Source organism: Natronosalvus amylolyticus, assembly GCF_024298845.1.
Taxonomy (GTDB): domain Archaea; phylum Halobacteriota; class Halobacteria; order Halobacteriales; family Natrialbaceae; genus Natronosalvus; species Natronosalvus amylolyticus.
This window is the reverse complement of sequence record NZ_CP101156.1, coordinates 800,576-856,900: the sequence shown is the minus strand read 5'-3', so window position 1 is coordinate 856,900 and position 56,325 is coordinate 800,576. Positions and strand designations below refer to the sequence as shown.

Genomic DNA, 56,325 nt, shown 5'->3' with positions numbered 1-56,325 from the left:
TATCTCGACAGGCGTATTATCACGCCCCACACCTCACGTCGTCCCGACAAACAGGTGGTCGTTCAACGACTGGCTCTGAGCTATCGTAATCTCCCACAGCCACGGGACGTAACTGGCTTCGTTTTCAGGCGGTTTACAAGCGGTATAGGAGAATAGCCCGGGACTTGCCCCCGAGGTTGAATCACAAAGGCAGGGATACAGACCATTTCGTGCACACATCTCTACTCAAGAGACGGCGATTGAGTACAGTCACCGCTACGCTGTATACCCGACACAACAGGTAGCGGAGCGACTGGACTATCACATCGACGTTCACCATCACAAATACCTTCGTGGTCACAACGGTCACTGTGGCTGATTGTTTTTGGGTTTCCCTATCGCGAGTTGAATGCGTACGGACACCCAACGAGAGGCCTTCCCCCGATAGTTGGGGTGATCGAACCGCCACTGTAGGGCCCGCCTATGCGCTCAGAAACGGTCCTCAACGGCACAAGAGTCCAAGCGAGCCACCACTGCAACCCGTGAACGGCTGCCGGACTACGAACGCTCAGAAACGCCGTGTCAATCATTTCGAAACACCCCGGCAGCACCCGGACGTCCACAGTGGCGACCGAACGCTCGTGGCGATAGCGCCACGAGCTGGGTTGCTCGAGCTCGCCTTTCACAGACCCTCACCGTTTCTCTCGAGTACGATCTCCTGAACCCTCTCATACGGTTTGTGTAACTGTTTCCCGATGATTGTCGACGCCGTGAGGCCAATCACCGGGGGGAGGCGGCAGTATCCCGTATTAGTCAGTAGTACCGTTTTTTTCGTTTTATCAGCCACGGGGGCCCTTGGTTGCACCAACCGCCTTCAGGGCCTTCTGAGGCGGTCACACACCGTTCCAGAATCTCCCGAACGATGGACTTTCGTGAGTTACCAGGCGACAGTTTTCGAAACAGTCGGCCTGCCAACACGGTCAATCGTCGTGGGTAATGTCCGCTCGACTCTACTCCGTCAAGCGTCGATCCGTGGGTAAAATCGAATCGCACCGCTTGCATTCACCCACGGATACTGGTTGGGAAGCCACTACAGTAGCCAGTGAACGTCATTGCACACCCTATCGCAATACAGCGTCGCGATAGGTGTGTAAATCGAGTCACTGGCTACTATAGATCGTTGGAAGTCGTTCCTGGGTACAGGGAGAAATTAGCTCGTTTTCCAGGACCGCTATACAGGGATATTCATCGTCACGTGCGTTATGAGGATTTTCAGATAATTCCGCTAGTACAGGGAACGGTCTGGCCGCAGTGAGCGACGCTCGCTTTTGCTGTCAACAAGCCCAAGCACACAAACCTGACCTGTGCCTGGGTTTCTGCTCTCGAACGTCTTGTGATTACAATCTAAATAATATCTCAACTGGCATACTTACCTTTGAATGAATTGTATCTCGACTCGCAGTCATTTTATACACGATATCCCGACTAATGGGTCTAGTTAGCTTCGTTGTGTGGTCCTATAAATCGAGATAAGGTCTTTTATCTCGAATCATGGCAAAAGTGAAGGTCACGGAGTTAGAACTCTCATCCATGCCCGACGATCCCGACACGGAGACTGTCGTCGTCAGAACGTACGTCCCTGCCTACCAGAAAGAAGCCTGGGAATCACACGCTGAGGATCTCGATATGAGCCAAAGTGAGTTTGTCAGAAGTATGGTACAAGCGGGTCGAAATGGGTTCGAGTCGTCATCTGAGCAACCCCCTTCTCCGGACGCTACCCCTGGGGGTAGCGGTCTCGAAACACAGGTCCTCGAGTTGCTTCGTTCAGAAACATACTCCTGGAATGAACTCCTCGAGGCGGTCAGTGACGATATCGAAACACAACTCGAGGATGCGCTCGATTCGCTACAAAGCCAGGACCAGGTTCGATACAGCGGGCGCGATGGCGGGTACATTTACGTTGGCGGTGATGTCTGACGATGGCGACTGAATCCGGCGTCGAGGATGGGACAACTATCGACGATCCCATCGCGTACTTCCTCGAGGAGCAACGCTATCACGGGAAATCCGAACGGACCATCGACGCCTACGAACGGGTACTCCGACAGTTCGAGACCTTCGTTCGTGCAGAAGAGTCGACCCCGGCAGACGCGACGCGCCGAGAGTGTATGGCCTGGGTCCACTCGTTGCGAGGGCGGCGTGAGAGCAGTACAATCGCCTCGTATGCGTCCTACGTCCATCGGTTTTACGAGTACATGACGCGCGTCGAAGCCTTCGAGGGGAACCCGATGGCGCTGGTCATGGAAGAGATGGGCGAATCCATCGACACGAATCCGACTCGACGAGAGATATCGATACCTGAAATGCGGGATTTCGTCGACGAGATTACCCATCCACTCGAGCGAGCAGTCGTCGTGACACTGCTCAAAACCGGCGTTCGTGTGGGTGAACTCTGCAATCTGGATCTGCGTGACCTCCACGTCGACGCTGATCAGTTCGGCCTCGACCTGGGTTGGACTCCCAGGGTCGCCCTCGAGAGCCGGCCCCAATCGCTGTACGTGGATTCGAAACCGGCACGCGGGTCCGTCTACAACGGAGAAAAGCGGTCTGCATCGAACAAACGCAAGCGAGAGACGGTGATTCCCGTTGATCAGGAGGTTGCGACAGTCCTCCTCGAGTGGCTCGCGATCCGTCCTGACCCGGTTTCGCCGGCTGACCCCCTCTTCGTCGATACAGGCGGGGACTGGGGACACCGTCTCGAGCCTTCCGACATTCGGTATATCGTCGAACGACACGCTCGAGAGCAGGGCTGGTACCGAACCGGTGGTGGGGCGAGCGAAAACGTGACGCCGCACTACTTCAGGCACTTTTTCACGACGCATTTGCGGGATAGAACGGGTGATAGAGGCGTTGTAAAGTACCTTCGTGGCGACGTCGCGAGCGATATCATCGACACCTATACCCACGACTGGGGTGACCAGGTCCGGACGGTGTACGAATCCAATATCTACTCAATCTGTTGAGTTCGTGTTCTCGAGGTGTAGAGTAGTGGGTGGTGATTTTTCGAAGCCCCTAAGCCGTGTGTCTCTCGGTCCTCGTACCGGTTGATTTGCAATGTGTTATTGTCGCCCCGACACTGTGTTTGATAATAACACACATTTGCGGTCGTGGTTTGTACGGGGCAGATATATCGCATAATGCTATATCAACTTCCGAGGAGATCTGGGTCGTTTGCTACTCGTTGTTCGACGAAAGACTAGGTTGACGAGATTTGTCAGCGGTACAGGAGAATACCCCGAGGCTTGACCTCGGGGTGATTCACTTGACTCTGAGGCGGTTTCCTTTCGTCGAGCCCTCATTCGAGTCCCCAATTCGCTCGAATCACCCCCGTCAGGTCGTCCATCGCCTGATCCGCCATCGCAACCGAGTCTGCGAGACTCAGTGCACCATGTGACAGCGAGGGATGGTGTTGGCTCCGTACGGACACTCCGCTTTCCCCGAGACGCTGAGCGTAGGCGAGGCCCTCGTCACGAAGTGGGTCGTGGCCACAGGTGACGACCGTCGTCGTTGGCAGGCCGACGTGATCGCCCTGGAGTATGGATACGTACGGATTTTCCCCATCGACCGGATGTCGAAGGTACTGGTTCCAGAACCAGCGCATATCCTTCCGCGTCAGTAACGGGCCATCGGCCTGTTCGTCGTAGGAATCCGTCTCGAAGGAGTGGTTCGTGATCGGATACAAAAGGGCTTGCTGGAGGATTGTTGGTGACTTCCGGTTCGCGTCCCATCGAGCGAGTGCCCCTGCAAGATTCCCACCGGCGCTCGAGCCACAGACACCGATTCGGGTACTGTCTCCGCCGATACCGTCGGCCACAGTTTCTAGCCACTCGAGCGCTGCAATGGCGTCCTCGAGCGCGGCCGGAAACGGGTGTTCGGGGGCGAGTCGATAGGCGACGGAGACGACAAGTGAGTTGGTACGAGAGGCAAGTTCGCGACAGATATCGTCGGCCGAATCGAGCGTGCCGAGCGTCCACCCGCCGCCGTGAAAGAAGAGCAACACGGGTAGTGAATTATCGGTCGATCCGTAGTACAGCCGAACCGGGATTTCGGTTGCCGGCCCGGAGATTGTCGTGTCCCGCACCATGGGAAGTGGCCGTGTGGGCTCTCCGCCGAACACGGTATCCTCGAGTTTCCGTGCGCCATCCACCGAGAGGGTGTGCCAGGGAGGAAGCGTTCGATATGTCGGCTCCTCGAGCAGCGTCTGGACCTCCGCATCGAGTGGAGTTCGAAGCGTCGATGGTTCCATAGACTCCCTTGCCGGGGCGTAAAGATGAATGTCGGTGGCTCCGAACGGGTGTGTATGGACATCGATGGGATCGACGCGACAGCGACAGCGGCGGAAACGCTCGACGACGAAGATCCGTTATCCTCGCTACGAGAACGATTCGACCTGCCCGACGAGTGGTATCTCGATGGTAACTCCCTTGGACCGGCGAGTGTCGAATCGGTCGCCGCCCTCGAGCACGTCATCGAGGAGTGGCGCACGCTCGGCATTCGTGGCTGGACCGAGGCGAATCCACCGTGGTTCTGGTACGGCGAGCGACTGGGTGATCGCGTCGCCGACCTCGTCGGCGCGAACGGGGACGAAGTGGTCGTCGGCAACTCGACCACGGTGAATATCCACACCCTCATCGGGACGTTCCTCGACCATGCCGACGGTACTAAAGTCGTCGTCAACGAACTCGATTTTCCGACCGATCACTACGCGATCCGCTCACAACTTCGAGCTCGTGGCCTCGACCCTGACGAACACCTGGTCGTCGTCGAGAGCGACGACGGGCGAACGATCTCGGAAGACGATGTCCGTGAAGCGATGGATTCGACCGTGGCAATCCTCTTTTTCCCGTCGATACTGTACCGCAGCGGACAACTTTTCGATATCGAGACCCTCACGAAGATCGCTCACGAGTACGGCGCGTTTGCGGGATTCGATCTGGCACACTCCGTAGGAGCCGTTCCACACGACTTGCACGCACTCGACGTCGACTTTGCCGTCTGGTGTCACTACAAATACGTCAACGCCGGACCGGGTGCAGTTGCCGGGCTGTACGTCAACGAACGACACCACGGAGTCACGCCAGCACTCGCCGGGTGGTGGGGCCACGACAAAGAGACGCAGTTCGAGATGGCACTCGAGTACACACCTGCACAATCGGCTGGGGCCTGGCAGATCGGAACGGTTCCTATATTTGCCGCCGCCCCACTCGACGGCGCACTGTCGGTGCTCGAGGAGGTCGGCATGGCGGCCATTAGAGAGAAATCGATCGCCCTGACCGAGTATCTCATCGCGCTCTCTGACGAACGACTCGCACAGCGGGGAGTACGTATCGGTTCGCCTCGAGCGCCGGCCGAGCGAGGTGGTCACGTCGCTCTCGAGCACGACTGCGCGTATGCCCTCGGCGACGCCCTCCGTGGGCGAGGATACATCGTGGACGTTCGACCACCCGACGTCGTCCGCGTGTGTCCATCACCGCTGTATATTGGATTCCACGACGTGTGGTCGTTCGTCGACGCAATGGTCGACATTCTCGATTCGGAGTCACTCGAAAACAGCGAGAAGCGTGGCGTTACGTAGTCGACGAGGGTTCTGTCGTCCCTGATCGACCACACATCTGTCGTTCGAGACGTCGACAGACCTCGTTTCCACGTTCCGCATCGACGTCGTACGCCGTTAGGATGGCTGGTGAAACGCTCGCGGTATCGGCCGTCAGCGTCGCCAGCGAATGGTGGCGCTGCAGTGGCCGTTGGGTATAGGCAAGCGACTGGATTCGCTGGTAGGGGACGAGACAGGTACGCCGATGCCAGAAACCGTCTCGAGTGAGCAGATACTGTCGCTGTAACTGGTAGCCTCTGTTCGACCACTTCAAGTGTGCAGCTATCGGAGCAATCAACACCGCGGGAGCGAGGGCATACCAGTCCCGGACCACGGGTGTCGTGACGGACAGCGAGAAGGCAACGACGAGACCGAGTCCAGCCGCGACGAGATAGGTCAATATGTACCGCGTTTTGGCTCGTCGTGGCGGTGACTCGATGGATTCCGAATCGAGTCCCCCTAGTGGTGCTATTTTCCCGAGAAGCACGTCGATCCGCTTTCGGCTCGCAAGCGGGATGGTCAGCGCGTGCGTTTCCGTGGCCTGTTGACTGCCGTCCGAACCGGCCGTTTCCAGTTGCAGGGAACCATAGCCCAGCCATCGCAACGGAATCGGCTCCGCTATCGTGATCCGTTGCAGATTCTCGAGCGGAATCGTTCCGCTGTAGCGGCCATACAACCCATGCTCGTAGTGCAGTACGTCCTGGGATCTGGTCAGACGAAACCCGGTGAATCGAACGGTGTGGAGACCGGCACTAAGTGCCCAGGCAGTGACCAGAAATGCGACAACAAGCACCTCCGTTTGGATCGTTTTTGGCAGCGTCGCTCCAAGTTGGTATACCTCGGGCGCGACGAGGCCCCGGGGATAGCGCCCACTGATAAAAGAGAGCGCGATCCCACAGAGAATCACGGCCCCAGGTCCGACCGACGTGATGCTGTAGGCGATGAGTTCGGTTCGTTTCAGGGTAAAGATCGTCTCGCTTTCGGTGGCGGAACCGCGATGTCCGGCATTGCTCGACTGCTCCCTCCCGTGAACTGTGGTAGTACACTGTCGCTCCGGAACCCCACATTGCCAATCCCGTATTCTGGTCGCCTCTCCCATTGAGACGTACTCGAGGGTGAACGGGCCGTGGCTGCCGCCTGCCGTTTCGACCCTGATTGTGGCGAGGCCGGCCGGGCGCAAGAAGAGCGATTGGTGAATGTCGACCGATTGGATCCGATGGCGGGGAATCTCGCGAGTGCGTCTCGAGAGGATGCCTGCAGTTATCCTCAGGGTTTCAGGAGTGAGGGTGTAACCGACGCGGAAATACCGAATTCCTTCGTACAGGAGAGCCACGCAGACTCCGAGAGAGCTCCAGAGAACGACGAGTGCTGTCGAGGCGTTCGCACCCGGCGAGAGGAAGAGGCCCACTAGAAAGCACACGAACCCGAGACTCGCTGCACGCCCAAGCGACCTGAGCGGGATCGTTGCGGGATGAAGCTTCATCGTGGGTCGTCGTCCCCCTTTTCCGTGACGAGGTGACGGAGGTGATCCTGTAACATCCATGCTCGAGATGGAGTAAGCCCGGGGATCTGCACCTGATTTCGGCAGGTCCCAGCCGTGTGTATCACGATCGTAGCTACGCCGGCGACTCGCTCGTGTGGACGTCGACGAACGTCGACGTGCTGGAGTCGGTTGTAGGGAACGATCGTTTTGTGTCGTGTTAGAACGCCGTGTTCGACGTACAACGAGTCGTCTCGACAGTCGAACCTGAACCTGCTGTACCGATACCAGGCGAACGCGACCAAACCGGCGGCGAGACAACAAAGGAGTAGCGCCGGGAGGAGAACCATCCACCGCGAATCGGGTGAGGCGAAACGGCCATACAGCAGTGTCGCTATCAGGACGAAACCAACGCCGATCAGCGTCGAGCTACCGAGCGCACTGAGTATCCACAGCGTTCGAACCCGGGGCTCGAGTCGTTCCATCACCTGCAGACACAACAAAACCCCGGATAAACGATGTGACGCTCGACAGTTCCTGAAACTGCCCCACGATCCGATGTGGGCCGCCGTCTTCTGGCAGGCCTGTACGTATTCGACCGTCTTCGCTCGATTTCGCTCGAGGGGTCAGCGGATGTATAGTAGCCAGTGAACGTCATTGCACACCCTATCGCAAGACTGCATCGCGGTAGGTGTGTAAACCGTTTCACTGGTTACTATATTGTCGTGGTCGACGAGGGACAGGTGGCTGATCGGTCCGCAGGGACAATCTCAGTCTTCGAAAAAACTCAGTGCGTTGCGACGCGCATTTCATCGACCTGGAACAGGTCTTCTTGCAATCCTTCGCCGTCGCAATCTTCGCTCGGACAGGCGTAGTGCCACCCGTCTTGTGTTGCATCGGCCTCACGGAACCGGTCGCCACAGACCTGGCAGTAGAGGCCACCCTGTTCACACGAGTCTCGGTGTATCTCGAGTGCTAACTCGGTCTGAAACGACTGGTTGCAGTCACGACAGGTGTACATATTTCGTCTGACGTGAGCATCAGACAAAACTGCTTGGGTTCGTTTATTCCGCCATTTCACCGTTGAATCACGTCTTAGCTAGTCGTTTTCGATATTCGAAACCTGTCGAACTCCGTTCAGCCTGGCGATTCGACGGCTTCTCAGGTGAACGCCTCGCACTCGAGTGACGCTAGACGTTTTCAGACGTTGAACGTAAATCGATAGCATTGATCGCTACCCCCGTACGAGCGATCTCCGGTAAAAAGTTACAGGGGACCGTATCAGTGATCCTGCCCGAGAATACCCGTCTCGGTCATCTTGCGTGGATCGAGCACTTCGTCGGCTTCGTCCTCGGTGAGATACCCCTTCTCGAGGACGACTTCGCGAACCGTCTTCCCTTCTTTGAGCGCCGTCTTCGCGACCTCGCTGGCCTTGTCGTAGCCGATGTGGACGTTGAGCGACGTTGCGAGTGCCATCGACTGTTCGACCTGGTCCTCACAGTGCTCGCGGTTTGCCTCGAGTGGCGCGACGAATCGCTCCGCGAAGACACTGCTCGTGTTAGAGAGCAACGAGGCCGACTGGAGGAAGTTGTGTGCGAGGACGGGCTTGTAGAGGTTGAGATCGATCTGTCCCTCGGCTGCGCCAGCGGCCACGGCGGCATCGTTGCCGACGACCTGTTTGTGGACCTGATTGACGGCTTCGGCGACGACGGGGTTGATTTTCCCCGGCATGATCGACGACCCCGGCTGGTTTTCCGGCTGTTCTATCTCTCCGAGGCCGTTTCGTGGCCCCGAGGCCAGCAGTCTGAGGTCGTTGGCGATTTTGTTGAGCGAGCCGGCGACCGTCCGGAGCGCCCCGTGTGCTTCCGCCATCGCATCGTGGGCCGCCTGGGCCTCGAAGTGATTGTCGGCTTCTCGGAACCCAACGTTCGTCTCCTCGCTGATGTACGACGCCGCGAGTTCGGGGAACTCCGGGTGAGTGTTGAGGCCCGTTCCCGTGGCCGTACCGCCGAGGGCGAGTTCGCTCAGGTGGTCACGCACGAGGTCGACGCGTGCCAGCCCTTTTTCGATCTGGGTTCGGTAGCCGCCGAATTCCTGACCCAGCGTGACCGGTGTCGCATCTTGCAAGTGAGTACGTCCGGTTTTGACGACGTCGTCGAACTCGTCTTCTTTTGCCTCGAGCGCCTGTCGGAGCGTCTCGAGTGCAGGTGTGACGTCTTTTTCGACGGCCTCGAGGGCGGCGACGTGCATCGCCGTCGGAATCACGTCGTTGCTCGATTGTCCGAAGTTAACGTGGTCGTTGGGGTGAACGACGCGGTCACCGATAGCTGCCCCCATAATTTCGGCTGCCCGGTTGGCGATGACCTCGTTCGCGTTCATGTTCGAGGAGGTTCCGGAGCCGGTCTGGAACACGTCGACCGGGAACTGATCGTCGAGTTCACCAGCGATGACGTCGTCTGCGGCCTCGATTATCGCATCTGCGACGTCTTCTTCGATCAGGCCGAGGTCCCGATTGGCCTGTGCAGCACCCTTTTTCACGACGCCCAGCGCTCTGATGAAGCGCCGGTCGAACGTGATCCCCGAGATGGGGAAGTTTTCGATGGCGCGCTGGGTCTGTGCGCCCCAGTAGGCGTCGACTGGCACTTGCATCTCGCCGAGACTGTCGGATTCCGTTCTGAACTCGTCTGCCATACCTAGAGCGTCTGTGTCTGTCAGGTAAAATCCACCGAAAAGCCCGTCTCATCGTCACCGACACCACGTTCGGCCAGTGCAGTCTGCAGGCGTTCTCTGGCCGTCTGAGCGACGCCCCGCCCATCCGCAAGGTCGACATCGTAAATCGTCGGGGCTGCCCAGGCGAACGTCCGTGAGCTGGCGGTGTCGACTACGACGGAGGTGAGTCCCAACCGTCGCTGGAATATCGAGCGGCGATTCGAAATCGTCTGGATGCGATAGTACGGAATCACGGTGGTTCGGCGTCGCCAGAAGCCGCGCCGAATCACGAGGTGGTCTTCGCCCACGTAGTAGCCCAGATGGACGTACTTGAGGTGGGCTGCTGGCGGGACGACGACGAACACGATGGCCGCGAGATACCAGCGCTCGAGCGGACTCACCTGTGTCAGGCCAAACGCCAGCGCGACGAAGACGCCGGCGACGATACTGTAGCGAGCCAGATATCGTCGCCGGGCGAGGGCTGGTGGACTGGTGAACCTCGGTGTTTCGACGTTCGTCAGGTTCTCCGCGAAGGTATAGACGCGACGGGATCGGGCAAGCGGGACTGCAGACTTACTGCCACCGCTGGTATCCGGGCCGTAGCCTGCGGTTTCGACCCAGAGACCGGCGTACTCGATAGCGCGCTGAACCGGATTGTCGGTGACGGTGACCGACTGGACTTTCTCGGCGGGAATCGATCCACTGTAGCGCTGGAGGAGACCGCGTTCGTAGACGAAATCGTCATCAGCGCGTCCCAGCTGGAACCCATAATATGTCGCAAACGTATAGGCGACGCTGACGGCGTAGGTCACGACGATCCCGTTGATGATCGAGACCAGACCGAGGATACCGTAACTCGTCGTGGTTCCCTCGGTCAGCTCCGCAGGCCCACCAAAGGGTCTCGCGGTCGTCAACAGAACGTCGATGGCAGCCTCGCTGAAGAAGAAAAACAGGGCAAAGAGCCCGGCTGCTGCCGCCGGACGGAGCGTGGTAAATGAATACAGCAGCAACTCTCGAGGCTTCAGGTCGAACAATAGCTCGGGTTTGCCCTGGTCGAACGATGGTTCGCTCACTTCGACAGACGCCTCTTCGTTCGACCGAAGTTCGCCAACGTGGGCACTACGGGGCTCCGGGAGTGGGTCGCCTGCGCGAAGCCCCGATAGCGCGGTGGTTGACTCGGCGGCACGGCCGCTTGTCGGTCTGCTCGAGTCACCACGGCCGGCGGTTCGGCGACGAATGTCTCGCTGGAGTCGATTTGCTTCAGCCTCACTGACGAACGAAAGCGTCGCTTCGGTATCGCCGCCACCGGCGGTTTCGACCGAGACCGTCGCGAGGTTGAGAAGACGGGCGAGTACCCCCTGACGAACGTCGACGTTCTGAATTCGCCGGTACGGAATTTCCCTCGAGCGGCGTGAGATGACGCCTGAGGAAACGTCGAAGGTGTTCTCGGTCAGTTCGTACTCGAATCGGTAGTAGTAGGCGATACCGTAGCCGGCACCGATGGCGAAACCGACCGGGCCAAGATACAGGCCCCATGCGGGTGAGCCGATCTCGAAGATACCGCTGGCTATGCTGACGAGGAAAAACGGGATGGTGAAGCCGATAAACCCGCCTCGAAGCATTATCGTGACAGCACTCAACGGATGGAGACGATGTGGCGTGTTCATACGGCGTCGTCAGCCTCGCTCTCGACGGCGAGATTGCGGAGCGTATCCTGGAGTTTCCTGGCGCGTTCGGGAGTCAATCCGGGGACCCGAACGTCGGCGTTTCGCGAGCCAGCAGTGTAGACCACCACGCTCGAGAGCCCGAGCACTCGCTCGAGCGGGCCGAACTGGGTGTCGACGTGCTGGACGCGGACAAAGGGAACGGCCGTTTCGACGAACGTGATGACGCCGCGCTCGAGGTAGAGGGCGTCGTCCTGGAGTTCGAACTGCCAGCGATTGTAGAGCAACAGCGCGTACACGACGCCCAGAAGCAGGGCTCCGGCGGCGACCGCAACGATGCCGACGGTTGGGATTTCGACGATCCACCGATCTACGGCGGCGATCACGACGCCCAGAATAATGGCTGTCAGAGCCCACTGGGCGACCCACACCAGTCGGATTCGCGGGTGCAACGATTCCATACCCGGATGAAACGAGGAGAGAACGATAAAAGTGCGGATTGCGTGATGGTTCGGCGTTGCTGGCGATGCTTCCGAGGCTCCCTCACTCGGTTCGGTCGGCGTACTCTGCCGGGGTGAACGTCGACAACTCGAGGGCGTGAATATCCGTCGTCATGTGTTCGCCCAGTGCGTCGTAGACCAACTGGTGTTGCTGGACTAGCGGGGTGTCCTCGAAGGCCGGGGAGACGACTGTCGCCGCGAGGTGGTCGTCGTCGTGTTCGCCCCGTGCTCGGCGAACGGTTGCCTCGGCGTCCTCGAGTCCCGATTCGATGAGTGCTTCGACGGCAGCAGGTTCCATGTCCGTTCACTGGGGCGAGTCGGTAAAAAACGACGCGGTCTTCGAATCGGAAAATGTGGTTTGCAATCCCGTTCGGTTCACGGACACTCGAGCGAGCCGTCGATTTTAAGCGCCCGAGGCGACCTATGATCACCATGACATCACTCGCTGCCCGGACGCGGACCGCCGCGCGGCGCTATCCGTTTCTGGTCATGGCCCTCCGGACCGGAACCGCGAACTACACGGCAGTCGCTCGGTTTCTCGATGTCGACGGCGAAGTCGATGCCGTCGCCTCCGCGCTCAGACGGTATGCCGACTCACTCGAGGAACCGGCCCCTCGCGACTCGTCCGTTCGGGTTCGTATGCAAAGCGGACTCGGACCAGTCGAATCGCTCGAGGAGGCACTCATCGTCGTTGGGACGACGGCCCTCGGCTTCCCTGATACCGACGGTGCTACCACCGACGAATCCGGGGTTGACACTCCGACGTACACGGCTATCATCGCGACCGGCACCGTGGATGGACGATCGCTGGCAAACGCCATAGCTGGACTCTCGCTCGAAGAAATCGACGTCGTCGCGGCTGGTTTCGAGGGTGAAACAATGGTCGTGGTCGTCGAACGACTCGAAGGAGCCAACGCGGTCCGAACCGTCGAAGACAGTCTCGAGACGGTGCTAGAGTGAGAGTATTTCAATACAGGAACAATAGTAGCTATGGATATTATATTTTAGTTTTAGTACCAGGGCCGTAGTGGCTACCAATTCAATATTCACATACTACAAACCGAAGATCTTTGGCCACTCACTGGGATTCAGTTCTCGAGGGACATCCGACGCTTTAACGTTCGGTCGCGGATACTCTCGGGTAATGACCCTGCACGTGAGCAACACGTTGACGGGCGAAACGGAGCCGTTCGAGCCACAGGACCCCGAAAACGTCTCTCTGTACTACTGTGGCCTGACGGTTTCGGACCCGCCCCACCTCGGCCACGCCCGCTCGTGGGTGCACGTGGACGTGATGCATCGCTGGCTCGAGTTCCTGGGCTACGACGTTCGCCACGTCGAGAACTTTACGGACGTCAACGAGAAAATCGTCGCTAGAATCGGCCAGGACGAACTGGGCGAGAGCGAGAACGAGGTCGCCGATACGTACATCGAGCAGACGATAGCCGACATGCGGGCGCTCAACCTCCTGCGCGCGGAGGTGTATCCTCGCGTGTCCGAACACGTTCCCGAGATCATCGAACTCGTCGAAACGCTGATCGACGGGGGCTACGCATACGAGTCGAACGGTTCGGTGTACTTCGACGTGACCAGTTTCGAAGAGTACGGGAGGCTGTCGAACCAGGACCTCGAGGCGATCGAGGCGCAGGGTGACCCGGACGAACAGTCCGAAAAACGGCACCCGGCCGATTTTGCACTCTGGAAAGCTGGTGCGGTAGCCCCAGATGCGGTTCGCGAACACGCGAAAGGCGCGACCTGGGAGCGGCCACCGGGTGGCCAGACCTGGGAGTCGCCCTGGGGGGAGGGACGACCCGGCTGGCACATCGAGTGCTCGGCGATGAGCATGACCCACCTCGGGGAAACCCTCGACGTCCACGTCGGCGGTCGGGACCTCGTCTTCCCGCATCACGAAAACGAGATCGCCCAGAGCGAGGCGGCGACCGGCCAGCGCTTCGCTCGGTACTGGCTGCACTGTGAACTGTTCCAGATGGGCGAAACCAAGATGTCCTCGAGTTTGGGCAATTTCGTCACCGTCGAGGAAGCCGTCGAGGAGTGGGGCACCAACGTTATCCGAACGTTCCTCACTGCCGGGTCGTACAACAGCTCGCAACTGTATTCCGACGAGACGATTCGCGAGGCCAAAGAACGCTGGGGACGGCTCGAGCGCGCCTACGAGGGTGCCGTCGACACCATCGACTCCCCGCGTGCGCACTCGAAAGTCGAGGACCGAGCGCTTCGAGACTCGGTCGCGGAGGCTCGAGCAGCGTTCGTCGACGCGATGAACGACGATTTCAACACTCGAGAGGCCCAGTCGGCACTGCTCGAGGTGGCGAGCGCGATCAATCGGCACCTCGCCGATGCCGACAACGAGATGAGCGACGATGGGACCGCGTCGGCCGACGGCTACGACTACCGTGGACTCAATCGGGCCGTGAACACGCTCGAGGAACTGGGCGACGTGCTCGGCCTGTCTTTCGGCGGCGAGGAGCCTACGGGCGACGTCGAACTCGCCGGCGAGGTCGTCGAACTGGTACTCGAGGTTCGCGAGAGTGAGCGCGAGGCGGGCAACTACGAGCGAGCGGACGAACTGCGAGACGAACTGTCGGCGCTGGGTGTCGAAATCCAGGATACGGACGACGGAGCGACCTACCGGCTGCCGTAGACTGTCTCGAGTGTTCAGGAAGGACCCGTTTTCCGTTTTAATCAATCAGTCTTCTCGAGCCTGCGTCTCGAGTGGGTGACGCTACTCGAGTGTCCAAACCGCCTCGAGTGGGTATTTTCTCGCCCCAAAACCTATTACGACTGTCACATTAACCACGGTATGAGACGTTTTCGGTCACGTCGTGCCCTCCTTGCGACGCTTTCTCTCAGTGCGGTTGCAGGCTGTCTCTCCGAACAGGATGAGACGGATGAGGAAGAGACAAACGAGGAGTGCGATATTGAATCCGGGCGCTGGCAGGGTGAGGGAGAAGCGATTTCCACGAAAGTGGAACTGGATAAAGACGACGCTGCACAGTTCGACAGGGAGGGATGGAGAATCGAACGAGAGTGTGCGAGTGTGGCTGCTGGGGCTGCGTTCGATGAGCTAAACGACCGCCTCGAGATTGATATCGACGGGAAGAATTGGGCCAGATATGGATCGAGCTACGGCGAAGAGGGAGCTGGCGCGTGGATCTTTATCGGATACACTCTGGATCGTGATGGGAGTGTATATAACTGTCCTGACCCGGATTTTTCGGTTCCGACAGCCCGTGCGGCCCTGCCAGCAGAAGTGACGGTCATACTCCAATCGGAAGCGTGGGATGAGCCGTATGAGTGTACGCACGAAATTCAACTCCGCACAGGGGCCGAAGAACTAGATTGATTTTACAATCCAAGCGCCGTCAGCAACGGGACACCGGCCCAGAGCGCCCCGATGAGATACCCGCCGATTGCGCCCGTGTTCAACAGCGGTAAGCCGGCGTGTGCCCGGCCCTGAAGGACCATGGACAGCAGGACGAGCAAGCCGACGAGGGTACCCACAATCGCGCCGAGTGCGGGGACGTTGAGCGTAATCAGTGGCACCTCGAGCATCCCTTCGTCGATAAACGTGGCGGCACTCGCGACGAGTATCGTCGGGATGACGGCATCCCCGAGGCCGATAAAGAGGGCGTCACGGACGCCTTCGGGGTGTTCCGCTGCCGGAAGCTCTCCATCCTCCTCGAGCGATTCATCGTCAACGGTGGCTCCCGTTTCGTTCTCGGGTTCCGCTGGCTCACTGGAGTCTGGTGCCGATGGTTCGCTCGGTTCTTGCTCCGATGACTCGCTCGGTTCTTGCTCCGGTGGTTCGCTCGAGTCGGGCATCGGCGGCGTCTCGAGAAAGGAGTACGAGAGGGAGGTGGGGATCACGAGCAAGACTGGAATACGAAGGTCCATGACACCTTCCGCGAGGTCGAGCATGTGGCCGGTCCGGTAGACGCTAATCGCGTCGTAGACGGCGAGGACGACGAGCAGGACGATGGCTGGCAACAGGCCGAAACTGATGCCGAATAGCCCGGCTGCACCAGCCCCCATGACCACGCCCGCGACGTCGATGACGTACCACTCGGGATAGACGAGTAAGCCTACACCGACCGCCAGCGCTGCTACCAGCGGAAACAGACCGATGCCATCCACGATCACCAGTGGCGGGAAGAGTTCGGCGAAGACGAACCAGGCGAGCATGACGCTGACACCGATTATCAGCGCGCGGATAATCCACTGGAGGTTGTACTTGAACGCCGCGAGCATAAACGCGGTCATCACCAGAATTGCCCCGACGTAAAACAGGCTATAGGTAGGGTCCTGGGGATCTTCGACGGCCTGCATGTCGGCGGCGGTAAACGGCTCGATGAGGGTCAGCGAACCGAGTTGCACGGCGATAAACAACAGACACGTCCCGCAGATGGCGGCCAGCAACCGGGCCCGTTCGTTCATGTCCCGGTTTTTGGCGGCCCGTGGTATTGGTGTTGCGCTCTCGAGGTGGGTCGGATTTCGGTGCTGAGTGTATACTCGCTCCTCGAGGGGTTCGTAAACAGACAGGAAGCGGGTGCCACCCTAGCGAGCGTACAGCGTCGAACCGACCAGCGCGGGCAGGTGGACACCTCGGTCGGGCGTGACCGCCAGATAGGGCTGCTCGACCGGACCGAACACGTCGACGACGCGGCCGACTTCCTCGAGCGAGTCGTCGAGCACCATCGTGCCGATCACGTGGCGGTGGTCTTCGCCGTCCGGTTCGGCACGCAAGACGGCGAGTCCCTGGGCCGTCCGGACGACCTGGCCAACGCGGTGCATCACTCTCTGAGCGCGACGACGTATGCCGCCACGGCCTGGACCAGGTCGTTTTTCGTCGAATCGTCGGTCCCCCGGACGACGACGCGGCCACGGGGCTGCCAGTGTTCGCGGGAGTAAGCCTTATCGCGTTCGACGATGGCATCGTACCCGATCTGCTGGACGGCTTTAGCTATCTCTTCGACGGTGGGCTCTTCGACGGCCAACTCGAGGGGAACGCGTCGCCCCTCGGCCCGCGTTCGATCCGCATCGAGGTACGCGGGCCAGATGACGTTCTCGACCATACCCGTGTCTCTGCGGGCGGGTCAGTAAACGCTTTTCAAAACGAGACGGGTAGTTGGGAACGCTTTGGGATGGCAAACGGCCGCTCTCAGCGATCGCTAGAACCGGATGGAGGTTCGGTTTCTGTTGCGGGCCCCGGGGAGACGAAAACGGACGGTTGCTCGAGGCGTATCGGTATAAAGTCGAAAAACCGTTTGTGAGACGGGTTGAGCGTCTCTATACGCTGGTCATTATCGTCGACGGAGAGTGAATCCGAGGAGGCTCAACACTGCGGCGACAGCAACGGGAACGCCGAAGCCGGGAATGGTGTCCGCGTCGTCGGTCGCTCCAGAGTCGTCATCCGCCGTCGTTGCTGGTTCGTCATCGTCGGCCGCTGACGAGTCGTCACTCATATCGTCGTCGGCACCATCGTCGTCAGTCTCTTCCTCCGTTGCGGGCAAGAACTCGCCGGCTTCGTAGTCGGCATCGAGCGTCTCCAGATCGTTCGCAATCTCATCGTACGCCTCTGGATGGACGGTTTCGACGAGTGTCTCCATAGCGAACACGATGCGTGGCGCGGGTTGACTGAAGTCGTTCGAATCGACCGTCACGAACTGCTCGTTCTGGACGGCCGTCGTGTCCTCGAGGCTCTCCGGAATCTCAGGCTGGAACGGTCCGCTGGTCCGAAGTATCCAGTCCGGGTCTTCCTCGACGACGACTTCGTTGCTAATGATCCCCCACTTCTCGATGTCGGCGGCGGTTGCAATATTGTCGAGTCCCGCCGCGGTCATGGTCTCGTGTTGGAACGTTCCGCTACCTGCAGTGAAGCCATCACCCATCTTGTAGTAGACTGTCGGGTGCTCGGCATCCGCCACCGCCGATTCGAGGAGGTCGAGTCGCTGGTCCATCCAGGTGAGGGTTTCAGTCGCGCCATCACACTCGCCGCTCAGTGTGCCGGTGATAGCCACGTTTTCCGCGACGTCCTCGAGCGACGTTGCTTCGGGGAAGTGATAGACGGTGAGTCCCGCGTCTCGCAGTTGATCGACCTGTTCGACGGAACTGACGTTCGCGGCGAGCACGATATCTGGCTCGAGACCGACCACGGTTTCGGAATCGACGGTGAAGCCGTCGTCTTCGGTGATATCGGTCTGACCTTCGGCGTCGAGTCTCGAGGTGCCGTCTCCGACGGGCATGCCCACGAGTCTGTCGTCAGCGCCGATTTCGAAGATCGTATTCGCGTCACTGGGGTTCAACGTCACGATGCGCTCTGGTGGCTCCTCGAGCGTTACGGTTTCTCCGGTCGCATCGGTAAGCGAAACCGGGTACTCACAGGCGGGTTCCGCCTGCGCGGATGTTGCGGCGACACCGCCTGCCATGGCAGGGGCGACGATAGCGGTGACGACGAGCGTTGCGATCAACAGCACTGACAACCGTTTCATCGACTGGACCTACGCCGATACCCCAACAAATATTTATCTAAAGCAAGCGAGCTTGTTATCATGGATAGGCCCGGTCAGGTCCTCGTGTGGTCGGCGGCGTTAACGGCGTTGCTCGTCGTAACCACGATCGTGAGTGCCGCGCTGGGTCCGGTACGCATCGACCCGCTTACCGTCGCAGCTGCGGTATTGAACGAAGTCGTCGTCCCCTCCGCAATCGTGCTCGAGTCGCGGCCGGTTTGGCTTCTCGATGTGTCCGTTCCGTGGCCAGGCTTCGAGTACCGGTCCGTGTTCGCGTTCGAAGTCAAACAGAGTCACCAGGCCATCGTCGGCACGATTCGGTTGCCGCGGATCGCGCTGGGGGCGACGGTCGGCTTTGCCCTGGCTGCCGCTGGAACGGTAATGCAGGGATTTTTCCGTAACCCCTTGGCCGATCCTTCGATCATCGGCGTCTCCACGGGCGCCGCTGCCGGTGCCGTCGCCGCGCTCGCGTTCCCCACTCTGGTCCCCATTGGGCTTCGACCTGCTGCGTTCATCAGCGCGATCGGTACGGCGCTACTCGTCTATGCGATCGCCACCGAAGGCGGACGAACACCCGTCGCCACGCTGCTCCTGGCCGGCGTCGCTGTCCAGGCGTTTCTGGGCGCGATGATTTCGTACATGCTCGTCCACAGCGGCGAGAGCCTTCGAGAGGCCGTCGTCTGGCTGATGGGACATCTGAACAACAGCAGTTGGGGCGACGTCTGGATGTCTCTCCCCGTCGCCCTGATCGGGGTCGTGGTCCTCGCTGCGTACACGCGAGAGATGAACGTCCTGTTGCTCGGGGAAGAAGACGCACACCACCTCGGGGTCGACGTCGAACGGACCAAACTGCTCTTGCTCGTCATCGCGAGCGTGATTACCGCCGCGGGGGTGGCCGTCGCCGGCGTCATTGGCTTCGTTGGCCTCGTCGTCCCTCACATTATGCGGCTCATCGTGGGTCCTGATCACCGGATTTTGCTTCCAACGAGCGCGCTCGCGGGAGCCTCGTTTCTCGTCATCACCGACACCATCGCTCGCGTCGGACCGGCCGAGGTCCCCGTCGGCATCGTAACGGCCGCACTCGGTGCGCCGTTTTTCCTGTACCTGCTACTGCGCCAGGAGGTGCACTCCCTGTGACCGAGAAACGGTCCGCGTCTCGAGACCGGTGCCATCACGACGATGCCATCGCCACGGTCGATGGGGTCGAGGTCACGTTCGGCGACCTATCCGTCCTCGATGACGCGTCGTTCGACGTGTACCCGGGCGAGTTCGTGGGCCTCGTCGGTCCAAACGGTGCGGGGAAAACGACGCTCCTTCGGGCACTGAGTGGGGCTCTGTCTCCAGCAGACGGCCGCGTCGTCATCGACGGAGAGGCGATCGGCGACCTGACTTCGAAAGCCTCGAGCCGACTCGTCAGCGTGGTTCCACAGGATACCGCCCTCTCGTTTTCGTTCGACGTTCGAAGCGTCGTCGAGATGGGACGCCATCCGCACCGTTCACGGTTTTCACCGCCATCAGCTGCCGACCGAAACCAGGTCGAACGGGCCATGGAACGAACCCGAACGGCCCAGTTTGCCGACCGCTCGATCGATGCGGTCAGCGGCGGGGAGCGCCAGCGGGTCCTCCTCGCTCGTGCTATCGCTCAGGATACGCCGCTCATGTTGCTCGACGAACCGACGGCGAGTCTCGACGTAAACCATCAGGTCGAAACCCTCGAGTTGGCTCGAGAGCTGGTCAGCGACGGTCGAGCGATTGTGGCTGCGATTCACGATCTGGACCTGGCAGCCCGCTACTGCGACCGATTGCTATTGCTCGCCGACGGGTCGATACGTGCAGACGGGCGCCCCGAAACGGTGCTGACCGGGGCTGCACTCGAGGACGCCTTCGACACGACGGCGACTATCGGGTCGAACCCGGTGACAGGGACGCCGACGGTGACGGCCCTTCCACCGTCGACGGCTGCAGTCGACTCGGTACGCGTCGAGCCGACCAATCTGAGGATTCACGTACTGGGAACCGGGGAAACCGCTGCGGGTGTTTCCCTTCGCCTCGCAGCCGAGGGCGCGTCGGTCACCATCGGACCAATCCCGGAAAACGCAATCGCTGCCGAAACCGCTCGACGACAGGATCTCCAGTGCGTCGAAACGGAGCCCTTCGCGCCCATTACGGCAGTCGACAGAGAACGGGTCGTTTCTCTGGTCGAGGCGGCCGACGTCACCGTTTTTGCCGATTTCCCGATTACGACCGGATCGCAACTCCTGCTCGAGGAGTTGCCGGAGACGACGTTCGTGGCTGTGGAGTCGTCGGAGGACGCCGGTGAGTTCGTGGGTGCGGAGGCCAACGACCGATACGCGGCGCTCCTCGAAAAGAGCGTGATCACCACGCGTGCGGGCGTACTCGACGGCATCGTTCGAACCATCGAGGAGAGTGAGTATGGGCCGGAACACGCTACGCTGGACCGAACCGTGTCGAAAGGGGACGAGTCCACTAGGGAGGAAAGGCAGTCGGTCGAGACGTCCTCGGACGACTAACCGGTTTTCACCCGGCTCTCGTCCCTCGAGTAACCCGTGTTCCTGGGTGAGTCACTGTCGCTGCTCGACTCACTGCCCCCTACTCAACTCACTGCCCCTACTCAACTCACTGCCCCTACTCAACTCACTGCCCCTGCTCAACTCACTGCCCCTACTCAACTCACTGCCCCTACTCAACTCACTGCCCCTGCTCAACTCACTGCCCCTACTCAACTCACTGCCCCTGCTCGGTCACCGTGCTCGAGATCCCGATCCCGGTGAGAAATACCCTCCTGTGGCCGCCAGTCAGACTGAACGGTTTTTTACCCCCTCGACTCCGAACGTTGCACAATGACTGCAGCCTACGACTACGAGGCACTCGGCCTCGTCGCCGGCCTCGAGATACACCAGCAACTCGATACGGCGACCAAACTGTTCTGTAACTGCCCGACGACGCTTCGAGAACCCGAGGAAGCGACCCACCAGTTCACCCGATATCTCCATCCGACGCGGAGCGAACTGGGCGAACTCGACGACGCGGCCGTCGAGGAGAGCAAAGTCGAGCGGGAGTTTACCTACCTCGCCTACGACACCACCTGTCTCGTCGAAGCGGACGACGAACCGCCACACCGACTGGACGAAGAAGCCCTCGAAACGGTCCTCGAGATCGCCCAGTTGATGGACATGACGCCGGTCGACCAGGCTAACGTCATGCGAAAGATCGTCGTCGACGGCTCGAACACCTCGGGCTTCCAGCGGTCGACGCTGGTAGCAACCGGCGGCGCAATCGAGACCAGCGACGGTCCCGTCAGCATCGAGGACATGATGCTCGAGGAGGAAAGCGCACAGCGAGTTGAAGAGACAGACGACGGCGTCGTCTACAGCCTCGACCGACTCGGAATTCCGCTCGTCGAAATCGGGACCGGTCCCGATATCCGAAGCCCGGAGCAGGCCCAGGAAGCGGCCGAACGAATCGGGATGTTGCTACGCTCGACGGGCAAAGTGAAACGCGGACTCGGCACGATCCGACAGGACGTCAACGTCTCCATCGCGGATGGGGCTCGCGTCGAGATCAAAGGTGTCCAGAGCCTGGACGACATCGCCGACATCGTCCGCACGGAGGTCGGCCGGCAGGCCGAACTGGTCGAGATTCGGGACGAACTCGAGGCTCGCGACGGAGCAGTCGACGAGCCACAGGACGTCACCGCGGTTTTCGAAGGGACCGACAGCGGCGTGATTGCGGGCGCGTTGAACGACGGTGGGTCCGTGTTCGGGGTCAGACTCGAGGGATTCGATGGCCTGGTCGGACGCGAAATTGCGCCGGATCGTCGCCTCGGCACGGAGTTTTCCGATCACGCGAAACGACACGGCGCAGGCGGGATCTTCCACACCGACGAACTGCCAGCCTACGGCGTCACCGACGACGAAGTGGCAGCCCTGCGTGATGCCGTCGACGCGAGTCCGGACGACGCCGTCGCCATCGTCGCTGCTGACACCGAGATTGCGTCGTCCGCGATTGATGCGGTCACAGAGCGAGCGAGGACCGCACTCGAGGGCGTCCCCGAGGAAACCCGCGGCGCAAATCAGGACGGAACGACACGCTATCTCCGACCGCTTCCGGGTGCCGCACGCATGTATCCTGAGACGGACGTGCCGCCGGTCGAACCGGACCCGAGCGACGTTCCGGTGCCGGAGTTACTGACCGAGAAAGTCGAGCGGTACCAGGCCGATTTCGACCTGGATGCCGGACTCGCCGAACAGGTAGCCTACGGACGGCGAATGCCGCTGTTCGAATCGGTCGTCGAGGACGGGATCGACCCCACATTTGCCGCGACGACGCTCGAGTCGACGCTGACCGAACTTCGCCGCGACGACGTTCCCGTCGAGAACCTGACCAGCGGTCACCTCGAGCAAGTGTTCGGTATGGCAGATGGGGGCGACCTGGCTCGGGAAGGGGTTCCGGATCTGCTTTCGGCGCTGGCGGCCGAACCCGACCGTGATGCAGCGACCGTCGCCGAGGAAGCGGGACTCGGTTCGGCAGCCGAAGACGACGTTCGGGAGGCCGTGCTCGAGGTCGTCGAGCGCAACGAAGCTCAGGTCGAAGCCGAAGGAATGGCTGCCTTCTCGGGTCTGATGGGCGAGTGTATGGGTGCCCTCCGTGGCAAAGCCGATGGGGACCTCGTTAGTCAGATACTGCGCGAAGAGATTCAAAAGCGAGCGTAAGGCGCTCGAGTACGACTGTTTTCCTGATCACGGAGCCAATCAACGCAGCCTTCGATCAGTCGATGACGTCGGTTTCGTACGTCGCGGTTACAGTCGCCGTCTTTTCAGCGACCTCGATATCGACGCTTTCGGCTTCGGTGCCGAGTCGGTTCTCGAGGCGGTCGTCGTCGACGTCGTCGGGGGTCTCGTAGATGACCGTCGCTCGAGCGGTCGACCGATTGCCGTCGACAGTGAGTCCCTGCACAACCCCGGTGGCTCCCTCGTAGGGGCCGAAGTCGAAATCGATGTCGTCCTCGTCGACCTGCTCGGTCTCGAGGTCGGAGAGTGTTTCGCCGTTCCCGTAGAGTCCACAGGTAATTCCCGTTTCCTCACTCGTTCGAAGCAGTGACTCGAACTCATCGTCGGTGTCGTGTTTCGGCGACCCTCCGCCACTGTTTGCCCGTCCAATGGTCGTGACGACACGCTCGGCTCGAGCTTCGTCGTTACCGAAACTGTAGATGAACGCCTCGTCGGTGACGCCGATGACCTCGCTCGAGGTGTCGTCGGTGAACACGACGTAGCCCGCGTCGTTGCCGCCACCAGTCTGGTCGTATCCTGCACTTTCGAGTTCACTCGCTGCGAGGTCCTGGTCGTAGGAACCGTAGAGAACGTACACGCCCTCGAGGTACAGCAAGGTCGGATGTTCAGCTTCCTGTTCGGCGGCAGCCTGTGCCTCGGCAACAGGGGAGAGGCCAAGATTGAACAGCCCGTAAATACCGAGTGAGACGGTCGCGATGGGATTGATCAACAACGGATCGTTGGGCATCTCACCGTCGCCAGGGTCATCGTCGAGTGTTTCCACGATTGTTCCGAGGTCAGCCGCCGTGTAGAAATAGTCGGTATCCGAGATGTCGTCCATCGAGGCGAGCGTCGAACTGTACGGCGGGAGCGACCCCTCGACCTCGCTTTCGTCGTCGGTGCTTTCGTCGTCCGTCGGTTCCGTTTCGTCGGTCGTACCGTCGGCGTCCGAATCGTCGTCGGTGTCGTCCGTTCCATCGTCGAGGAGTTCGTCGTCATCGGCCTCCGAACACCCTGCGAGTGCTGCGGTGCCGGCCCCTATCAATCCCAGTAAGTGGCGTCTGTACGTCTCAGTCATTACTACTGCTGGTCACTCGAGGTCCAAGATACTACTGGCCACTGATAGAGAGTATTGCAACAATGTACCGCCGAGCGCTCTCCACGGGGTTGCACTCGGGGTACGTGACTACAACAATTCCTATGAGATGGTATTCTCGTTCGATCTCAGACGCTTTGTGCCAGGTCACTCCTCCTGATCCGGGCGCTCGGTCGCCCGCCGCAAGACACCGAGAAACGTGTTCACCTCTCGAGTCGTCGGATCGGCTCGTCCATAGACACGTCGAATCATCCGAGCGGTCTTTTCGCGTTTCTCTTCGGGATGATTTATCTCGACCAGCAACTCGTTCCACTGGTCGTACAGTCGCTCGAGTAACGGCTGGGAGGCTCGGACGCGCTCGAGATCCGGTAGCTGTGTCCCTGCGGGTGACAGCGTCATCTCCCGGAGTTCGTAGAGGGTGATCGTCGCGGCCTGTCCGAGATTCAAGACGGGATAGTCGGCACTCGCGGGAATCGAACAGATTTCGTCGATGCGAGCCAGTTCGTCGTTCGTGAGGCCGACGCCCTCACGCCCGAAGACGATGGCGGTGTCGGCATCGACGGTCGGGAGCCGCTGTGCGAGGTCACGCGGCGTCGAAAACGGAAACCGGACGTGGTTGTGGTCGCCCTCGTTCGTGACGGCCGTACAGCCGATGGTGTGGTAGGAAGAAACGAGTTCGTCGAAGGATATCTCTTGGGCGTTCGGTAACACGTCCTCTCGAGCGTGCCCGGCGAAGCCGTACGCCTCACCATCGGGGTCGAGTTCGGGCGGATCGACCAAGAGGAGTTCCTCGAAGCCGAAGTTCTTCATCGCTCGAGCGATTGTTCCGACGTTGCCGGGCGTCTGGGCGTCGACGATGGCAACGGCCGGAATCGAACGGCTTGCGGGCGTGTCGTCGTCTGCCGGCTCCGGTTTCGTCATTCCTCGCTCGAACCGGGATATTCGGCCCCGAAGTCGACCCCCGAGGCGGCTATTTCTTCGTCCGAGAGGCCGACGCGCTCTGCCACATCGTCTCCCATCAGGTCTCCGTGTTCGTCAGGGTCAGCCTTCGGCGGTTCCGGAAGGTCGTCCGGGTCGGTCGAGACGTATTCCATGCCCTCGTATCCCTCCGGTGCACGGTTCCCCTCGAGGAACCACTCGTAAAACGACTCCTCGAACTCGTCGGTGCCCCGATACGCGTCACCACCGTCTTCGCGGAACCAGTAGACGAAATCCGGCTCGTGTTCCTCACAAAGAATAATCTCGGAGAGCGGCTCCCCGTAGACGTACTTCGATCGGTTGCATTCGTCGATGTTTTCGTCGCCGTGAATCAGCCAGCAGGCGTTACACGGGGCGTTGTAGATCACGTCGAGACGAATCAGTCGATCGCGGATACCTGGCGGCATCTCCTCGAGGGGACGGAACTCTCCGTTCTCGTCGAGCAGTTCCTCCTCGTCGAAGCGCCAGCCGAGCATGCCGATGCTGACTTTTCCCATGGACGTGGATTTCGGCCGCGAGAGTAAAAAGAGCATGTTCGTCGTTTGGTTACAAGGATTGGTGGACCTGATTAGCGGTCAGTGACGGACCGTGTCGGTCACTGATCGGGAAGAGACTACAACAAACACTATCGATTCCGGTTGCGTTTTAGAAATCGTTCGGTTTTCGAAATCCCAACTCGAGTGCCGGTAATCCGATTCTGGCGTGGGGTGTAGTTCAGCCGAGGAGGTACCGCATCTTGGGGTACTTCTCGACCAGTTTTTCGCCGCCGACTTGCATCTGTTCGATGTAGCGGTCCGCGCCGAGGATGCGGCCGGCACCGAATGCGGCCACTGCCAGGAACACCACTGCGTAGATGAGGGTGCTGTCGAACAGGGCGAGTATTTCGCCTTCCCAGCCACCGAGGTAGAACGCGGTCATCTGGAGCGCGCCACCGAGTGCCGCGAGGCGGACGAAGCCGCCGACGATCAGCGCGACGCCGATCAGGACCTGCGTGAGTGGGATGATGACGTTGATGAATTCCATCAACATGCCGCTGCCGGCCATCCAGGCGTAGAGGCCGCTGACGGGGCTGGCAGCGTCGACACCGTGGACGAGGTAGCCGCTTGCGTCGAACCCTTCACCGGTATATTTGCTAATGCCGGCGAACAGCATCATCCCGCCGATGACGAACCGCAATGCCACGACGAACCAGGCGGAGAGTGCGTGTGGGTAGCCTTCGAGTGTGATACCGCCGTAGCGGCTTTCAAGTCGGTTTTGAGTGTTTGTGGACATTGTCGGTCACCTGTTACAGGTACAGCTTCGGTGGCTACCCACGTATAAGGGGACAATCGTTCCCATTGTGTGGGAATATCGGGTTATATGTAACAATCGTCCATTACCTCCAGGGTTTTGAAAAACATTTTCACTGGCAGAGTCGTCATGTGATACGTTACCGATTCATACTCGAGGCCAACACACTCGAGGGTTGTGTATCTCGTGTGAGTAACCGTCCCGTTCGCCGGTACCGAGGGTCCTTTTTGCGTCCCAGCCACAGAGGGTGTATGGAACGAGTCGACGCAGCGGGCCTGGGTATCGGCGACGAGCACCCACCACGAATCATGGGCGTCTTGAACGTGAGCGAAGAATCGCCATACGACCCCAGCGTGTTTGACGACCATGGCGAGGCCGCCCAGTACGTCGACGAACAACTCATCGACGAGGGAGCGGACATCGTCGATATCGGACTCGAGTCCGCCAACAAACGCTTCGAAGTGTTGAGCGCCGAGGAGGAACTCGAGCGCCTGCACGTCGCGTTAGATACGATCGAGAGTGTTTCTGGGGACGCGGTCTTTTCTATCGAAACGCGCTACGCGTCGGTCGCCGACGAAGCGCTTTCACAGGGCTTCGATATGGTCAACGACATCTGTGGGTTTGCCGATCCCGAGATGCCCGTCGTCTGTCAGGACTACGACGTTGCCGTTGCCAAGATGGCCAGTCCGCCGGACCTCGAACGCCCCGGCGCGGTCGAAGAAACCGACTGGGCCGAGCGACGGTCACCGGAGTGGGCGGCGTCGGCAGACTACGTCGATCAGGTGTACGAAGCGCTCAAACAGAACGGTCTGACGGACAAGACGATCATCGACCCGGCATTCGGCGGGTGGAGCGAGGCGAAGACGATCGAGGACGACCGCGAGACTTTCCGACGACTCCGAGAGTTTCGTGCCCTGGGGCGGCCGATGCTCGTCTCGATCAATCGGAAGAACTTCCTGGGAGAACTCGCCGAACGAGACACCGACGAGCGGTTACCAGTGAGTCTGGCTGCGACGTCGATGGCCGTCGAACGGGGCGCACACGTGATTCGAACGCACGACGTCGCGGAGACGCGAGACGCTGCCCTGATCGGGTCGGCGTTTACCGAACGGGCAGCCTGCACCCAGAACGGTGTCCGGATCTCCCATCTCGAGATTCAGTCTACGCGCGAGCTACGCGCTCACCTGCGCGAAGGTGGTGTCGACCCGGCGAAGGCCGATGACTGGGTCCAGCATACCCTCGAAATCGACGGCCTTGACCCCTCTGCGCGTGATCGCCTGGGACAGCTCGCCCAGAAACAGGGGGCCGGCTGGGTCGACTTCGCCGACGGTCGCTCACTGCTGTTTGGTTCGAGCACTGCCATATCCAGCGTTTCTCGCCATCTCGACGCCGGAGACGGCGATATTGGACTGTTGCGCGACCATCTCGTGCGGGTGGTTGAGTAAGAGAAAGCTTATGCCAACGGCTTCGAAAGAAGGGACTGGAAGCCAGGTCGCCTCACGGGTAGGGGTACTTGCGAGGCATCGCCTGGCCCACTACCGGATTATTGTGACGACAAAACGGCGAGCGACTGCTGTGTCGACTCGAGACGCCGATAAGGAATGACACCGGCCCCCTCTGGAAGTGCCGTAGCGACAGGCCCATGACGCCCGGAGGTTCTTTACGGAGTATGGAGTTCGACGAGTGGGAGCCCGTATACGAGCGAATCCTGGATGATTTCGGCTTCGAGCGCGGTGCTGACGAACGCGCCCGTGACGTACTCGCTGCACTGTCCTCCCCGTTCGAGTGGGACTGCCTCGAGCACGTCCAAAACGCACACGTTGTGATTGCGGGTGCTGGCCCCTCACTCGAATCGACCGACGCACTCGAGACGGCGCGACGGGCGGACGTGATCATCGCCGCGTCTACGGCCGTCGACGTACTCGAGGCGAACGATATCGTCGTCGACTGCATGGTAACCGATCTGGACAAAAACCCGGAAACCGTCGTCGAACTGACCGAGCGTGGGACGCCGGTGGCCGTCCATGCTCATGGCGACAACATCCCGAGCGTCCGAACGGTCGTCCCCGACTGTCGTGGGGCGTTCGTGGTGCCGACAACCCAGGCCCGTCCGGTCGGCCCCGTCGAGAATCTCGGTGGATTCACGGACGGCGACCGGGCGGCGTTTCTGGCCGACCACCTCGGAGCGGCCACCCTCGGGTTCGTCGGGTGGGATTTCGAGGATCCGGCCGTCGACCCGATGAAGGCAGCCAAACTCGAGTGGGCCGAACGACTCCTGTACTGGCTCGAACGTCGGCGAGGCGAACGCTTCGACGTACTCGACGGACGTCGCGAAGCGATTGATTTGCTCCCGCTTCAGACGGAATAGAAAATAACTGGTTCTGGTTATCTTTTAACCTGTTTTCCACTCGCCAGCGATGGCGTATTACTGGGCTAAATGGGCCTCGAGAATGTGTTCGCCGGCAACAACGGGACGTTCCATGTAGATGCATTAGTAACTGAATATAATTTACTCGAATCCACACCTATTTGTGGGTTCGCTATGTCGTGGTATCTATGTCGATACAACGACGAACGTTCCTGGCCACGCTTGGCGGGAGTGTCGCGGCGAGCACTGCTGGGTGTCTGGGCTCGTTCACAGATGATACTGCTGAGGGTGCTATCACCGGTGAGGAACTGACGCTGACGACGACGACGAGTACCTACGACACCGGGTTACTCGACGAAGTCAACGCCCCGTTTCAAGACCGATTTGGCGTAACCGTCGATACCGTCTCGCAGGGCACCGGTGCGGCCCTGCAGACGGCTCGAAACGGCGACTCCGACGTGGTGATGGTCCACGCCCGATCGCTCGAAGACGAGTTTATTTCGGAAGGATACGGCGTCAACCGGCGCGATCTGATGTTTAACGACTTCGTCATCGTTGGCTCGGCGGACGATCCGGCCGGAATAGCGGGCATGGAAGCGGCCACCGACGCGCTGGAGACGATCGCCGAGACGGAGTCGATGTTCATCTCCCGCGGTGACAATTCGGGGACCCACACCAAAGAGTTGGGGCTCTGGGATGCGGCCGGCGTCGAAATCGGTAGCGGCGGCGAATGGTACCTCGAGGCCGGTCAGGGAATGGGCGAAGTACTCACTCAGGCCGACCAACAGGGTGCTTACACGCTGGCCGACCGGGGAACGTACCTCTCGATGCGTGCCGATATCGGCCTCGAGATTCTCGTGGAGGGGCCCGTCGAAGGCGGGCCTGAAGCGCTCATGAATCCGTACGGTATCGTCGCGGTCAATCCGGCCGTCCACGAGAACGTTTCGTACGACCTGGCGATGGCGTACATCGGGTTCATTACCGGACCCGTGGCCCAGGAAATCATCGAAGAGTACACCGTCAACGGCGAGCAGTTGTTCTTCCCGGAATCGCTCTCGGAAAACCCCAATTTCGGCCAGTACGTCCCTGAAGATTGGCGTAACGAGGAGAACGATGCGGACCAGTAATCGGAACCTCGTCTGATCGATACCCGCCATGCGTACGCTGCCATCCGACATAGCTATGTTGTGTCACGATCTCGTTGTATCCGTGAAGATACACCGACGCTCGGTAGCCACGAACGGGTCGACCTTTCCTGGGGTACCAACAGGAATCGACACGGGTAGAGCGTGGCCTCGAGCGACGGACGAGCCGCCCGGCCTGGAAGAAATGGTGATGACTCCATGGTGATGTGGCTACACACGCTCTCGGCGCTTTTGCCAACGTTCCCGTTCGAGTGGAACTACGTGCGAACCATTATCGAGGTCTCGCTGTACGTCAGCGTCACCGCAGTCCTCATCAGCACGCTCCTCAGCCTCCCCATCGCGCTCGCGCTTGGCTTTACTGAATTTCGAGGAAAGCGTGCAATGACTGCAATAATTACGACCGGAATGGGCTTTCCAAGCGTCGTCGTTGGGCTTGTCGTTCTTTTCACCGTCTCGAATCAGGGTCCACTCGGCTCCTTGAATCTCGTCTTTACGCGTGAGGCGATGATTCTCTCACAGATCGTCCTCGCTGCTCCGGTGATTACCGGTGTCAGCCTCGCCGCGGTCTCGAGCATCGACCAGAACGTGCACGACGCGGCGTACGTGATGGGTGGTACCCGACTCGACGTTGCACTGGTGACGATCAAGGAGGCACGGTACGGCATCGCCACGGCAGTTCTGGCCGGTTTCGGCCGCGCGATTAGCGAAGTCGGTGGTGTCCTCATCGTTGGTGGAAACATCGCCGGTCCGGATGGGACCTCGAAGACGCGAACCCTGACGACGGCGATTCAACTCGAGGCTCGCCAGGGCCAGTTCGAACTGGCGATGATCCTCGGCGCGATATTGGTCGTGCTGGTCTTGCTCGTGAACGCACTCGTTCTCCGCCTTGGCGATGATGGAGATCGTGGAGGGGTGCGTGGACGATGACTGGTGTCATTACCGCCCGTGACGTAACGCAGTGCTACGACGCCGATCCGGTGTTCGAGGGCGTCGACCTGTCTGTGCAGTCAGGGGAAGTCGTCGCACTCATCGGGCCATCGGGGGTCGGAAAGACCTCGCTGCTTCGCTTGCTCGCATTGTTCGAACCACCAAGTGATGGGACGATTACCTACGACGGTGTCGACGTCTGGGCGGCGAGTGAGAGCCAACGGCTTACCTGTCGGCGCCGACTTGGAATGGTGTTTCAGGACCAGAGCCTGTTCGACGCGAGTGTTCGACGCAACGTCGAGTATGGCGTGCACGTACGGAAACCCTGGCCCGAACGGCTCCGGCGAAACGTTGCCGACTTCTTCGGGAGCAAAAACGGAACCGGCCCGGCGGTAGATGCCCTCGCGGTCGTCGAACTCGAAGACGCGATCGACCGGTCAGCAGATTCACTATCCGGTGGGGAAGCCCAGCGGATCGCGTTCGCTCGAGCCCTGGCCTACGAACCGGACGTCCTGATACTCGACGAACCCACCTCGGACCTGGATCCCCGAAACACCGACCTGATCGAACAGGCTGTCCTCGAGGCGAGCCGACGAGATATCGGTATCGTCATGGCAACTCACGATATGAATCAGGCCAAACGGATCGCCGATCGGGTCGGCGTCTTGCTCGACGACGGCATCATCGAACTCGGGCCGACCGACCAGATTTTCGAACACCCTCGCGACGACCGAACGCGTCAGTTCATCGATGGGGAACTGATCTACTAATGACGACCGAACGAAGCTACCGAACCGAATTGACCGCTGGCTCGCTCACGATCGATCGCCGCGACGTAGAGATGCTCGAGACCATCGGAACTCACGGCTCGATACACGCGGCTGCCGACGCATTGGGCCGGTCGTACGCTCGTATGCAGCGCCGACTCGACGCCCTCGAGAACGCAATCGGTCCGGTAACCGAACGCCGCCGTGGCGGTTCCCAGGGTGGCGGGACTGATCTCACCGAGGCTGCGTTCGACCTCATCAGTCAGTTCGAGCGCCACCGAACCGACCTCGAGGGAATCGTCAACGCGACTGAGTCGGTCCTTACGGGAACGGTCGACAGCCGAGATGGCGAACTCGCGACGGTCGAAACGGCTGCCGGCCCAGTCGTAGCCATCGTCCCCGAGGGCGCTATGCAGGTGGAGATCGGCATTCGATCCGACGCCGTCGTCCTCACGGACCCAGCAGGCGTTCCGGATAGCGACGGGACGAGTCTACGCAACCGTTTGCACGGCCGGGTGACACAGCGAAGAGCGGGAACGTCTGTCGTGCAGGTAACTCTCGAGGTGGCCGAGGGTGTTGAACTCGAGACGGTCGTTACCCGGGTGAGTGCAGAGCGACTCGGGCTCGAGCCGGGGCGTCACATTGTGGCTTCGTTCAAGGCAACGGCAGCGCGGGCGGTTCCGGCCTCGCCTGGAACCCAGTCACAGACGGGCGGTGACGAGGAGAGGACGGACGACGCGTGAAAACCAAATCCCTCGAGTGCGGTCGGCGATAACAGTTAAGCGTTTCAAGCGGCCAGAGAATCACGTGGATCGACGACTTATCGTGACGGCTGCGTTCATGACCCACCTACTTGGCGGTGGTATGCTTGCTATCGCCCAGTCGACGGCAGGTGTCAATTTTACCGAGGGGCAACTCGAGTTCCTGGTGCTGATCGGTTACGGAGGACCGCTGATCGCGATGGGACTTATCTGGCTGAAAAACTACGCCTACGGCGCACCGCTGTTGTTCGCAACGACCACGGCTAACTGCTGGTTCGTGATCTACTTCTTCCTGATCCACGACAATCCGGCAAACGTCGGCGCGGTGAGCGGCCCCGGTTCAGGTGCCTATCTGTACGCGACCATCGCCGTCGTCGTCGGCTCGCTGGTGAGTGCCGTCGCCGGCCTGTGGCTCTGGTATGGCACCAGTGATGGCTTCCGTTCGGCTGTCGACGACGTCGTTCGCCCATCCGAAACGGAGTGAGGTCGGCGTCCGTACTCGTCTCGTAGACGCCTGAGAAGTCGGGTTTGAGACTACCTCGAGCAGTTTTTCGTAAAACTTGGAACCTCCCGGTCAGGGCTCCGGCGCGAGGACCTCGATTGTCTGTAGAATCTCGTCCGTGGTTGCGCCACGGGGGAAGCCGATGGCGAGCGAGTCGACGCCGTCGATAGCTTCGAACTTCTCGAGTTCCGCTCGAGCGTGTTCGGGCGTGCCGGCTGCGCCGAGGTCGTCGAGCAGTTCATCTGAGATCAACTCGAGGGCTTCGTCGTGATTGCCGCTCGACCAGGCAGCGGCGATGTCGGTCGCTTCCTGCTCGTAGCCCTGTCGGGACAGTGACTCGCGGTAGTACGTTCCCATGGCCCCGACGTAGAACGCCAGGTGTTGCCGTGCGAGTTCCCTGGCGCGGTCGCCGTCCTCGAGGGCACAGGCGGTCAGCGACAGGGTAACACGCACGTCGTCCCGGTCGCGGTCACCGAGTTCGACGCCTCGCCGAAGGTCCTCGAGCCGTTCTTTCATGCCTTCGGGGGTGAACACGATAGCGTGCCAGCCGTCGGCGAAGCGGCCAGCCAGTTCGACTGATTTCGGCCCCATCCCGGCGGCGTCTATCGGGATCTGTTCTTCCGGCGGATCACAGCGAAGGCGAAAGCCAGCCAGTGAGAAGATGTCGCCATCGTAGTACAGCGTCTCACCCGAGGTGACCGCGCGGACTATGTCGATGTACTCACGCGTGCGCCGGAGCGGGCGGTCGAAGTCGACACCGTGCCAGCCTTCGATGACCGCAGGACCGCTCGGCCCGATCCCGAGTCGCATTCGGCCATCCGAGACCTCCTGTAAGGTTGCTGCGGTCTGGCCCAGTAACGCGGGTGACCGCGAGTAGACGTTGGCGATACTCGGGCCGATACCGATTTCCTCGGTGCCGGCGGCGATCTGTGTGAGCACGGTGACGGCATCACGCCCCCAGGTTTCGGGAAGCCACGCGCGTTTGTATCCATGTTTTTCGCCCGTTCTGGCGATGTCGACGAGCGAGTCGACGGTTGGCTGTGCAGCGACCGGTAAATGCAGCGTTCGAATTGGTGTCTGGGTCATGTGTTTATACGGTAGGGTCTTCCATGATCGCCGGCTTGCCGGCGACCTCGAGCGTCTGTCCAACGATGTACGATGCGGCGGGGCTCGCGAGGAACTGAGCGACGTCGGCGATTTCTTCGACGGTCCCCATTCGACGATTGAGTTCGGAACGATCGACGTCTTCGGCGGCGATTCCCATCTGGGCCTCGACGCCCTTGGTCGCGACGAAACCGGGAGCGATGGCGTTAACGCGGACGCCTTCGTTCGCCCATTCGAAGCCGAGTGAGGCTGTTAGCGCATTCACCCCCGATTTCGCCGCGGCGTAGTGGCTCATGTATGGTGCGCCCTGAACGCCGGCGACGCTCGAGAGGTTGACAACGATGCCACCTCCGTCTTTGAGGGCCTCCGCAGCGGCGTGGGTGCAGCGATAGGTCCCCGTCAGGTTGATATCGACGATGGTCTCCCAGCCGTTCTCGCTGATACCGTCGAAATTCGCCATAAAACTCGCTCCTGCGTTGTTGACGAGAACATCTAGCCCGTCGAACGTTTCGAGGGTCGCCTCGATCATCGCCTCGACGGCCGCGTTATCAGTGACGTCACACTCGACGGCGAGTGCCCGCCCCGGCCGGTCGCTTTCGTTGATTCGGTCTGCGACCGTATCGACGGCAGCCTGTTCGCGTGAGCAGATGACAACGTCGACGCCGTCGGCGGCGAACCGCTCGGCGATGGTCTCACCGATACCGCTCGAGGCTCCCGTAATTAGTGCGACGTCTCCATCAACCCGGTACTGATCGGTCGTCATCGACAGTCACTCCGTATCATGGGTGGTGGGAACATGGCCAAATACACAGTCAACTCTCTTAACGTTGTATGTTGCTGGACCGATGAGTGAATCGGTACGCTACGAGAGGTATCGAAAGGTATCGTCTGAGTAGAAAGTCCTATACATGGCCACAGCGAAACCCTCGGTCAATGGACGGTCCCCTGCAGCGGCGACACTTTCTGGCTGGTCTTGGAGCCGCAGGTAGCGCCGCCCTAGCGGGATGCACTGAACGGCTCTGGTCTCGTGCTGAGCGAACGGCACCGGACCGCGTCTCACTGCAGGTCAAATCCGTACCGACTGACGACGATCAGGTAGCGGCAATGATTGCAAACCGGCTGACTGAAAACCTCAGAGCTGCCGGAATCGATACTGATCAGACTGCTATCGACGAAGCCGAATTCAACCGGGAAGTCCTCATCGACCGCGATTACGATATCTTCGTGATGCGCCACCCTGGCATTGAGGAACCGGATTCGATACGGTCGCTTTTACACTCCGATTACGTCGGCGAGCAGGGATGGCAAAACCCGTTTAGCCTTTCCGATCCAACGGTTGATGACTATCTTGAAACACAGCTACAGCTCTCAGACGACGAGCGTCGAGAGACGTTCGATTCGTTGTTCGAGTACCTGGTCGAAGAGAACACGGCCCCGTTTACCACCGTTGCCCACCACGATCACATCGGTGCGAGTCGGGCTACTCTCGACCTCGTGACGTTACCGATCGATACGATCGATTACCTCAATGCCCTCGGTTCGGTAACCGATCAGTTCGTAACCGACGACGAACTCGAGGATCGTGACCCACCATCGCTCGATGTGGGGTTTTTTGGTCAGCAACTCGTCTCACGGCTCAATCCGCTTGCTGTCGATTTGACGAGTATCCGATCTGTGTTCGACCTGTTGTACGATCCACTCTACCGTCGAATCGACGGCGAGTACGTCCCGTGGTTAGCGCAGACTGCCCGTTGGCAGGAAGAAAACGGCCATCTCGAGGCACTCGTCACGCTCCGAGAGGATATTCGATGGCACGACGGTGAACCTGTCGACGCCGCAGACCTCGCCTTTACTACCCGGTTTTTGTCCGACACGTCTCTCGGTGAGGGAGAAAGCCCGATCCCCGCTCCGCGGTTTCGAGGCCGTCAGTCACTCATCGAGGGGGTGTCGATAGAATCCGACCGGACTGTCTCGTTCTCGTTCGAATCGTCGTCACAGGAGGTCGCCCAGTGGGCATTTACCCTGCCGATTCTTCCTGAGCACATCTGGCGCCCGCGAGCGGAGGTCATCGGTGAACACCGGACAGACGCACTGGCGTGGGACAATCCGGAACCAGTCGGCTCCGGTCTCTTTCGCTATGACGATGCGGCCGATAACGAGTTTTTGCATCTTCGGTTGTTCGATGAGCATCGACTCCTGTCCACTGAGGCACCCGAACTGTTCGATCAACTTTCGTTCGATCCCGACTTGCTCGAGACCGAAGATGGGTACGATGGTCGACTAAACTATGAAATATCACCTAATGTCGGCTCGGCGATCGATGCGCTCACCGAGGGTGATATCGACCTGATCGCAAGCGAAATTCCAGTTGACAGCCTCGAGCGTATCGACGAATCGGAATCGATTCGTCCGTTGACTCGTTCGACCGGGACGTTCTATATGATCGGCTACAACCTGCGCCACCCAACACTCACGAATCGGCGGTTTCGGGGAGCAATCTCGAGACTGATAGACCGAGATGACGTCGTCGATACGTTCTTCGAGGGGTATGCGACCGTCGCGGAAACCCACAACGCACTGGTGGGTATTCCGGATCAACAGTGGGAAACCACCCGGTTTCCACAAAACCACGACTTTCCTGGGGAAGACGGTACTGTTGATGCCGACCAGGCCCGGGAGATGTTCGAAGATGCCGGCTATAGCTACGTCGAGGGTGAGTTAGTGGAGTGACACCACTTAAATTGGTTGGCGTCTTACGATTCTAGGTATGACCCTTGAGGCGGTCCTTCGAGAACTCGTCTTCGTCGTTGGCGCGATGTTGCTGACGGCGACTGTCGTTCTCGTCGGTCCGCGACGGTTCGCTCGAGCCGTCAGCGATAGCCGCTGGCGACTTCGTCAGATCCTGCCAGTGATTGGGCTGCTCGTGACCGTGTTACTGATCCGACTTGCGAGTCAAAACGTCGCGATTCGCCTCCAGTTTCGGGTTCTTGGCCGGAATATTACATCAGATATCGAACGGTTCGAGCGAACCGTTTTTCCGGAGAACCCTGTCGTTTTCTTACAATCTCTCGAAACCGAATTGCTGAACTCGTTTTTCGTCTTCATCTATCTGTACGGCTACGTCTTTTTACTCGTTTTTCCCATCCTCGCGTACTTTTCTCTCAAACGAATGGATACGCTTTCGTCGCTCATCCTGGCGTTTACAGCTAATTACGCTATTGGACTGATCTGTTACGTCTTCTTCATCGCTTATGGTCCACGGAACATTCTCGCGATCGACGTCACGCCGCTCCTGTACGAGGTGTATCCACAATCCAGTCTCCTCACATACGAGGTGAACCAGAACACGAACGTCTTTCCATCGCTCCACACATCGCTGTCTGTGACCGTCTTTGCCCTCGCGTGGTGGACTCGAGACGAGTATCCGCTATGGGTTCCCATTTCCGGGTTCCTGGCTTTGAGTGTCGTCATCTCGACAATGTATCTCGGTATTCACTGGTTTTCGGACGTGCTCGCAGGTATTGTTCTCGCAGGAATTAGCTCCTATATCGGCATCACGTACTCTGTAAATGATCTGTCACAGATCGGTCGGTCGATTCGCTCTCGGCTCCGGAACTGGACAGCCGACCGATCCTGATTGGGATCGTTGTCACTGTTACGGATCAACGACGAACGGGAGGATGCTCGCTGCGCATCACAACGAAATAAGTGGCCTCTTTCGTCAGCAAACAGGCATCGATCACCGCCATCACGGCTTTTTCACGGCTGGCGGTCACAGTGAGACTATGCATATCCACTGGCATCGCCGGGACCTGCGTCCAACGGATAACCGTGGCCTCCACCACGCTGTCGCAGTCGGCGATGACTCGGTCGTCCCAGTGTTCGTATTCGATAAAGGGATTCTCGAGCACGGGTCGCCGGTTCGAGTTGCCTGTCTGCTCGAGGCTCTCGACTCGTTGCGGACGTGGTACCGAGAGCATGACAGTGACCTCGTCGTGCTACACGGCGACCCAAGTGCGGTACTCCCTGATCTGGCTCGAGCAGTCGATGCGACGGCCGTCAGTTGGAACGTCGACTACAGCGGTCTCGCGGGCGAGCGTGATCTGGCGGTTAGCGCTGCACTCGAGGATGCGGGGATTGCCGTACACGAACAGCAGGACGCACTCTGTTTCGAGCCCGGTTCCATCACGACGAACGAGGGAAACCACTACTCGGTCTATACCTATTTCTGGAAAAAGTGGCGCGACCGGGACAAGCCCGATTCGGTCCCTGCCCCGTCGGCGTCCGAGCTCGCTGCTGTTACGGGCGATCCGTTACCGACTCTCGAGTATCTCGGCTTCGAGAACCCCGAAGCGACGGTCCCGTCAGTTGGACTCGAGTGTGCCCGGGAACGAGCAACCACCTTTTGTGATGGCCCGATTTATCGCTACGAGAACGAACGCGATTATCCTGCACGGAACACCACGTCGCGGCTGTCAGTCGATTTGAAATATGGTACGATCGGGATACGAGAACTCTACGAAGCAACCGAGACGGCTCACGAGCAAGCACCCGACGAGGCCGCCCGAGAATCGGTTCAGACGTACCAGCAACAGCTGGCCTGGCGCGAGTTTTACGCTCACGTGCTGGCGTTCAACCCCGAGGTCGTGACGGAAAACTTCTCCGGCTATTCCCATCCTATCGAGTGGCGAAACGATCCCGATGAACTCGAGGCCTGGAAAGCCGGCGAAACCGGCTATCCCATAGTCGATGCCGGGATGCGACAGCTACGGACGGAAGCCTGGGTTCACAATCGAGTTCGGATGATCGTCGCCTCGTTTCTGACGAAGGATCTGCTGATCGATTGGCGAGAGGGCTACGACTGGTACCGAAACCGCCTCGCCGACCACGATACGGCAAACGATACCGGCGGGTGGCAATGGGCAGCGTCCACCGGCACCGACGCACAGCCGTACTTTCGGGTTTTCAACCCGATGAAACAGGGACGTGACTACGACCCGGGAGCCGAGTACATCAAAACACACGTCGCGGAGTTAGCCGATGTCGATGCCGCCGATATCCACGACTGGCACGAACTCTCCGTCTCGAAACGACGTGAGCTCGCCCCCGAATATCCCGACCCGATAGTCGATCATTCGGAACGTCGCGAACAGGCTCTCGCGATGTTCGAACGCGCTCGAGGGGAGGACGAGTGACCCAACGGCTAATCGACCTACTCAGCCCAGTACGCTTCGCCCGGTTGTTCGGTGAAAATCGCCCGCTGGAGTAGTTCGATCGCTTTCTCGAGTCCCTCCCTCGAACTGGTGAGTGAATCTTCGTGTTCGATACTCAGCGTGCCGTCGTACCCGACCATGCGAAGCGTCGAAACGATGTCTTTCCAGTGACTTTCGCCATGGCCGTAGCCGACCGACCGAAAGATCCACGAGCGGTTGATCTCATCGTCGTAGGGCGTGTTGTCGAGGACGCCCTTGACGTTCGCCTGTTCGTCGTAAATACGGGTGTCTTTGGCGTGGAAATGGTGAATAGCATCGTCCTCGCCGAGGAAGCGTATTGCATCAGTGATCGAGATATTCTGCCAGTAGAGGTGGGATGGATCGAAGTTAGCACCGACACGCTCGTTGGTGGCCTCGCGAAGTCGTGCGAGCCCTGTGGGTTCGTACACCAGCATGTTCGGGTGCATCTCGATGGCGATATCGACGTCGTGCTCGTCGGCGTAAGCCGCGATGTCGGACCAGTACTCGATGGCGACCTCCCACTGGTATTCGTGGGCGTCAGCGTGTTCGCTCGGCCAGGGGGCCGTAATCCAGTTCGGAACTTCGTCGTTCGGACCGCCAGCAGGCAGACCGGAGAAGCACGTTATGGTACCGACCTCGAGTTGGGCGGCCAGTTCGATTGCCTCGCGCAGTTCGGTATCTGCGTTTGCTGCCCGATCCTCGTCTGGATGGAGCGGATTGTTATGGGTCGCCAGCGCACTGATGTGCATGTCGTGGTTCTCGAGCAGCGCCTGTAACTCGGCCTGTGCAGCCTCGTCGTCGAGGTACTCGTTACGATTCAGGTGCGTGTCGCCGGGAAAACCACCGACGCCGGGTTCGATCGCACTCACGCCCTGGTCGGCCAGATAGGCGACGGCCTCCTCGAACGATTCACCGTACAGTGGTGGTGTGTGAACGCCAATATCCATACGTTCTGTGTATCACGGGCTGGGAAAATAAAGCCGTGGATAGCCGCGGTCGTTGCCCCTCACTCGTGTCGAAAAACGGAAACGATTAGCCGTCGACTCTCCAAAATACCCCATGAACGTTGGCCTACTGCTCGTTGCCCTCGTCGCGGTGCCAATTGGTGGGTATCTGTTGGTCACCGGCGGCCGGGATCTCCGTGCGGCACATACGATTCGCCAGCACGATCCGGTCCCCGTCTGGTCACTTCATCAGCACACGGGGCCGGTGGACGTCGAGGGAACCGCTCGCGTCGACGAAAGGACAGTTACCGCTCCGTTGACGGGAAAGACGTGCCTCGCGTACGAATACGAGGTCGAAGAGTATCGATCGAATAACGATAACGGGAGTTGGAAGACGCTCGATAGCGGCATGGGCGGAGTCGATTTCTTCATCGAAGACGACTCTGGACGGGTTCGCGTCGACCCTGATGGGAGTGATATGCATCTCGAAACACACACCATTACGGTCGATCCCGGCGAGGAACTTCCCGATTCGCTAGCGAAATACGTCGCGACGACCGACGAAGTGGATGCCCAGGATGGAACGATCAACCTGTTCATCACCGAATTGAAAACCGGAAACAGACAACGCTTTACCGAGCGACGGCTCGATATCGGAAGCGAGGTGTACGCGTTCGGGCAAGTCAGTCGAGACACGTCTGGAGACAGAGAGTGGGGGAGTTCACAGGTAGACGCAATTTTGCACGCCGGTAATGCGACACCCGTGTTCGTTATCAGCGACACCGACGAATCCGGCACCGTTCGACGTTTGCTGTTGGCTGGCCTCCCCCGTGTAGCCGGCGGGTTACTGGCGGTTTTTGTGGTAGTCGTGTTCGTCGCTGGAACGCTATTTTTGTAATCGGGGTCGTGGTTTCCGCGCCCGTGAGAGTCACAATACAACGGGAGGACGCAGACGGGCACTTCTTCGTCCAGTTGAACTGTGGGTTGGCAGAGCGTTTCGATCGACTGTCCGTATCGTTTTTCTCATAGCGATTCGTGGAAGCTCCGGGACAGTCGAGTGGAGGCGGGATCGCTCGAGCGCCTTGATAGTTCCTCGAATCACGATCAGCTTTCTGCAGGCTGTGAGAGGGTTACTCGAGGCTCGTGACACAGCCACCCGATTCGCTCGATCGATAGATAGCATCGATCACGCGCTGGACAGTGACACCCTGTTCGACGCTTTCTTCGAAGCCTCGACCGTCTATGACTGCCTGGAAAAATGCCCGTTGTTCGTCGGCGTGGGTGTCGTTGTGTGTGGTCTGTACAGTCGTATCCTCGAAGTGATTCGGACCGTTAGCCTTCACCGAATAAAGCGTGAGATCGCCCTCCATGATGTCGAATCTGGCAGCGGCTTCAGTACCTCGGATGATGAAGTCGTGATTGGCTGGCCGGTTCGTCGCCCAGGCGACCTCGAGCGACACGGTTCGGCTATCAGCACATCGGATGAACGCACTTGCGGAATCATCGACGTCGAATTCGTCTGAACCGCCGTCATCACCCCACATCTCGAGAAACGCGTAGTCATCTCTGGAGCCGAACTCCGAACGAGTGACTCCGTTGACCTCCGTAACCTGCGGGAAATCGAAGATGTACAAAGCGAGATCGATCGCGTGGACGCCGAGGTCTATCAACGAGCCGCCACCGGCGACGGAACGACGAGTGAACCACGAACCGCGTCCGGGGACGCCACGGCGTCGTACGTAGTTTGCCTCGATGTGAGTGATGTCGCCGAAAAAGCCGGATTCGATACGGTTCCGCACGATCTGCACCGTGTTGAGGAACCGATTGTTGAATCCGACCATACAGACGCGATCACTCGAGTCGGCAGCTTCGGCGATCCGTTCTGCACTTTCGAGTGAGTGTGCGAGCGGTTTTTCGACGAGCACGTGACAGCCAGCCTCCAGCGCCTCTATGACGTACGGCTCGTGAAACGTATTTGGTGTGGTGATGATCACCGCGTCACAGTCTTCGTACAGGGGGGCGCCCGCTTCGTAGACGGGAACGTCGTACCGCGTCTGAAACCGGTCTCGAGCGGTTTTGGAGACGTCGAGTCCACCACCGAGCTGAACTCCAAGGTCTCGAAGGCGTTCGGCGTGATACTGTCCGATGTTGCCGAGCCCGATCACACCGGTTCGTATCGACGAGTATTCGGATTCTGTCATCGAATCTCCCTCGAGCGTATGTTTGTTCTACTCATTGTTGGTGTACTCTGGTATTGATTTCCATCTCCGTTCGATCGCGGATTCATTTCGAACGACCTGAATCGAGAACGTTTCTGTACTTCCTGAATCGGTACGGTCAGTACAGTTGTCGTTCGTGCTCGTCCCGTTCTTCTTCGTGTTCCTTTTTCTCTTTCTGTGCTTTTCGTCCCCGACGGTACTGGATTATTCCCGGAATGACTTTATTCTTCAAATCCAGCACGAACGAGACGATCCCGTAGATCCAGAAGAAAAACAGGATCGTCAGGCCGCCGTAGTACACGATGGGGACCAGTGAACTCATCGTTAGCTATCGGATTCAGCAACGGTTCCAGTTTCGTCACTGACGGCAACCGGCTTCTCGAGGCCATGGAGAAGTGCTTCTCCAGATTCCGTGTCGAACAGGTGGAGACTCGAGCGATCGAGGACGATGTCCACCGGCTGATCCTCGTCGATATCTGTGTCCGGATCGACACTCATCAGCAGTTGACCTTTGGCCGCGCCCTCGGCGTCAGCCATCGTTCGTTCACCACTCCCATCCAGGTTGAGGTAGACAAATATCTCATTGCCCATCGGCTCGAGGACGTCGGTTTCGACGTGCATCGGCTGTGTCGGCTTTCCAACACCCTCTGCCTGTTCTGTGAGATAGACGTCTTCCGGCCGGATGCCGAGCGTGACCTGATCGCCAGCAGAAACGCCATCGAGGATCGAAGGATCGAATTCGACGCTGAATGAGTCTGTCTGAAGCCCGCTACTGGTCAGTTCGCCGTTGATGAGGTTCATCGATGGCGAGCCAATAAATCCAGCAACGAACAGGTTGGCTGGCTCGTTGTAACAGACCAGTGGCGGATCGATCTGTTGGAGTTCACCGGCGTTGATGACGGCAATTCGATCGGACATCGTCATCGCCTCAGCCTGATCGTGAGTGACGTAGATGATCGTCGTATCCAGTTCCTTGTGCAGACGCTGGAGCTCCGTTCGCATGTGCACACGGAGCTTCGCGTCGAGGTTCGCTAGCGGTTCGTCCATCAGGAAGACGTCCGGATTTCGGACGATTGCGCGAGCGATAGCAACGCGCTGGCGCTGCCCGCCGGACATCTCGTCTGGCATCCGGTCGAGCATTCCATCGAGTTGGACGACTTCGGTAGCGTGTTCGACGCGACGGTCGATCTCGTCTTTTTCGTATTTTCGCAGCCGAAGCCCGAAGGAGATGTTGTCGTAGACGTCCATGTGCGGGAACAATGCGATGTTCTGGAAGACCATCGCGACGCCACGGTCTTTCGGTGGCAGTTTCGTGACGTCTCGTTCTCCGATTTTGATCGTTCCTTCGGTCGGTTTGGTTAATCCTGCAATCGTTTCCATCGTCGTCGACTTCCCACAGCCGGATGGACCAACGAGACAGACGAATTCGCCGTCTCGGATGTCGAGGTTCATGTCGTCGACTGCGGTGACGTCTTCGTATCGTTTCGTGACGTGTTCGAGTGTTACGTTTGCCATATCTATTTACTCCTTGAGTGCGCCGGCGGTCAGGCCGCTGACGATCTTTTCCTGGGCGAAAACCACGATGATCAGCATGGGGAGCACCCCGACGACGCTCGCTGCTGCCATCAGATTGAAATCCGTCGTGTACTGGGTCTGGTAGCTCAGGATACCACCCACCAGCGGCGACCAGTTCTGTGGCACGTTCTCGAGCGCCATGATCTCGCTGAAGAAGTACTCGTTGTACACCGCAATAAACGTCAGCACTGCCGCGGTGGCGATACCGGGTGCTGATAGCGGCATGATCACGCGAACGAGTGCTCCCAGTCGTGTCGTTCCTTCGACGCGAGCCGCGTCTTCCAGGCCGTCCGGAATCTGGGCGTAGAACGTCGTCAGGATGAAAATCGACAGGGGCAACATGAGCGCGCTAAATGGCAACAGCAACGCGCCCGGCGTGTTGACCAGCCGTGGCGGTTCGAATACCTCGATACCGAGGAACGGTATCGCAACGGGATTCCCGAGGAACGCATCGAACAGCGGAATCAGGAACGCTGCTGGGGGGAAATACGACACCATCAGGATTGCCAGCATCAGTCCGCCACGTCCCGGGAACTCGAGTCGGCCGAAGACGTAGCCGGCGAGACTCGCGATCATGATGACGATGATCGTCGTCGTCGTCGCGAGCACGAAGCTGTTGAACACGTAGAGGTGGAACGGCACTTGCTGGAACACCTCGACGAACGCGTACACGTTGAACCCCTGTGGATGTGGGAACTCGAAGCCGAGCACTGGCAGCGACCAGTCACCGGTCAAGATTGCGCTGTTTGGCGTTAGCGCGAGCACCAACAGCCAGTAGAACGGGAACAGGGTGGTCGCAAGGAAGAACACTGCGGCGACGTAAAACAGGGCCCGGTACAATCGGTCCTGTTTATCCTGATCGGTCAGGACACCGCGCGTCCACGTCTGGAGCGGACCTAGGTTCTTGTCGTCCGAATCGGTTCCCGTGTTCGTTTCTGTAGCCATTCTAGATTCCCTCCTTGTACTGCTGGTAGATCACGATCGTGACCAGAACCCCGATAATCGCCGCGGTGACGAACGCGACCGCTGATGACAGGCCACGATTGGTGTTGAACGTCTCGACAACCATACACGATAACGACGGGACGACCGTACAGCTCGAGACCGAATCGATCAGTCCGTAGATTCGCATCGCGTCGATGGTTCGAAAGAGCACTGCGATACCGACGGCGGGCAACACCAGTGGGAACGTGATCATCTTGAACTGTTGCCAGCGTGTGGCACCGGCGACTCTGGCTACGTCATAGAGACTTCGATCGATGCTCTGGAGGCCGGCGAGGATCAAAAGCGCCATGAACGCCGACGTTTTCCAGATGTCGGCAACGATGATGATCAACACCGCACTCCACGGATCGTTGAGCGTGTTCGTCCCGGCGACGATACCCCATCGTGCCAGATACTCGGTAAGGAAGCCGGTGCTGGGATGGAACATCAGGTAAAAGATCATCCCCTGGATAACGATTGGGATCGCCCACGGGATAATGATCGCCGTTCTGACCCAGCTTCGGCCGCGGAAATCCTGATCGAGGATCAGGGCCTGTCCGAAGCCGATGATAGTCTCGAAGAAGACGCTCACGAACGTAAAGAGCAACGTGACGATCAACGCACTACGGAGCCACCCCTCGACGTGAACGAAAGGAAAACTCGAGGACGTTTCCATTGAGGGGAGGAACGTAGTCGAGCCGGGGAACCGTGGATTACTGGCCCCGGTGAGCAGGTCGATGTAGTTTTGGAGCCCGACGAATTCGGGTGTACCAGTTCCGAGGATGTTTACGTACAGCGACAGCTCGAACGTCCGCAACAGTGGATAGAGCGCGACCGAGCCGAGCAAGAGAAACACTGGCAACAACAGCAGGTACGCGAATGCTGTCTCGCCCAGGTTCTCCAGCCATCTGGTAAATGCGACGATCGGTCCCGACCGTTTCGATTCGCGGTCGGCGACTGACGTCTGACCCTCGGTACTCATTATACTGATTCGGAGTCTTCGAGTGCCGTCTGTAAGTCTGCAGCGGCATCCTCTGGTGATTTGTCACCGGCAACCGATTGGTTGACCTGCTCTGCGATAATGTCAACCTGTGATGGCCACTGCTCGGTGACCGGACGAGGCATTGCGCCTTCACCGGCTACACGGAGCGTATCCATGTAGTTCGCAATTTCCCCGACTGCGTCGGGGTCGGTTGCCTCATCAGCATCGAACAGTGCCGGTTTCGGTGGGAGCCACGCGATCACGTCGAGCATCCCGAGGTTGAAGTCGTCTTCCGTCATCGCTCGCATGACCTCGAGGGCTTCTTCCTTTCGCTCGGAGTTCGGGTTGAGGGCGATGTGCCAGCCACCCTGCGCCGACGTCGTACCGCCAGTGCCTGGGTAGGCACCCTCGCCCTCTTCGACGGCGTATGGAATCGGCATTGCGCCGAGGTCGTCTGCGCTCTCGAACGGGTACTCCTCGTTGTCCGGGTCGAGGGTCAACGGCACGGTGTACGGCCAGTTGCGCAACATGGCTGCGTCGCCGGAGGAGAACGGCTCTCGAGCACCCTCTTCCGTCCAGGAGGTAATGCTGTCCGAGGCGATACCGGTCGGGTAGTCCGGATGGGTGTTTTCGTCCTCCTCGCTGGCGGCGAACGTGTACATCATGCGGAGTCCCTCGATGAACTCCTCCTCGTCGACAGTGACGGGTCGGTCGCCGACCGGGCCGGCGAGGTTGTCGATTCCGCCGAAGTATGCGCCACCCCACGAGGTCATTACCTCGTTCCAGGTACAGCAAGCGGTTCCTTCGTAGATGTCCCATTGGGTAGCCAGACCGAACTCGGCGTCGGAGGCTTCCACGATCTCTTCGGTGACTTCCGCCCACTCCGACCAGGTCATCGGGTTCGTCGACCAGTCGTCGAAGTCACTGTCGTCATATCCGGCGTCACGGGCGTAGTCCTTGTTGTAGAACATCACCGCGTAATCCGGGAACAACGGCAGCGCGAACAGATCACCATCCGGATCACGGGCCGTCTCGGTAAACGCGTCGAAGTAGTCGCTGTCAATTAAATCGAGTGTATCGTCATCGAGTTCTTCTGAGAGATTAGCGAGATGCCCTCGCTCGATGAGGACGTTCGTCCACCCGGTGTCCACCATCATCAAGTCGGGTTCCGCTTCGCCCGACTCGAGCAACTGCATATACGTATCACGCTGGTCGCCGGAGTCGTCTGACTGCGAACTGAATCGCAGGGAGATATCGTCATCCAATCCGTTTTCGCGAAGCAAATCTGGCATGGCGCCTTCGACGTCTTCGATCGTCTGTGCACCCATGGAGATAACCACTTCATCTCCATCCCCATCGTCTCCATAAATACAGCCTGCCAGGCCCACTGCTGCGCCTGACGCACCTGCTGCTTTGACGAACGTCCGTCGAGAGACGCTCGAGCTATTCGTGTCCGACCCCTGTGAATGGTTAGCAACCATAGCCATTCATACGTGTGAGTGAGGGGCACTTATAGTTAATGGAGAGATTACAACGGGTGTTGTTAATTAGCACTGCCTACTGTAACCGGGCGGCAACAGACGAATGAACGACAATTACCACATCAAATATTTATCTAGCATATTTATTCCATACCCACCGGACACACGTTTTCTTTTGTTTACTCAGTCTGTAGTTAGGATCGCGGATAACTGTTAGTGATACTACCATTATCTACCACCCGCGGGTGTCGTACACGGTTCGTCCCGGTCATCTCGAGGTGAGGGGAATAAATTATTATTTTGTTCTACCATCTCAAAAGGCTTTAGATGGGCTACAAGATCTTTAGGGCAATTATGCGCGCGAGAGTTGGAACCAACGGTGCTAACGTGGGGGAACAGATAGTAAGGGTTAATAGCAAACCTGGTCCAATTTATTATATGGCCGTAGTCAGCGTTTCGATGCCCGATGAACTCCTCGAGCGAATCGATCAGTTTGCCGACGAGCACGGGTACACAGGACGGAGTGAGGTAGTCAGGGAAGCATCGCGGAATCTGCTTGGGGAATTCGAAGACACTCGACTCGAGGACCGCGAACTCATGGCCATCGTCACGGTGTTATTCGATTACGAAACGACGAGCGTTGAAGAACGCATGATGCACCTGCGTCACGAACACGAATCGCTCGTCGCCTCGAACTTTCATACGCACGTCGGCGATCATTTTTGTATGGAACTGTTCGTTCTCGAGGGCGAACTCGCCGACATTTCCACGTTCGTTGGGAAAATCAGAGCCACGCAGAACGTGTTATCCGTCGACTACTCGGTAAACCCAGTTGACGGATTCGATCCGCTGTCGAGTCAGCACTGAATGCGACGGTTACGTGAACGGTGACATCCTCGCCCGGCGTGAACGCCGGGGCTTCCCTCACAGAGGGAATACCCAGACTGACTGGGATTGAGGTTTCAAGACGTGTGCGCGTCACCGGTCTCCGGCTTCGCCCCCGCTTCCACCGATGGTGAGCTAGACGAAACCTTGTCATCGGAAGCCCGCCTCTCGGACGGGAGTCCCTCCCTCGGTGACGTGTCTTCGTGGGCCTGCCACTGGCCCCCACTCCGTAGCGAGTCATCGCCTGCCGATTTCCAAGGCAGACTCTCTCCCCACGGATTCAACCGATTGGCTATATTCGCTGCTGCGTTCAAATCCGCCTGATACTCCGACACCCAGCACTCCTCGTTCGTACACTTGAACGTGCCCTGATGCGGCCTGTACCCGATGTGTTGGCAAGCGTGACACGTCTTCGACGTGTGATGCGGATACACGTATTCCACAGAAATACCGCGTTCCGCTGCCTTCTCCTCGATACGTGACTGTAACCGAGAGAACAGCCATTTGCCGAGGCGCCGATTCCAGTACTTCCCGAGGTCCTCGTCCGTGATACCGTCGAGATATTCGAGGACGATAATCGGGTTCTCGAACTGGGAGGCGTATTCAACGGCTCGTGTGGAAGCTTTCTCGATTTCGTCTTCGATGGCGTCTTGCCACGTACCCCACACGAGGTCGTCCAAGAGGTTTGAGGCATACCGCTGTTTCAAGCGGTCTTCGGCAGAGGTTTGTTTTTGTCGGAGGTGTCGGACGCAACCTCCATCCACGAACAACGGGTCGACGGGCGTGTCGTCTCGGAGGGCACAGCCCACCAAGAGTTTCGACTCGCCCACGTCGAACCCGACGGGCGTTACGTCGTCACTTTCACACGAACACGAGTGATCTGCTTCGACTTCGTAGTTCGCGGTGACGTGCAACACCCAGCGAGTCCCGTCGCGTTGCAGGCGAATCTCGCCCGCCCACACGCTCTCATCATCGTCGTCGATGAGTGGATGCCACCAGTCTTCTTGCTCGGGGTTCAGTTGGAGTGGAATCCAAAAGTTCGTCCCGCGACCGGGAAGGGGAACCTCCCAGCAGATTTCGTGGTGGCGGTTTTCATCAACGTCGAAGACGGCTGCGGTGTTCGCGTAGCGAATTGGATGATCGTCTGCGAGTTGCGTCGCGCCATACGTGCCCGCATCGAGCAAGTTGGGAACGTATTGTTTGAGTGCATTTTTCGAGTGCCAGTTGAGGTCTTCACCGCTGACGACCTCGTTAACGGCACTCATCGTGTCGCATTCGTTGTTGAAACTGCGACGGAGCAATGATTCGTATCGGGCGTGTTCGTCGTGGAGCTTGCGCTGTTTGTGCTGAGTGGGTGGGGCAAGATACGCTTCGGGTGTCTTGCACTCTTCGCTCATTCTTCAGCAGCGTCAAGTCCTTGTTCGATGAGTTCGGCGTAGGCGAAGTCCATTCGCAGGCCGTTCTCACGAGAGTATTCTTTGACTCGTTCGTGAAGGTCGCTTCCACGTTCGATGGCGATGTCAACTCGCATCCGTTTCTTCGTACGATATTATGTACCTTATGTGTTCTGACTGCGTCGGGTATTCAGAGTGCTGTAGTTCGCAGTTGGCGTAGTGGAGTGACGCGATTCACGCCCGCCGTGAACGGCGGGATTCTCTCGCTGTCTAAAGATAGTGAGGGTGCGTTCCGAACGAGCAGTTCCATATCCGTTCGCTGGCGCGGCCTGTCCCTTCATATACTTTTTCGGAATCGCGGTATACCTTTACTATCCCCACGGCGTAATGTCCCCGTATGAGTTATCGCAAAGTCAACTACGAAGACGTCGAACAGGTCTCGAGTGCGATGCACTTTCTCAGTGACCCACTCGAGACCGAACAGGTCGGCGTGACGATTGCTCGCTGTGACCCCGGGTGGAATAGCCAGCCACACGACCACACGGATAACGATCACGAAGAAGTGTATGTGTTAATCGAAGGTGCGGCCACCGTCGTCGTCGACGATGAGCCAGTCGAGATGGAAGCCGGCGATGCTCTCTGGATTCCACCGACGTCTACCCGCCAGATTCGAAACGGTGAGACCGAAAGCGCGTTCGTCCTCGTGAGTGCTCCGGGACTCGATACTGACGATGGCGGTGACGGTGAGTGGCTTTTGAGTGGGTTTGCAGGCTGAGTACTCCGTCATGCGTCGACGGGTAACCCATCCTCGGCTCATACGCGCAGGCGTGACGAACATCACTGGACTGTGATAACGAAAACGTTCAATATTGTATCACAATGGCCGTATAAACCGTTCCGATGGCTACTATAGCCCTCGACGCCAGATATCCACGACCTGCCGTTCGGAAAAAAGTCGTAAAAGCAATCAACGGGTAGATCACTATGATAGCTAACGAGACGATAACAGAGTGAATAATGGACAGGATTGATCTAGTACTCCGTCACGCATCGACGTCCGGGCTGCACCCGACAACCACATCGGCTCATATGTGTCGGCGTGACGAACCACTCATAGTGTCGAGGAACTGGTGGCGATAATGGGGACAGACAGCAGTGACACGCCACGACCACGGGTGCTCTGTGTCAGCAGTGATCGCTCAACCCGGGCGGCGCTCACCCGCTCCTTTGGCGAGGTCGAAGTCAACGTTGCTATCGCCCAATCGTCTTCGAACGCCGTTGACCGCCTCGAGCACGAACCCATTGACGCCGTCCTTGTCGACGCCAACACCGTGGCAAACGTGCCAGGTTTGCTCGAAGCTGTAGAGAACCGCTGGCCTGGTACACCGGCGTTCGTTCACTGGGAAGACGACACCGAGGGGACGGTGAGCCTCCTCGCCGAAGTCGTCTCTCGAACGCGCCCGACTCGCCTCGATACCGTACTGGCAGACACAGTCGCCGAGCGGATTGAGTCGGAGTTTTCTTCGACGCTGGATCAACTCGTCGGCACGATCAAACGCCGACTCGTCGATGCACGGTCTGCCAGTGACATCGAACGGACGGTACGCGAGTCCTTTCTCGAGTACGAGGGATTCGTTTTCGCCTGGCTCGGAGAGTATGACCCTGGCGAACGGGAGATCGTTCCCTGGATTACGAATCCCGCGGCCGTCGACTGGCCGATGCAACGAACCTTCGGTATCGGTGATGGGGGCCAACCGCTGCTCAAACGGGTATTACACAGCGGTCAATCCCAGGTCGTTCGCCAGATCGAGGGTAACGAGTCGGTGGTTCCGCTCGGTGAAGAAGCCCGGTCCCGCGGGGTCCGTTCGGTTGCCGTCGAACCGCTCGCGGTCGAAGATGACCGGTACGGACTGTTGGTTGTTTACGCGGCCACCCCGCTTTCTGCCGTCGAACACCGGGCCCTCGATGAAATCGCTGAGAGCGTCTCTTACACCCTCGAGACAGTGGCGATTCGCGGGCAACTCGCCCAACAAGAGCGGATTCGTCGCCGCTACGAACGGTTGGTCGAGACCGCTGGTGACGGAATGTACATCGTCGACGAGGATGGACACCTCACGACGGTCAATGATGCTCTCGTCGAAATGACTGGGCATAGCCGAGAGGGGATCCTCGGCGAACCGCTATCGCTTTTGTTCGGCGAAGACGGTTACGAACGCGAGCGCGAAACGAGCGAACGACTACTCGAGAGCGAGTCGACCACGGCGACGTTCGAAACGGTGCTCGAAACGAAAGCCGGCGAGGAGATTCCCTGTGAAACACAGGTCGTGTTGGTCGAGGAACCAGCGGTGCACGGTTCCGTCGGCGTTGTCCGAGACATCACTGAACGGAAACGTCGAGAACGAAAGCTTCGCGAACAAAACGAACGCCTGGAGGCGTTTGCCCAGATAGTCAGCCACGATCTTCGTAATCCGCTCGGCGTGTCACAGGGGTATCTCGACCTCCTCGAGGAGACCGAATCCTACGAACACCTCGAGAACGTCCGGGAAGGGCTCGAACGAATGGAAGCTATTATCGGCGACGTCCTCACTGTCGCTCGTGAAGGCGAGTGGGCGAGTAACCTCGAGCAAGTTGCGCTTGCGGAGGTCGTCCGAGAGGCCTGGGACAACGTATCGACCGAAGCAGCGGACCTCGAAATCGATTCGACGCTAACGCTCACCGCCGACCGATCGCCACTGCTTCGATTACTCGAAAATCTGTTCCGGAATGCGATCGAGCATGGCCAGCTTGACCACAGGCCCGAGCACACATTGACGATCCGTGTGGGTGCTCTCGAGGACGGGCGTGAAGGGTTCTACGTGGCGGACGATGGCTGTGGAATCCCGACCGAATTACGACAGGACGTGTTTGATTCGTCCGTCTCGACCGGGTCGTCGGGAATCGGACTCGGTCTCTGGGTGGTCAGGGAGGTTGCAGAAGGACACGGATGGACCGTCTCGGTCGATGAGAGTTCCGCCGGCGGAGCCAGGTTTTCGTTCGTCATCGACGGATAGGATTGCCTGCAAAGAGAGGACGCGTTCGCTCACATCGGGAGTGCACAATGATCGGAGACTGTTGGTCTTCAGTTTTCACCTTGTAGGTCCTGGAACGCTCCGACGAAGTCATCGTGAGAAGACATTCCCGAGACCGTTTCGTCGACCTGGTCGCGGAGTTCATCGACGCGTGCGCAGAGTTGTTGATACTCGTCGTGGTCGGCGAGTTCGCGATCCGCTTTTTCCGACTCTAGCAGCGCTTTTTTGGAGACCAGCGCGTAGTACTCCTGAATATCGGTTTTGTAGTCGGACCGAGTCGATACGTTCTTTACCATTTCGAGGAGCTCGTCCTTCGAGACGGGTTTGACGAGATAATCGTCGAAGCCCATCTCGATGATGTCGAAGTCGGGATCGACTGCCGTAACCATCACAACGCGGCAGTCGTATCCTTCTTCTCGGATCGTCTGGAGGACCTCGTCACCGGAAAGACCCGGCATACGGCGGTCGAGAAGAACGACTTCGATAGTGTCGGTCATCATCTCGAGCGCCTGTTCACCGTTGTAGGCGGCCGCGACGGGGCGCTCTGTCCCCAACCAGGCCGCAAAGAGGTCTGCAAGACGAGCCTCGTCATCGACGACGAGCACTTCAGGCTCGTCAGTCACTGGGAAACCCCTCCGTTCTCGTCTTCGATTTCAGCCACGCGTCACAAATGGTGGCTCTGGTTGATAAATCTCGCGACCAACTCTCTATCATTTGATGTTTACTCTCCTCCGTGGGGAGTTTTTAGGGACAATCGCTTCGAAACTGGGGTATGGCCACCTCGTTTCACTCGACATCCGGACTTATCGAGACGCTCGAGTCGATGCGTTTCGACCGTCCTCCAGCACTCGTCTGTAACGCCCATATTACGGGGTGTAGTGTCGGTCGTGCGCTGGCTGCTCAGGACGTGCCCGTAATCGCTGTCGATCGAAACGGCGATGGCGTTGGGCCCTATTCGGAGGCCGTGGTTGCGGCCGGCGCGGTTACGTTCCCACTCGAGGACACAAACGGATTCGTTCACGATGTCGAACGTATCGCAGCCGTGCTCGAATACGACCCCGTTATTTTCCCCTGTATGGACGAGTGGGTGCACGCGCTGGTCGAGGGGGCACCTGCGGGCGTCCGATTGCCGTTTGCCGACCGCGAGGTGATCGAGGGGGTTCTCGACAAGGAATCCCTCTATTCTCTCGCGGATGCTCTCGAAATCCCGTATCCGGAAACCTACCGTCTGTCCGAGTACGATCCGGAGACGATCATGGACCGTCTCGAGTGCCCGTTCGTCGTCAAACCGGCTCGAAAGCGCGAGTTCGAGGAACTGATCGGGACCAATGTGATCGAGATCGAGGATACGGACTCGTTTTTCGATATCGTCGAACGTGCGCGCGCAGCCGACGTGCGGATCATGGCACAGGAGAAAGTACCAATCGCAACAGGGCACGATCGTTCGTTCGCATCCTACCGATCACCGGTTGGAGACGTGATTGGCCTCGTCGGCAACGCCCACGTCCGATATCCCCAGGCGTACGGCACGTCCTGTGTCGTCGATACCGTCGAAGATTCGAAACTCGAAGCTCGGGCGAAGTCGATCCTCGAGGCTGCCGAGTATTACGGGATCAGTGAATCCGAGTTCGTTTACGATAGCCAACGGGAGAAGTACGTTCTTCTCGACGTGAACACGCGACCATGGAAGTGGATTTCGCTGCCCGTTGAAGCTGGGATCAATCTTCCCTATGCGGCGTATGCCGATGCAGTCGGCGAGTCGTACGCCGTCGGCCCGATCTGTGACTCACGCTGGGTGTACCTTCCAGACTACATCCAAAAGCTCTCGAGTAGTCCCGGTGTGGACGATGTCCTCTCGAGTGCAGCGTGGCGGTCGTTCCTGTCCGGGGACTTCGAGCAACAGCGAGGGCTGACCACTGGTGTCTACCGGCCGTCCGATCCGGGACCAGCCCTGCAACTCCTCGAAACGCTGTTTGGGAGGTCTGAGTACTACTGCTCGTGCTGAAGGGGTGATACAATGTTCGAAACGTACCGAAGCAATTACAGAACATCGAGGAGAAAGCCCACGATTTCAGTCGTGCGGAGGATGTCAAGCGGTTCGTTTCGATCCAGAAACTCGGCTGGACTGGTGACGGTTCCAGCCGGATTGACACCTGCCGCCCACGTGATACGTATCAATCTCGCTCTTCGGGCACAACACTTTCCAGTGATTCGAGGGTATCGATCAGCGTCTCGAGCACGACTCGGTCGTGTGTCCAGAACCCATCGTACTCGGCTGGTGAACGCTCTCTCGCGACCAGCGCCCCTCGCTGCTCGCCACCGGGTCCGCCATCGAAAATGACGAACCAGTTCGTAGCGATTTCGTCCGCTACGACTGTATTCACCTCGAACGAGTCGTTCCCGTGCCAATCGTCTCGAATGTACAGGTTAACTGCTACCTCACGATCTTTTTCGAACCGTTCGTACAGTTCACGCTGGGCTTCGAGCGCACCGGATCGCTGGAACCCGACGTACAGGTTCCCTTCGTTCGTCCGCCAGGCTCGTTCCTCGAGTTCGCGGGTGATCGCGAGCAACTGGCGACGGCTGGACGAGCGAAACAGCGTGTTCTCTAAAAAATCGAAGACCGCCATCTCATCGCGCGTTACCGTCGGCGAAAACTGGAGGTGTGTCTCGGTGGGCGAAAGAATCGCCTCGAGCGTCTCACATCCGACTACTCCCTGCACCGATCCAGTCGAATCCCGAACGAGGACGAATTCGTCGTCGACCTGCGGTGGTGTCTCCCGCGCAGACACCGTCACGTTGTACGTTGCAAAGGTTGTCTCGAGGTCGGCAATGCGGGCCTCGTCACGGGTGTGTACCTCGAGGGTCCGTTCGGTCTGGCGAACCCACTCAAAAACACGCTGAAAGGACATTACTCTGGAGCGCTTTCGAAAAACGCGGTATCCGCGACTTGCAAGGCACGTGTGACCGAAGGTGGCCACCCAGTCGCGATAACCGTCTCCGTTTCGCCCTCGTATACGACGAAACCGAGAGACTCGAGTCGCGGGAGGACGTCGTGGTGGAGGCTCGTTCGGATGTGTTCCCAATCTGTCGACGTGTGCACCGATCGTGACTTCGACGCGCCGATCCCCGTCAAAAAGTCAGTCAGCGCATCGAGCGTGGTCGTGCCTTCTTCGTCCACATAGTAGAGCGTGTACCGAACGCGGACGTCGGCGAGTGCCATCGTTATTTCATCGAGGGAGACCTCACGCTCGAGTGTGGCCAGTCGCTGCTGTGAAATCGGCCGTGCCGATCCCTCGTCGGCGGCACCATTCTCCAT

The 56,325-nt window shown here is 59.1% G+C and carries 54 protein-coding genes; 24 read left to right on the top strand and 30 right to left on the bottom strand.

What is annotated here, in order from left to right; genetic code table 11:
- Positions 1-1,569: 1,569 nt before the first annotated feature.
- The gene (locus NLK60_RS04015) at positions 1,570-1,956 is read left to right on the top strand and encodes a DUF5805 domain-containing protein (protein ID WP_254809605.1); all 387 of its coding nucleotides are present in this window, start codon (positions 1,570-1,572) and stop codon (positions 1,954-1,956) included.
- Positions 1,957-1,958: 2 nt separating this feature from the next.
- Positions 1,959-3,002, top strand: coding sequence for a tyrosine-type recombinase/integrase (locus NLK60_RS04010; RefSeq protein WP_254809604.1), 1,044 nt, complete (start codon positions 1,959-1,961; stop codon positions 3,000-3,002).
- A 332-nt stretch (positions 3,003-3,334) separates the two neighbouring features.
- Here the strand turns inward: NLK60_RS04010 and NLK60_RS04005 are convergent, their stop codons facing one another.
- Complete coding sequence (locus NLK60_RS04005) at positions 3,335-4,285, bottom strand: alpha/beta hydrolase (RefSeq protein WP_254809603.1); 951 nt, start codon at positions 4,283-4,285, stop codon at positions 3,335-3,337.
- Positions 4,286-4,339: 54 nt separating this feature from the next.
- On the opposite strand from NLK60_RS04005, the gene kynU reads away from it, so the two are divergent.
- Entirely contained in the window at positions 4,340-5,614 is a 1,275-nt protein-coding gene (gene kynU, locus NLK60_RS04000) for a kynureninase (RefSeq protein ID WP_254809602.1), read from the top strand.
- Here kynU and NLK60_RS03995 read toward each other — a convergent pair.
- From NLK60_RS03995 to NLK60_RS03965, 7 genes are all read right to left on the bottom strand, one after another.
- Entirely contained in the window at positions 5,607-7,115 is a 1,509-nt protein-coding gene (locus NLK60_RS03995) for a PH domain-containing protein (RefSeq protein ID WP_254809601.1), read from the bottom strand. The genes kynU and NLK60_RS03995 overlap by 8 nt on opposite strands.
- Positions 7,112-7,597: a PH domain-containing protein gene (locus tag NLK60_RS03990; RefSeq protein ID WP_254809600.1), complete on the bottom strand. Its 486-nt coding sequence runs from the start codon at positions 7,595-7,597 to the stop codon at positions 7,112-7,114. Before NLK60_RS03990 ends, NLK60_RS03995 begins: the two co-directional genes overlap by 4 nt.
- Positions 7,598-7,899: 302 nt before the next feature.
- On the bottom strand, positions 7,900-8,133 hold the full coding sequence (locus NLK60_RS03985; RefSeq protein ID WP_254809599.1) for a transcriptional regulator: 234 nt from the start codon (positions 8,131-8,133) through the stop codon (positions 7,900-7,902).
- Positions 8,134-8,393: 260 nt separating this feature from the next.
- On the bottom strand, positions 8,394-9,803 hold the full coding sequence (locus tag NLK60_RS03980) for a class II fumarate hydratase (RefSeq protein WP_254809598.1): 1,410 nt from the start codon (positions 9,801-9,803) through the stop codon (positions 8,394-8,396).
- A 20-nt stretch (positions 9,804-9,823) separates the two neighbouring features.
- Positions 9,824-11,488 (bottom strand): PH domain-containing protein, encoded by a 1,665-nt coding sequence (locus tag NLK60_RS03975; RefSeq protein WP_254809597.1) that lies wholly within the window; start codon positions 11,486-11,488, stop codon positions 9,824-9,826.
- Positions 11,485-11,946 carry a PH domain-containing protein gene (locus NLK60_RS03970; RefSeq protein WP_254809596.1) on the bottom strand — a complete coding sequence of 154 codons (462 nt, stop codon included), beginning with the start codon at positions 11,944-11,946 and terminating at the stop codon, positions 11,485-11,487. The genes NLK60_RS03975 and NLK60_RS03970 overlap by 4 nt, the downstream gene beginning before the upstream one ends.
- Before the next feature lie 82 nt (positions 11,947-12,028).
- Complete coding sequence (locus NLK60_RS03965; protein ID WP_254809595.1) at positions 12,029-12,283, bottom strand: BolA family protein; 255 nt, start codon at positions 12,281-12,283, stop codon at positions 12,029-12,031.
- Between the two features lie 125 nt (positions 12,284-12,408).
- Here NLK60_RS03965 and NLK60_RS03960 point away from each other — a divergent pair, with 125 nt between their 5' ends.
- The 3 genes from NLK60_RS03960 to NLK60_RS03950 all read left to right on the top strand — a co-directional run bounded on the left by NLK60_RS03960 (position 12,409) and on the right by NLK60_RS03950 (position 15,349).
- On the top strand, positions 12,409-12,945 hold the full coding sequence (locus NLK60_RS03960; RefSeq protein WP_254809594.1) for a DUF7523 family protein: 537 nt from the start codon (positions 12,409-12,411) through the stop codon (positions 12,943-12,945).
- A gap of 184 nt (positions 12,946-13,129) precedes the next feature.
- Complete coding sequence (gene cysS / locus NLK60_RS03955) at positions 13,130-14,647, top strand: cysteine--tRNA ligase (RefSeq protein ID WP_254809593.1); 1,518 nt, start codon at positions 13,130-13,132, stop codon at positions 14,645-14,647.
- 159 nt (positions 14,648-14,806) lie between these two features.
- Complete coding sequence (locus NLK60_RS03950; protein WP_254809592.1) at positions 14,807-15,349, top strand: hypothetical protein; 543 nt, start codon at positions 14,807-14,809, stop codon at positions 15,347-15,349.
- A gap of 2 nt (positions 15,350-15,351) precedes the next feature.
- On the opposite strand, the gene NLK60_RS03945 is transcribed toward NLK60_RS03950, so the two are convergent.
- From NLK60_RS03945 to NLK60_RS03930, 4 genes are all read right to left on the bottom strand, one after another.
- On the bottom strand, positions 15,352-16,440 hold the full coding sequence (locus tag NLK60_RS03945) for a presenilin family intramembrane aspartyl protease PSH (protein WP_254809591.1): 1,089 nt from the start codon (positions 16,438-16,440) through the stop codon (positions 15,352-15,354).
- A gap of 120 nt (positions 16,441-16,560) precedes the next feature.
- Entirely contained in the window at positions 16,561-16,797 is a 237-nt protein-coding gene (locus NLK60_RS03940) for an H/ACA ribonucleoprotein complex subunit GAR1 (RefSeq protein ID WP_254809590.1), read from the bottom strand.
- Complete coding sequence (gene srp19, locus NLK60_RS03935) at positions 16,797-17,078, bottom strand: signal recognition particle subunit SRP19 (protein WP_254809589.1); 282 nt, start codon at positions 17,076-17,078, stop codon at positions 16,797-16,799. The genes NLK60_RS03940 and srp19 overlap by 1 nt, the downstream gene beginning before the upstream one ends.
- Positions 17,079-17,306: 228 nt before the next feature.
- The gene (locus tag NLK60_RS03930; protein WP_254809588.1) at positions 17,307-18,494 is read right to left on the bottom strand and encodes a PGF-CTERM-anchored ABC transporter substrate-binding protein; all 1,188 of its coding nucleotides are present in this window, start codon (positions 18,492-18,494) and stop codon (positions 17,307-17,309) included.
- Between the two features lie 60 nt (positions 18,495-18,554).
- Here NLK60_RS03930 and btuC point away from each other — a divergent pair, with 60 nt between their 5' ends.
- The 3 genes from btuC to gatE all read left to right on the top strand — a co-directional run bounded on the left by btuC (position 18,555) and on the right by gatE (position 23,245).
- On the top strand, positions 18,555-19,649 hold the full coding sequence (btuC, locus tag NLK60_RS03925; protein WP_254809587.1) for a vitamin B12 ABC transporter permease BtuC: 1,095 nt from the start codon (positions 18,555-18,557) through the stop codon (positions 19,647-19,649).
- On the top strand, positions 19,646-21,043 hold the full coding sequence (locus NLK60_RS03920) for an ATP-binding cassette domain-containing protein (protein ID WP_254809586.1): 1,398 nt from the start codon (positions 19,646-19,648) through the stop codon (positions 21,041-21,043). Before btuC ends, NLK60_RS03920 begins: the two co-directional genes overlap by 4 nt.
- Before the next feature lie 330 nt (positions 21,044-21,373).
- Positions 21,374-23,245: a Glu-tRNA(Gln) amidotransferase subunit GatE gene (gatE, locus tag NLK60_RS03915; protein WP_254809585.1), complete on the top strand. Its 1,872-nt coding sequence runs from the start codon at positions 21,374-21,376 to the stop codon at positions 23,243-23,245.
- Between the two features lie 55 nt (positions 23,246-23,300).
- Here gatE and NLK60_RS03910 read toward each other — a convergent pair whose 3' ends face one another.
- From NLK60_RS03910 to NLK60_RS03895, 4 genes are all read right to left on the bottom strand, one after another.
- Positions 23,301-24,380 carry a hypothetical protein gene (locus tag NLK60_RS03910; RefSeq protein WP_254809584.1) on the bottom strand — a complete coding sequence of 360 codons (1,080 nt, stop codon included), beginning with the start codon at positions 24,378-24,380 and terminating at the stop codon, positions 23,301-23,303.
- A 165-nt stretch (positions 24,381-24,545) separates the two neighbouring features.
- Positions 24,546-25,319, bottom strand: a complete 774-nt coding sequence (locus NLK60_RS03905; RefSeq protein ID WP_254809583.1) for an RNA methyltransferase — start codon at positions 25,317-25,319, stop codon at positions 24,546-24,548.
- The gene (locus NLK60_RS03900) at positions 25,316-25,873 is read right to left on the bottom strand and encodes a DUF8114 family protein (RefSeq protein WP_254809582.1); all 558 of its coding nucleotides are present in this window, start codon (positions 25,871-25,873) and stop codon (positions 25,316-25,318) included. Before NLK60_RS03900 ends, NLK60_RS03905 begins: the two co-directional genes overlap by 4 nt.
- 217 nt (positions 25,874-26,090) lie before the next feature.
- Positions 26,091-26,648: a DoxX family protein gene (locus NLK60_RS03895; RefSeq protein ID WP_254809581.1), complete on the bottom strand. Its 558-nt coding sequence runs from the start codon at positions 26,646-26,648 to the stop codon at positions 26,091-26,093.
- A gap of 269 nt (positions 26,649-26,917) precedes the next feature.
- On the opposite strand from NLK60_RS03895, the gene folP reads away from it, so the two are divergent.
- The 7 genes from folP to NLK60_RS03860 all read left to right on the top strand — a co-directional run bounded on the left by folP (position 26,918) and on the right by NLK60_RS03860 (position 33,118).
- Complete coding sequence (gene folP, locus NLK60_RS03890) at positions 26,918-28,111, top strand: dihydropteroate synthase (protein ID WP_254809580.1); 1,194 nt, start codon at positions 26,918-26,920, stop codon at positions 28,109-28,111.
- Positions 28,112-28,335: 224 nt separating this feature from the next.
- Positions 28,336-29,034 carry a 6-hydroxymethylpterin diphosphokinase MptE-like protein gene (locus NLK60_RS03885; protein ID WP_254809579.1) on the top strand — a complete coding sequence of 233 codons (699 nt, stop codon included), beginning with the start codon at positions 28,336-28,338 and terminating at the stop codon, positions 29,032-29,034.
- A gap of 188 nt (positions 29,035-29,222) precedes the next feature.
- The gene (locus NLK60_RS03880; RefSeq protein WP_254809578.1) at positions 29,223-30,161 is read left to right on the top strand and encodes an ABC transporter substrate-binding protein; all 939 of its coding nucleotides are present in this window, start codon (positions 29,223-29,225) and stop codon (positions 30,159-30,161) included.
- A gap of 216 nt (positions 30,162-30,377) precedes the next feature.
- Entirely contained in the window at positions 30,378-31,106 is a 729-nt protein-coding gene (locus NLK60_RS03875) for an ABC transporter permease (RefSeq protein WP_254809577.1), read from the top strand.
- Positions 31,103-31,876 (top strand): amino acid ABC transporter ATP-binding protein, encoded by a 774-nt coding sequence (locus NLK60_RS03870; RefSeq protein ID WP_254809576.1) that lies wholly within the window; start codon positions 31,103-31,105, stop codon positions 31,874-31,876. Before NLK60_RS03875 ends, NLK60_RS03870 begins: the two co-directional genes overlap by 4 nt.
- A complete protein-coding gene (locus NLK60_RS03865; RefSeq protein WP_254809575.1) occupies positions 31,876-32,616 on the top strand; it encodes a molybdenum-dependent transcriptional regulator in 741 nt (246 codons plus the stop codon). The genes NLK60_RS03870 and NLK60_RS03865 overlap by 1 nt, the downstream gene beginning before the upstream one ends.
- Positions 32,617-32,680: 64 nt before the next feature.
- Positions 32,681-33,118 (top strand): hypothetical protein, encoded by a 438-nt coding sequence (locus tag NLK60_RS03860; RefSeq protein ID WP_254809574.1) that lies wholly within the window; start codon positions 32,681-32,683, stop codon positions 33,116-33,118.
- Positions 33,119-33,208: 90 nt separating this feature from the next.
- Here NLK60_RS03860 and NLK60_RS03855 read toward each other — a convergent pair whose 3' ends face one another.
- Positions 33,209-34,222 carry a TIGR04024 family LLM class F420-dependent oxidoreductase gene (locus tag NLK60_RS03855; RefSeq protein ID WP_254809573.1) on the bottom strand — a complete coding sequence of 338 codons (1,014 nt, stop codon included), beginning with the start codon at positions 34,220-34,222 and terminating at the stop codon, positions 33,209-33,211.
- A 4-nt stretch (positions 34,223-34,226) separates the two neighbouring features.
- Positions 34,227-35,003, bottom strand: coding sequence for an SDR family NAD(P)-dependent oxidoreductase (locus tag NLK60_RS03850; protein WP_254809572.1), 777 nt, complete (start codon positions 35,001-35,003; stop codon positions 34,227-34,229).
- Positions 35,004-35,173: 170 nt separating this feature from the next.
- On the opposite strand from NLK60_RS03850, the gene NLK60_RS03845 reads away from it, so the two are divergent.
- From NLK60_RS03845 to NLK60_RS03835, 3 genes are all read left to right on the top strand, one after another.
- The gene (locus NLK60_RS03845; RefSeq protein WP_254809571.1) at positions 35,174-36,970 is read left to right on the top strand and encodes an ABC transporter substrate-binding protein; all 1,797 of its coding nucleotides are present in this window, start codon (positions 35,174-35,176) and stop codon (positions 36,968-36,970) included.
- 37 nt (positions 36,971-37,007) lie between these two features.
- Positions 37,008-37,877: a phosphatase PAP2 family protein gene (locus NLK60_RS03840; protein ID WP_254809570.1), complete on the top strand. Its 870-nt coding sequence runs from the start codon at positions 37,008-37,010 to the stop codon at positions 37,875-37,877.
- A gap of 148 nt (positions 37,878-38,025) precedes the next feature.
- On the top strand, positions 38,026-39,435 hold the full coding sequence (locus tag NLK60_RS03835; protein WP_254810423.1) for a cryptochrome/photolyase family protein: 1,410 nt from the start codon (positions 38,026-38,028) through the stop codon (positions 39,433-39,435).
- A 17-nt stretch (positions 39,436-39,452) separates the two neighbouring features.
- On the opposite strand, the gene NLK60_RS03830 is transcribed toward NLK60_RS03835, so the two are convergent.
- On the bottom strand, positions 39,453-40,421 hold the full coding sequence (locus NLK60_RS03830) for a sugar phosphate isomerase/epimerase family protein (RefSeq protein WP_254809569.1): 969 nt from the start codon (positions 40,419-40,421) through the stop codon (positions 39,453-39,455).
- Between the two features lie 112 nt (positions 40,422-40,533).
- Between NLK60_RS03830 and NLK60_RS03825 the strand changes: the two genes are divergently transcribed.
- Complete coding sequence (locus NLK60_RS03825) at positions 40,534-41,316, top strand: GIDE domain-containing protein (protein ID WP_254809568.1); 783 nt, start codon at positions 40,534-40,536, stop codon at positions 41,314-41,316.
- 232 nt (positions 41,317-41,548) lie between these two features.
- Here the strand turns inward: NLK60_RS03825 and NLK60_RS03820 are convergent, their stop codons facing one another.
- The 6 genes from NLK60_RS03820 to NLK60_RS03795 form a co-directional block, all read right to left on the bottom strand.
- Positions 41,549-42,619, bottom strand: coding sequence for a Gfo/Idh/MocA family protein (locus NLK60_RS03820; protein ID WP_254809567.1), 1,071 nt, complete (start codon positions 42,617-42,619; stop codon positions 41,549-41,551).
- Between the two features lie 136 nt (positions 42,620-42,755).
- Positions 42,756-42,959: a DUF8005 family protein gene (locus tag NLK60_RS03815; protein WP_254809566.1), complete on the bottom strand. Its 204-nt coding sequence runs from the start codon at positions 42,957-42,959 to the stop codon at positions 42,756-42,758.
- Between the two features lie 2 nt (positions 42,960-42,961).
- Complete coding sequence (locus tag NLK60_RS03810; RefSeq protein WP_254809565.1) at positions 42,962-44,152, bottom strand: ABC transporter ATP-binding protein; 1,191 nt, start codon at positions 44,150-44,152, stop codon at positions 42,962-42,964.
- A gap of 6 nt (positions 44,153-44,158) precedes the next feature.
- Positions 44,159-45,157 carry a carbohydrate ABC transporter permease gene (locus NLK60_RS03805; RefSeq protein WP_254809564.1) on the bottom strand — a complete coding sequence of 333 codons (999 nt, stop codon included), beginning with the start codon at positions 45,155-45,157 and terminating at the stop codon, positions 44,159-44,161.
- 1 nt (position 45,158) lies between these two features.
- A complete protein-coding gene (locus tag NLK60_RS03800; RefSeq protein ID WP_254809563.1) occupies positions 45,159-46,178 on the bottom strand; it encodes a carbohydrate ABC transporter permease in 1,020 nt (339 codons plus the stop codon).
- Complete coding sequence (locus NLK60_RS03795) at positions 46,178-47,659, bottom strand: extracellular solute-binding protein (RefSeq protein ID WP_254810422.1); 1,482 nt, start codon at positions 47,657-47,659, stop codon at positions 46,178-46,180. The genes NLK60_RS03800 and NLK60_RS03795 overlap by 1 nt, the downstream gene beginning before the upstream one ends.
- Positions 47,660-48,097: 438 nt before the next feature.
- Between NLK60_RS03795 and NLK60_RS03790 the strand changes: the two genes are divergently transcribed.
- Positions 48,098-48,526 (top strand): CopG family ribbon-helix-helix protein, encoded by a 429-nt coding sequence (locus tag NLK60_RS03790; RefSeq protein ID WP_254809562.1) that lies wholly within the window; start codon positions 48,098-48,100, stop codon positions 48,524-48,526.
- A 95-nt stretch (positions 48,527-48,621) separates the two neighbouring features.
- Here the strand turns inward: NLK60_RS03790 and NLK60_RS03785 are convergent, their stop codons facing one another.
- The gene (locus tag NLK60_RS03785; RefSeq protein ID WP_254809561.1) at positions 48,622-49,941 is read right to left on the bottom strand and encodes a transposase; all 1,320 of its coding nucleotides are present in this window, start codon (positions 49,939-49,941) and stop codon (positions 48,622-48,624) included.
- On the bottom strand, positions 49,938-50,075 hold the full coding sequence (locus NLK60_RS03780; protein WP_254808342.1) for a hypothetical protein: 138 nt from the start codon (positions 50,073-50,075) through the stop codon (positions 49,938-49,940). Before NLK60_RS03780 ends, NLK60_RS03785 begins: the two co-directional genes overlap by 4 nt.
- A gap of 260 nt (positions 50,076-50,335) precedes the next feature.
- Here NLK60_RS03780 and NLK60_RS03775 point away from each other — a divergent pair, with 260 nt between their 5' ends.
- Both NLK60_RS03775 and NLK60_RS03770 read left to right on the top strand, forming a co-directional pair.
- On the top strand, positions 50,336-50,713 hold the full coding sequence (locus tag NLK60_RS03775; RefSeq protein WP_254809560.1) for a cupin domain-containing protein: 378 nt from the start codon (positions 50,336-50,338) through the stop codon (positions 50,711-50,713).
- A 364-nt stretch (positions 50,714-51,077) separates the two neighbouring features.
- Positions 51,078-52,988 (top strand): PAS domain S-box protein, encoded by a 1,911-nt coding sequence (locus NLK60_RS03770; protein WP_254809559.1) that lies wholly within the window; start codon positions 51,078-51,080, stop codon positions 52,986-52,988.
- A 68-nt stretch (positions 52,989-53,056) separates the two neighbouring features.
- Here the strand turns inward: NLK60_RS03770 and NLK60_RS03765 are convergent, their stop codons facing one another.
- A complete protein-coding gene (locus NLK60_RS03765; RefSeq protein ID WP_254809558.1) occupies positions 53,057-53,629 on the bottom strand; it encodes a HalX domain-containing protein in 573 nt (190 codons plus the stop codon).
- Positions 53,630-53,778: 149 nt separating this feature from the next.
- Between NLK60_RS03765 and NLK60_RS03760 the strand changes: the two genes are divergently transcribed.
- Positions 53,779-55,011, top strand: a complete 1,233-nt coding sequence (locus NLK60_RS03760; RefSeq protein ID WP_254809557.1) for a carboxylate--amine ligase — start codon at positions 53,779-53,781, stop codon at positions 55,009-55,011.
- Between the two features lie 169 nt (positions 55,012-55,180).
- Here the strand turns inward: NLK60_RS03760 and NLK60_RS03755 are convergent, their stop codons facing one another.
- Together NLK60_RS03755 and NLK60_RS03750 are read right to left on the bottom strand one after the other, a co-directional pair.
- Complete coding sequence (locus tag NLK60_RS03755) at positions 55,181-55,918, bottom strand: DICT sensory domain-containing protein (protein ID WP_254809556.1); 738 nt, start codon at positions 55,916-55,918, stop codon at positions 55,181-55,183.
- Entirely contained in the window at positions 55,918-56,325 is a 408-nt protein-coding gene (locus tag NLK60_RS03750; RefSeq protein ID WP_254809555.1) for a DUF7344 domain-containing protein, read from the bottom strand. The genes NLK60_RS03755 and NLK60_RS03750 overlap by 1 nt, the downstream gene beginning before the upstream one ends.

What these genes read in the sequence shown, in the direction of transcription:
- NLK60_RS03970 (WP_254809596.1), bottom strand. Translation starts at nt 11,946, where the DNA reads ATGGAATCGTTGCACCCGCGAATCCGACTGGTGTGGGTCGCCCAGTGG.
- NLK60_RS03845 (WP_254809571.1), top strand. Translation starts at nt 35,174, where the DNA reads ATGGACGGTCCCCTGCAGCGGCGACACTTTCTGGCTGGTCTTGGAGCC.
- btuC (WP_254809587.1), top strand. Translation starts at nt 18,555, where the DNA reads ATGGATAGGCCCGGTCAGGTCCTCGTGTGGTCGGCGGCGTTAACGGCG.
- NLK60_RS03900 (WP_254809582.1), bottom strand. Translation starts at nt 25,873, where the DNA reads ATGGGAAAAGTCAGCATCGGCATGCTCGGCTGGCGCTTCGACGAGGAG.
- NLK60_RS03840 (WP_254809570.1), top strand. Translation starts at nt 37,008, where the DNA reads ATGACCCTTGAGGCGGTCCTTCGAGAACTCGTCTTCGTCGTTGGCGCG.
- gatE (WP_254809585.1), top strand. Translation starts at nt 21,374, where the DNA reads ATGACTGCAGCCTACGACTACGAGGCACTCGGCCTCGTCGCCGGCCTC.
- NLK60_RS04010 (WP_254809604.1), top strand. Translation starts at nt 1,959, where the DNA reads ATGGCGACTGAATCCGGCGTCGAGGATGGGACAACTATCGACGATCCC.
- NLK60_RS03775 (WP_254809560.1), top strand. Translation starts at nt 50,336, where the DNA reads ATGAGTTATCGCAAAGTCAACTACGAAGACGTCGAACAGGTCTCGAGT.
- NLK60_RS03975 (WP_254809597.1), bottom strand. Translation starts at nt 11,488, where the DNA reads ATGAACACGCCACATCGTCTCCATCCGTTGAGTGCTGTCACGATAATG.
- NLK60_RS03830 (WP_254809569.1), bottom strand. Translation starts at nt 40,421, where the DNA reads ATGGATATTGGCGTTCACACACCACCACTGTACGGTGAATCGTTCGAG.
- srp19 (WP_254809589.1), bottom strand. Translation starts at nt 17,078, where the DNA reads ATGGTCGAGAACGTCATCTGGCCCGCGTACCTCGATGCGGATCGAACG.
- NLK60_RS03770 (WP_254809559.1), top strand. Translation starts at nt 51,078, where the DNA reads ATGGGGACAGACAGCAGTGACACGCCACGACCACGGGTGCTCTGTGTC.
- NLK60_RS03985 (WP_254809599.1), bottom strand. Translation starts at nt 8,133, where the DNA reads ATGTACACCTGTCGTGACTGCAACCAGTCGTTTCAGACCGAGTTAGCA.
- NLK60_RS04015 (WP_254809605.1), top strand. Translation starts at nt 1,570, where the DNA reads ATGCCCGACGATCCCGACACGGAGACTGTCGTCGTCAGAACGTACGTC.
- kynU (WP_254809602.1), top strand. Translation starts at nt 4,340, where the DNA reads ATGGACATCGATGGGATCGACGCGACAGCGACAGCGGCGGAAACGCTC.
- NLK60_RS03805 (WP_254809564.1), bottom strand. Translation starts at nt 45,157, where the DNA reads ATGGCTACAGAAACGAACACGGGAACCGATTCGGACGACAAGAACCTA.
- NLK60_RS03865 (WP_254809575.1), top strand. Translation starts at nt 31,876, where the DNA reads ATGACGACCGAACGAAGCTACCGAACCGAATTGACCGCTGGCTCGCTC.
- NLK60_RS03885 (WP_254809579.1), top strand. Translation starts at nt 28,336, where the DNA reads ATGGAGTTCGACGAGTGGGAGCCCGTATACGAGCGAATCCTGGATGAT.
- NLK60_RS03760 (WP_254809557.1), top strand. Translation starts at nt 53,779, where the DNA reads ATGGCCACCTCGTTTCACTCGACATCCGGACTTATCGAGACGCTCGAG.
- NLK60_RS03750 (WP_254809555.1), bottom strand. Translation starts at nt 56,325, where the DNA reads ATGGAGAATGGTGCCGCCGACGAGGGATCGGCACGGCCGATTTCACAG.
- NLK60_RS03995 (WP_254809601.1), bottom strand. Translation starts at nt 7,115, where the DNA reads ATGAAGCTTCATCCCGCAACGATCCCGCTCAGGTCGCTTGGGCGTGCA.
- NLK60_RS03810 (WP_254809565.1), bottom strand. Translation starts at nt 44,152, where the DNA reads ATGGCAAACGTAACACTCGAACACGTCACGAAACGATACGAAGACGTC.
- NLK60_RS03780 (WP_254808342.1), bottom strand. Translation starts at nt 50,075, where the DNA reads ATGCGAGTTGACATCGCCATCGAACGTGGAAGCGACCTTCACGAACGA.
- NLK60_RS03880 (WP_254809578.1), top strand. Translation starts at nt 29,223, where the DNA reads ATGTCGATACAACGACGAACGTTCCTGGCCACGCTTGGCGGGAGTGTC.
- NLK60_RS03795 (WP_254810422.1), bottom strand. Translation starts at nt 47,659, where the DNA reads ATGGTTGCTAACCATTCACAGGGGTCGGACACGAATAGCTCGAGCGTC.
- NLK60_RS03835 (WP_254810423.1), top strand. Translation starts at nt 38,026, where the DNA reads ATGCATATCCACTGGCATCGCCGGGACCTGCGTCCAACGGATAACCGT.
- NLK60_RS03910 (WP_254809584.1), bottom strand. Translation starts at nt 24,380, where the DNA reads ATGACTGAGACGTACAGACGCCACTTACTGGGATTGATAGGGGCCGGC.
- NLK60_RS03940 (WP_254809590.1), bottom strand. Translation starts at nt 16,797, where the DNA reads ATGCACCGCGTTGGCCAGGTCGTCCGGACGGCCCAGGGACTCGCCGTC.
- NLK60_RS03825 (WP_254809568.1), top strand. Translation starts at nt 40,534, where the DNA reads ATGAACGTTGGCCTACTGCTCGTTGCCCTCGTCGCGGTGCCAATTGGT.
- NLK60_RS03855 (WP_254809573.1), bottom strand. Translation starts at nt 34,222, where the DNA reads ATGACCCAGACACCAATTCGAACGCTGCATTTACCGGTCGCTGCACAG.
- NLK60_RS03850 (WP_254809572.1), bottom strand. Translation starts at nt 35,003, where the DNA reads ATGACGACCGATCAGTACCGGGTTGATGGAGACGTCGCACTAATTACG.
- NLK60_RS03870 (WP_254809576.1), top strand. Translation starts at nt 31,103, where the DNA reads ATGACTGGTGTCATTACCGCCCGTGACGTAACGCAGTGCTACGACGCC.
- NLK60_RS03980 (WP_254809598.1), bottom strand. Translation starts at nt 9,803, where the DNA reads ATGGCAGACGAGTTCAGAACGGAATCCGACAGTCTCGGCGAGATGCAA.
- folP (WP_254809580.1), top strand. Translation starts at nt 26,918, where the DNA reads ATGGAACGAGTCGACGCAGCGGGCCTGGGTATCGGCGACGAGCACCCA.
- NLK60_RS03800 (WP_254809563.1), bottom strand. Translation starts at nt 46,178, where the DNA reads ATGAGTACCGAGGGTCAGACGTCAGTCGCCGACCGCGAATCGAAACGG.
- NLK60_RS03950 (WP_254809592.1), top strand. Translation starts at nt 14,807, where the DNA reads ATGAGACGTTTTCGGTCACGTCGTGCCCTCCTTGCGACGCTTTCTCTC.
- NLK60_RS03790 (WP_254809562.1), top strand. Translation starts at nt 48,098, where the DNA reads ATGGCCGTAGTCAGCGTTTCGATGCCCGATGAACTCCTCGAGCGAATC.
- NLK60_RS03895 (WP_254809581.1), bottom strand. Translation starts at nt 26,648, where the DNA reads ATGTCCACAAACACTCAAAACCGACTTGAAAGCCGCTACGGCGGTATC.
- NLK60_RS03990 (WP_254809600.1), bottom strand. Translation starts at nt 7,597, where the DNA reads ATGGAACGACTCGAGCCCCGGGTTCGAACGCTGTGGATACTCAGTGCG.
- NLK60_RS03965 (WP_254809595.1), bottom strand. Translation starts at nt 12,283, where the DNA reads ATGGAACCTGCTGCCGTCGAAGCACTCATCGAATCGGGACTCGAGGAC.
- NLK60_RS03905 (WP_254809583.1), bottom strand. Translation starts at nt 25,319, where the DNA reads ATGACGAAACCGGAGCCGGCAGACGACGACACGCCCGCAAGCCGTTCG.
- NLK60_RS03785 (WP_254809561.1), bottom strand. Translation starts at nt 49,941, where the DNA reads ATGAGCGAAGAGTGCAAGACACCCGAAGCGTATCTTGCCCCACCCACT.
- NLK60_RS04005 (WP_254809603.1), bottom strand. Translation starts at nt 4,285, where the DNA reads ATGGAACCATCGACGCTTCGAACTCCACTCGATGCGGAGGTCCAGACG.
- NLK60_RS03755 (WP_254809556.1), bottom strand. Translation starts at nt 55,918, where the DNA reads ATGTCCTTTCAGCGTGTTTTTGAGTGGGTTCGCCAGACCGAACGGACC.
- NLK60_RS03945 (WP_254809591.1), bottom strand. Translation starts at nt 16,440, where the DNA reads ATGAACGAACGGGCCCGGTTGCTGGCCGCCATCTGCGGGACGTGTCTG.
- NLK60_RS03815 (WP_254809566.1), bottom strand. Translation starts at nt 42,959, where the DNA reads ATGAGTTCACTGGTCCCCATCGTGTACTACGGCGGCCTGACGATCCTG.
- NLK60_RS03960 (WP_254809594.1), top strand. Translation starts at nt 12,409, where the DNA reads ATGATCACCATGACATCACTCGCTGCCCGGACGCGGACCGCCGCGCGG.
- NLK60_RS03930 (WP_254809588.1), bottom strand. Translation starts at nt 18,494, where the DNA reads ATGAAACGGTTGTCAGTGCTGTTGATCGCAACGCTCGTCGTCACCGCT.
- NLK60_RS03820 (WP_254809567.1), bottom strand. Translation starts at nt 42,619, where the DNA reads ATGACAGAATCCGAATACTCGTCGATACGAACCGGTGTGATCGGGCTC.
- NLK60_RS03875 (WP_254809577.1), top strand. Translation starts at nt 30,378, where the DNA reads ATGGTGATGTGGCTACACACGCTCTCGGCGCTTTTGCCAACGTTCCCG.
- cysS (WP_254809593.1), top strand. Translation starts at nt 13,130, where the DNA reads ATGACCCTGCACGTGAGCAACACGTTGACGGGCGAAACGGAGCCGTTC.